General features: G+C 61.6%; 51 protein-coding genes (2 of these 51 running past the window's edge). 30 read left to right on the top strand and 21 right to left on the bottom strand.

Translation table 11 applies throughout. The features are described 5' to 3' along the window. Positions 1 to 2,028, top strand: the 3' portion of a protein-coding gene (locus AD662_RS09870; RefSeq protein WP_018604871.1) for a DEAD/DEAH box helicase. Its footprint begins 666 nt before the window's first position; only the last 2,028 of its 2,694 coding nucleotides appear in the window; the start codon falls outside the window, past its left edge; the stop codon is at positions 2,026 to 2,028. Positions 2,029 to 2,119: 91 nt separating this feature from the next. On the opposite strand, the gene nagZ is transcribed toward AD662_RS09870, so the two are convergent. Then, complete coding sequence (gene nagZ, locus AD662_RS09865; protein ID WP_174553543.1) at positions 2,120 to 3,118, bottom strand: beta-N-acetylhexosaminidase; 999 nt, start codon at positions 3,116 to 3,118, stop codon at positions 2,120 to 2,122. Positions 3,119 to 3,301: 183 nt separating this feature from the next. Beyond that, a complete protein-coding gene (locus tag AD662_RS09860; RefSeq protein WP_013692622.1) occupies positions 3,302 to 4,009 on the bottom strand; it encodes a TetR/AcrR family transcriptional regulator in 708 nt (235 codons plus the stop codon). Between the two features lie 241 nt (positions 4,010 to 4,250). On the opposite strand from AD662_RS09860, the gene lexA reads away from it, so the two are divergent. Both lexA and sulA read left to right on the top strand, forming a co-directional pair. Continuing rightward, entirely contained in the window at positions 4,251 to 4,859 is a 609-nt protein-coding gene (gene lexA / locus AD662_RS09855) for a transcriptional repressor LexA (protein ID WP_003199651.1), read from the top strand. Positions 4,860 to 4,869: 10 nt separating this feature from the next. Then, positions 4,870 to 5,343 (top strand): SOS-induced cell division inhibitor SulA, encoded by a 474-nt coding sequence (gene sulA / locus AD662_RS09850; protein WP_003199648.1) that lies wholly within the window; start codon positions 4,870 to 4,872, stop codon positions 5,341 to 5,343. 71 nt (positions 5,344 to 5,414) lie between these two features. Here the strand turns inward: sulA and AD662_RS28380 are convergent, their stop codons facing one another. From AD662_RS28380 to AD662_RS09815, 7 genes are all read right to left on the bottom strand, one after another. Continuing rightward, positions 5,415 to 5,648, bottom strand: coding sequence for a hypothetical protein (locus tag AD662_RS28380; protein ID WP_003183419.1), 234 nt, complete (start codon positions 5,646 to 5,648; stop codon positions 5,415 to 5,417). Positions 5,649 to 5,754: 106 nt separating this feature from the next. Further along, positions 5,755 to 6,279 carry a DUF6586 family protein gene (locus AD662_RS09840; protein ID WP_018604864.1) on the bottom strand — a complete coding sequence of 175 codons (525 nt, stop codon included), beginning with the start codon at positions 6,277 to 6,279 and terminating at the stop codon, positions 5,755 to 5,757. Between the two features lie 216 nt (positions 6,280 to 6,495). Beyond that, entirely contained in the window at positions 6,496 to 9,108 is a 2,613-nt protein-coding gene (gene topA, locus AD662_RS09835) for a type I DNA topoisomerase (protein ID WP_053186878.1), read from the bottom strand. Between the two features lie 115 nt (positions 9,109 to 9,223). Then, positions 9,224 to 9,460: a DUF1653 domain-containing protein gene (locus AD662_RS09830; RefSeq protein ID WP_003199644.1), complete on the bottom strand. Its 237-nt coding sequence runs from the start codon at positions 9,458 to 9,460 to the stop codon at positions 9,224 to 9,226. 109 nt (positions 9,461 to 9,569) lie between these two features. Beyond that, positions 9,570 to 10,745, bottom strand: a complete 1,176-nt coding sequence (gene fadA, locus AD662_RS09825; RefSeq protein WP_018604861.1) for an acetyl-CoA C-acyltransferase FadA — start codon at positions 10,743 to 10,745, stop codon at positions 9,570 to 9,572. A 30-nt stretch (positions 10,746 to 10,775) separates the two neighbouring features. Then, entirely contained in the window at positions 10,776 to 12,923 is a 2,148-nt protein-coding gene (fadB, locus tag AD662_RS09820; protein WP_018604860.1) for a fatty acid oxidation complex subunit alpha FadB, read from the bottom strand. 612 nt (positions 12,924 to 13,535) lie between these two features. Continuing rightward, complete coding sequence (locus AD662_RS09815) at positions 13,536 to 13,973, bottom strand: hypothetical protein (RefSeq protein ID WP_053186875.1); 438 nt, start codon at positions 13,971 to 13,973, stop codon at positions 13,536 to 13,538. 102 nt (positions 13,974 to 14,075) lie between these two features. Between AD662_RS09815 and AD662_RS09810 the strand changes: the two genes are divergently transcribed. Then, positions 14,076 to 14,516 (top strand): universal stress protein, encoded by a 441-nt coding sequence (locus AD662_RS09810; protein ID WP_018604853.1) that lies wholly within the window; start codon positions 14,076 to 14,078, stop codon positions 14,514 to 14,516. A 197-nt stretch (positions 14,517 to 14,713) separates the two neighbouring features. On the opposite strand, the gene AD662_RS09805 is transcribed toward AD662_RS09810, so the two are convergent. Further along, entirely contained in the window at positions 14,714 to 16,633 is a 1,920-nt protein-coding gene (locus tag AD662_RS09805; protein WP_053186873.1) for an ATP-binding cassette domain-containing protein, read from the bottom strand. 213 nt (positions 16,634 to 16,846) lie between these two features. On the opposite strand from AD662_RS09805, the gene AD662_RS09800 reads away from it, so the two are divergent. Continuing rightward, positions 16,847 to 18,775, top strand: coding sequence for a transglycosylase SLT domain-containing protein (locus AD662_RS09800; RefSeq protein ID WP_018604846.1), 1,929 nt, complete (start codon positions 16,847 to 16,849; stop codon positions 18,773 to 18,775). Positions 18,776 to 18,997: 222 nt separating this feature from the next. On the opposite strand, the gene AD662_RS09795 is transcribed toward AD662_RS09800, so the two are convergent. After that, a complete protein-coding gene (locus AD662_RS09795; protein ID WP_053186871.1) occupies positions 18,998 to 20,770 on the bottom strand; it encodes an ABC transporter transmembrane domain-containing protein in 1,773 nt (590 codons plus the stop codon). 258 nt (positions 20,771 to 21,028) lie between these two features. On the opposite strand from AD662_RS09795, the gene AD662_RS09790 reads away from it, so the two are divergent. Then, entirely contained in the window at positions 21,029 to 21,208 is a 180-nt protein-coding gene (locus AD662_RS09790) for a PA1571 family protein (protein WP_018608562.1), read from the top strand. Positions 21,209 to 21,328: 120 nt separating this feature from the next. Here AD662_RS09790 and pdxB read toward each other — a convergent pair whose 3' ends face one another. Beyond that, complete coding sequence (pdxB, locus tag AD662_RS09785) at positions 21,329 to 22,483, bottom strand: 4-phosphoerythronate dehydrogenase PdxB (protein WP_053186869.1); 1,155 nt, start codon at positions 22,481 to 22,483, stop codon at positions 21,329 to 21,331. A 294-nt stretch (positions 22,484 to 22,777) separates the two neighbouring features. On the opposite strand from pdxB, the gene AD662_RS09780 reads away from it, so the two are divergent. Next, the gene (locus tag AD662_RS09780) at positions 22,778 to 24,181 is read left to right on the top strand and encodes an MATE family efflux transporter (protein ID WP_018608566.1); all 1,404 of its coding nucleotides are present in this window, start codon (positions 22,778 to 22,780) and stop codon (positions 24,179 to 24,181) included. Here the strand turns inward: AD662_RS09780 and tusA are convergent. Both tusA and rlmM read right to left on the bottom strand, forming a co-directional pair. Beyond that, positions 24,178 to 24,429, bottom strand: coding sequence for a sulfurtransferase TusA (gene tusA, locus AD662_RS09775; RefSeq protein ID WP_014339369.1), 252 nt, complete (start codon positions 24,427 to 24,429; stop codon positions 24,178 to 24,180). The two genes, AD662_RS09780 and tusA, sit on opposite strands and share 4 nt — an antisense overlap. A gap of 166 nt (positions 24,430 to 24,595) precedes the next feature. Then, positions 24,596 to 25,705 carry a 23S rRNA (cytidine(2498)-2'-O)-methyltransferase RlmM gene (gene rlmM, locus AD662_RS09770; RefSeq protein WP_053186868.1) on the bottom strand — a complete coding sequence of 370 codons (1,110 nt, stop codon included), beginning with the start codon at positions 25,703 to 25,705 and terminating at the stop codon, positions 24,596 to 24,598. Positions 25,706 to 25,877: 172 nt separating this feature from the next. Here rlmM and acnA point away from each other — a divergent pair, with 172 nt between their 5' ends. The 3 genes from acnA (at position 25,878) to AD662_RS09755 (ending at position 31,364) form a co-directional block, all read left to right on the top strand. Further along, positions 25,878 to 28,619, top strand: a complete 2,742-nt coding sequence (gene acnA / locus AD662_RS09765) for an aconitate hydratase AcnA (protein WP_053186865.1) — start codon at positions 25,878 to 25,880, stop codon at positions 28,617 to 28,619. 313 nt (positions 28,620 to 28,932) lie between these two features. Then, complete coding sequence (locus tag AD662_RS09760; protein WP_053178600.1) at positions 28,933 to 29,721, top strand: CPBP family intramembrane glutamic endopeptidase; 789 nt, start codon at positions 28,933 to 28,935, stop codon at positions 29,719 to 29,721. A 77-nt stretch (positions 29,722 to 29,798) separates the two neighbouring features. Then, the gene (locus tag AD662_RS09755; RefSeq protein ID WP_018608577.1) at positions 29,799 to 31,364 is read left to right on the top strand and encodes a methyl-accepting chemotaxis protein; all 1,566 of its coding nucleotides are present in this window, start codon (positions 29,799 to 29,801) and stop codon (positions 31,362 to 31,364) included. Positions 31,365 to 31,512: 148 nt separating this feature from the next. Here AD662_RS09755 and AD662_RS29240 read toward each other — a convergent pair whose 3' ends face one another. After that, positions 31,513 to 31,677 (bottom strand): hypothetical protein, encoded by a 165-nt coding sequence (locus tag AD662_RS29240; protein ID WP_156331352.1) that lies wholly within the window; start codon positions 31,675 to 31,677, stop codon positions 31,513 to 31,515. A 270-nt stretch (positions 31,678 to 31,947) separates the two neighbouring features. After that, a complete protein-coding gene (locus AD662_RS09745) occupies positions 31,948 to 32,637 on the bottom strand; it encodes an alpha/beta family hydrolase (RefSeq protein WP_053186862.1) in 690 nt (229 codons plus the stop codon). Positions 32,638 to 32,732: 95 nt separating this feature from the next. Between AD662_RS09745 and ccoN (AD662_RS09740) the strand changes: the two genes are divergently transcribed. The 18 genes from ccoN (AD662_RS09740) (at position 32,733) to AD662_RS09655 (ending at position 49,521) form a co-directional block, all read left to right on the top strand. Then, positions 32,733 to 34,157 carry a cytochrome-c oxidase, cbb3-type subunit I gene (gene ccoN, locus AD662_RS09740; RefSeq protein ID WP_014339375.1) on the top strand — a complete coding sequence of 475 codons (1,425 nt, stop codon included), beginning with the start codon at positions 32,733 to 32,735 and terminating at the stop codon, positions 34,155 to 34,157. A gap of 10 nt (positions 34,158 to 34,167) precedes the next feature. Beyond that, complete coding sequence (gene ccoO, locus AD662_RS09735; RefSeq protein WP_018608583.1) at positions 34,168 to 34,776, top strand: cytochrome-c oxidase, cbb3-type subunit II; 609 nt, start codon at positions 34,168 to 34,170, stop codon at positions 34,774 to 34,776. A gap of 3 nt (positions 34,777 to 34,779) precedes the next feature. Beyond that, on the top strand, positions 34,780 to 34,983 hold the full coding sequence (locus AD662_RS09730; protein WP_024618408.1) for a cbb3-type cytochrome oxidase subunit 3: 204 nt from the start codon (positions 34,780 to 34,782) through the stop codon (positions 34,981 to 34,983). Further along, positions 34,980 to 35,933, top strand: coding sequence for a cytochrome-c oxidase, cbb3-type subunit III (gene ccoP, locus AD662_RS09725; protein WP_018608587.1), 954 nt, complete (start codon positions 34,980 to 34,982; stop codon positions 35,931 to 35,933). Before AD662_RS09730 ends, ccoP (AD662_RS09725) begins: the two co-directional genes overlap by 4 nt. A gap of 481 nt (positions 35,934 to 36,414) precedes the next feature. Next, positions 36,415 to 37,857, top strand: a complete 1,443-nt coding sequence (gene ccoN / locus AD662_RS09720; protein ID WP_014339379.1) for a cytochrome-c oxidase, cbb3-type subunit I — start codon at positions 36,415 to 36,417, stop codon at positions 37,855 to 37,857. Beyond that, positions 37,857 to 38,465, top strand: a complete 609-nt coding sequence (gene ccoO, locus AD662_RS09715; protein WP_014339380.1) for a cytochrome-c oxidase, cbb3-type subunit II — start codon at positions 37,857 to 37,859, stop codon at positions 38,463 to 38,465. Before ccoN (AD662_RS09720) ends, ccoO (AD662_RS09715) begins: the two co-directional genes overlap by 1 nt. A gap of 6 nt (positions 38,466 to 38,471) precedes the next feature. Then, positions 38,472 to 38,657, top strand: coding sequence for a CcoQ/FixQ family Cbb3-type cytochrome c oxidase assembly chaperone (locus AD662_RS09710; protein ID WP_003175465.1), 186 nt, complete (start codon positions 38,472 to 38,474; stop codon positions 38,655 to 38,657). After that, the gene (ccoP, locus tag AD662_RS09705) at positions 38,654 to 39,637 is read left to right on the top strand and encodes a cytochrome-c oxidase, cbb3-type subunit III (RefSeq protein WP_018608605.1); all 984 of its coding nucleotides are present in this window, start codon (positions 38,654 to 38,656) and stop codon (positions 39,635 to 39,637) included. The genes AD662_RS09710 and ccoP (AD662_RS09705) overlap by 4 nt, the downstream gene beginning before the upstream one ends. A 151-nt stretch (positions 39,638 to 39,788) precedes the next feature. Next, positions 39,789 to 40,043 carry a type II toxin-antitoxin system Phd/YefM family antitoxin gene (locus AD662_RS09700; protein ID WP_018608607.1) on the top strand — a complete coding sequence of 85 codons (255 nt, stop codon included), beginning with the start codon at positions 39,789 to 39,791 and terminating at the stop codon, positions 40,041 to 40,043. Then, positions 40,044 to 40,460, top strand: coding sequence for a type II toxin-antitoxin system VapC family toxin (locus AD662_RS09695; RefSeq protein WP_053186859.1), 417 nt, complete (start codon positions 40,044 to 40,046; stop codon positions 40,458 to 40,460). Between the two features lie 445 nt (positions 40,461 to 40,905). Then, entirely contained in the window at positions 40,906 to 42,321 is a 1,416-nt protein-coding gene (gene ccoG, locus AD662_RS09690) for a cytochrome c oxidase accessory protein CcoG (RefSeq protein ID WP_018608611.1), read from the top strand. 11 nt (positions 42,322 to 42,332) lie between these two features. Next, positions 42,333 to 42,872, top strand: coding sequence for a FixH family protein (locus AD662_RS09685; protein WP_018608613.1), 540 nt, complete (start codon positions 42,333 to 42,335; stop codon positions 42,870 to 42,872). A 140-nt stretch (positions 42,873 to 43,012) separates the two neighbouring features. Then, positions 43,013 to 45,463 (top strand): heavy metal translocating P-type ATPase, encoded by a 2,451-nt coding sequence (locus AD662_RS09680; RefSeq protein WP_053186856.1) that lies wholly within the window; start codon positions 43,013 to 43,015, stop codon positions 45,461 to 45,463. A gap of 24 nt (positions 45,464 to 45,487) precedes the next feature. After that, on the top strand, positions 45,488 to 45,706 hold the full coding sequence (gene ccoS, locus AD662_RS09675; protein WP_003183505.1) for a cbb3-type cytochrome oxidase assembly protein CcoS: 219 nt from the start codon (positions 45,488 to 45,490) through the stop codon (positions 45,704 to 45,706). Next, entirely contained in the window at positions 45,699 to 46,382 is a 684-nt protein-coding gene (locus tag AD662_RS09670; protein WP_018608618.1) for a sulfite exporter TauE/SafE family protein, read from the top strand. The genes ccoS and AD662_RS09670 overlap by 8 nt, the downstream gene beginning before the upstream one ends. 302 nt (positions 46,383 to 46,684) lie before the next feature. Continuing rightward, complete coding sequence (gene hemN / locus AD662_RS09665; RefSeq protein ID WP_053186853.1) at positions 46,685 to 48,067, top strand: oxygen-independent coproporphyrinogen III oxidase; 1,383 nt, start codon at positions 46,685 to 46,687, stop codon at positions 48,065 to 48,067. 94 nt (positions 48,068 to 48,161) lie between these two features. Then, positions 48,162 to 48,896, top strand: a complete 735-nt coding sequence (gene fnr / locus AD662_RS09660) for a fumarate/nitrate reduction transcriptional regulator Fnr (protein WP_018608622.1) — start codon at positions 48,162 to 48,164, stop codon at positions 48,894 to 48,896. A gap of 76 nt (positions 48,897 to 48,972) precedes the next feature. After that, a complete protein-coding gene (locus tag AD662_RS09655; protein ID WP_003199587.1) occupies positions 48,973 to 49,521 on the top strand; it encodes an adenine phosphoribosyltransferase in 549 nt (182 codons plus the stop codon). Between the two features lie 129 nt (positions 49,522 to 49,650). Here AD662_RS09655 and recR read toward each other — a convergent pair whose 3' ends face one another. From recR to dnaX, 4 genes are all read right to left on the bottom strand, one after another. After that, positions 49,651 to 50,253, bottom strand: a complete 603-nt coding sequence (gene recR / locus AD662_RS09650) for a recombination mediator RecR (RefSeq protein ID WP_003199585.1) — start codon at positions 50,251 to 50,253, stop codon at positions 49,651 to 49,653. A gap of 66 nt (positions 50,254 to 50,319) precedes the next feature. Continuing rightward, the gene (locus tag AD662_RS09645; protein ID WP_053186852.1) at positions 50,320 to 51,348 is read right to left on the bottom strand and encodes an NADP-dependent oxidoreductase; all 1,029 of its coding nucleotides are present in this window, start codon (positions 51,346 to 51,348) and stop codon (positions 50,320 to 50,322) included. A gap of 292 nt (positions 51,349 to 51,640) precedes the next feature. Further along, complete coding sequence (locus AD662_RS09640; protein ID WP_003183512.1) at positions 51,641 to 51,979, bottom strand: YbaB/EbfC family nucleoid-associated protein; 339 nt, start codon at positions 51,977 to 51,979, stop codon at positions 51,641 to 51,643. A 64-nt stretch (positions 51,980 to 52,043) separates the two neighbouring features. Next, a complete protein-coding gene (gene dnaX, locus AD662_RS09635; protein ID WP_033062697.1) occupies positions 52,044 to 54,119 on the bottom strand; it encodes a DNA polymerase III subunit gamma/tau in 2,076 nt (691 codons plus the stop codon). Positions 54,120 to 54,262: 143 nt separating this feature from the next. On the opposite strand from dnaX, the gene AD662_RS09630 reads away from it, so the two are divergent. Beyond that, a complete protein-coding gene (locus AD662_RS09630) occupies positions 54,263 to 55,033 on the top strand; it encodes a substrate-binding periplasmic protein (protein ID WP_053186851.1) in 771 nt (256 codons plus the stop codon). Here the strand turns inward: AD662_RS09630 and AD662_RS09625 are convergent. After that, a complete protein-coding gene (locus tag AD662_RS09625; protein WP_053186850.1) occupies positions 54,979 to 56,727 on the bottom strand; it encodes a putative bifunctional diguanylate cyclase/phosphodiesterase in 1,749 nt (582 codons plus the stop codon). The genes AD662_RS09630 and AD662_RS09625 overlap by 55 nt on opposite strands. A 338-nt stretch (positions 56,728 to 57,065) precedes the next feature. Here AD662_RS09625 and AD662_RS09620 point away from each other — a divergent pair, with 338 nt between their 5' ends. Further along, positions 57,066 to 57,197, top strand: the 5' end (the start) of a protein-coding gene (locus AD662_RS09620) for a helix-turn-helix domain-containing protein (RefSeq protein WP_018608638.1). 183 nt of this gene lie beyond the right edge of the window; 132 of the gene's 315 nt are visible here — the first part of the coding sequence; its start codon is at positions 57,066 to 57,068; the stop codon falls past the right edge of the window.

Raw genomic sequence — 57,197 nt, 5'->3', positions numbered from 1 at the left:
GCCCTGCCGGAAAGCGCTGGCGAGCTGTACGAAATGATCAATGACAGTGCCTGGCTGACGTTCACCCTCAACGACCTGCCGAAACTACGCAGCCAAGGCTGGGAATTGCAGATCGACGAGGACTTCGGCTTCGACCTGACGGCAGTGGACGAGTGGTACGCCACCGTCGAGGAAACGCCGGAGCGGGACTGGTTCGACCTGGAACTGGGGATCATCGTCAACGGCGAACGCCTGAGCCTGCTGCCGATCCTGTTGAACCTGATGCGCTCGCACATCGAACTGTTCAACCCGGAACGCCTGGCCCGGCGTCGGGACGACGAACTCATTCTGGTCAACCTGCCCAACCGCCCGAACTCGGAGTTCGGCCCACAGCAGGTGGCCCTGCCCTACGGCCGGCTGAAACCGGTGCTGGCGACCCTGGGCGAGTTCTACCTGCAAGAGCCCGGCACCACCAAACTGCGCCTCAACAGCGCAGACGCTTTGCGTCTGAACCCGCTGCAGGACATGCCGCTGACCTGGGAAGGTGGCGAACACATTCGCGGCCTGGCCCAACGCCTGCGAGACATCAAGGATTACACCGCCACCGCGCCCGAGGGCCTGAACGCGACGCTGCGGCCTTATCAACTCGAAGGCTTGAGCTGGATGCAATCGCTCAGGCAATTGGAAGTCGGCGGCATTCTCGCGGACGACATGGGCCTGGGCAAAACCCTACAGACCCTGGCGCACATTCTCAGCGAAAAACACGCCGGACGCCTGGACCGACCGTGCATGGTGGTCATGCCGACCAGCCTGATCCCCAACTGGCTCGACGAGGCCGCTCACTTCACGCCGCAGCTCAAGGTATTGGCGCTTTACGGCGCCGGGCGCAAAAAGCATTTCGACCGACTGGCCGATTACGACCTGGTCCTCACCACCTATGCCCTGCTGCCCAAGGATGTCGAGCGCCTCGCCGCGCAGCCGTTGCACGTGCTGATTCTCGACGAAGCCCAGTACATCAAGAACCCCACCAGCAAAGCCGCCCAGGCCGCCCGGGAGCTCAACGCCCGCCAGCGGCTGTGCCTGTCCGGCACGCCCCTGGAAAATCACCTGGGCGAATTGTGGTCGCTGTTTCACTTCCTGCTGCCGGGCTGGCTCGGGGACGTCAAGAGTTTCAACCGCGATTACCGTGTACCGATCGAAAAGCGCGGCAGCGATGTACGACTGCAACACCTCAACGGTCGGATAAAACCTTTCCTGCTGCGCAGGACCAAGGAGCAAGTGGCGACGGAGTTGCCGCCCAAGACCGAGATCATCCATTGGGTCGAACTCAGCGACGCCCAGCGGGACGTCTACGAGACCATGCGCCTGGCGATGGACAAGAAGGTCCGCGACGAGATCACCCGCAAAGGCGTGGCCCGCAGCCAGATCATCATTCTCGAAGCGCTGCTCAAGCTGCGCCAGGTGTGTTGCGACCTGCGCCTGATCAACGACGCCACCCTGCCCGCCCGAGGCAGCACCTCGGGCAAACTCGACAGCTTGATGGAAATGCTCGAAGAGCTGTTTGAAGAAGGTCGCCGGGTGCTGTTGTTTTCCCAATTCACGTCCATGCTGGCGCTGATTGAAGATGAGCTGAAGAAACGCGGCGTCGATTACGCCCTCCTGACCGGCCAGACCCGCGACCGACGCACGCCCGTCAAGGAATTCCAGAGCGGCAAGCGTCAGATCTTCCTGATCAGCCTGAAGGCTGGCGGTGTAGGCCTGAACCTGACCGAGGCCGACACAGTGATTCACTACGACCCGTGGTGGAACCCGGCCACCGAAAACCAGGCGACCGACCGCGCCTACCGCATCGGCCAGGAAAAACCGGTGTTCGTCTACAAGCTGATTGCCCGAGGCACGGTGGAAGAGAAGATCCAGCTACTGCAAAAGGAAAAATCCGACCTCGCGGCCGGCGTACTGGACGGACGCGTGGCCGGGGATTGGAAACTGCAAAGCGACGATATCGAAGCATTGTTCGCGCCGCTGCCGGACAAACTCGAGAAGCGCTGATTCACACCGTTTCCTGTGGGAGCTGAGCTTGCTCGCGATGGCGCTGGTTCAGGTCGCGCAGATGTTGCTCCCACCTTATTTTCAAAAGACGCTAATCAACCAGCTGGGCAGCCCTCAGCGCGCCGAGCGCCGCCAGCCAGCGAGGGTCCTGACGGTATTCAGTGGAGGCGTAGGCCTGGCCGCGCATGCGGGCGATCCGCGCCGAAGGCTTGACCTTCAGGCGCTGGGCCGCGCTCAAGGCCAACTCCGCGGCAGCACGGTCGTTGCACACCAGGCCCATGTCGCAACCCGCCGTCAAAGCAGCCTCGATACGACTGGCGGCATCACCGACCACATGAGCGCCGGCCATCGACAGATCATCACTGAAGATCACGCCATCAAATTGCAACTCGCCACGCAGGATGTCCTGCAGCCAGCGGCGGGAAAACCCGGCTGGGTTGGCGTCGACCTGCGGGTAGATGACATGGGCCGGCATGACGGCGGCCAGTTGCTTGCTCAGCCTGGCAAACGGTACCAGGTCGTTGGCGCGAATCTGCTCCAGGCTACGCTCATCGTTCGGAATCGCCACATGGGAATCGGCCTCGGCCCAGCCATGCCCCGGGAAATGCTTGCCAGTGGCGGCCATCCCGGCGGCGCTCATGCCGCGGATGAAGGCACCGGCCAACAACGCAGCGCGCTCGGGGTCACCTTCGAAGGAGCGACTGCCGACGACGGCGCTGCGCTGGTAATCAAGGTCCAGCACCGGGGCAAAGCTCAAGTCGAGACCGACCGCCAGCACTTCAGTGGCCATGATCCAGCCGCACTGCTCGGCCAGGTATTCGGCGTTCGGGTTGTCGGCGATCGCCCGCATCGCCGGCAACCGCACAAAACCCTGGCGCAGCCGCTGGACACGACCACCTTCCTGATCCACCGCCAATAAAAGGTCGGGGCGGATGGCGCGGATCGACGCGCTCAACTCGCGCACCTGACGTGGATGCTCGATGTTGCGGGCAAAGATGATCAGGCCGCCTACCTCGGGCTGGCGCAACAGGTGGCGATCTTCGGCCGTCAGCCAGGTACCGGCGACGTCCACCATCAACGAGCCTTGCAGGCCAGCAGTCATAGCATTTCCTTAATAACGATGAACCCGCGCGGCAACACAGACACGACCACACCGCTGGGCCCAAGGCCCGGCAGGTCGCGGTCATGCAATGAAAGATGGAACGGGTTCGAAACGAGAGTCGGCATGGGCGGCTAGCTTAGCGGATGTCGGCAGCCGCGCCCACCCGTGCGCTTACGCCTTGGCCAGCGCCGGCGTCGATTTACTGCGCGGGCGCAATTGCGCGGCCGCCATGGCTTCATCGGTGACACCACTTTCGGCACGCATGCCGGCTGCCAGGAACGGCACCATCAGGCGCATGACCTGTTCGATCGAGGTGTTCACGCCAAAGTCGGTTTCAGCGATGGCGCGCAACGCCTTGATACCGGACATGCTGAACGCGGCGGCGCCGAGCATGAAGTGCACCCGCCAGAACAACTCGATGGGCGGAATGCGCGGTGCGGCCTCGTTGACCAGCAACATGTAGCGCCGGAAAACCTTGCCGTACATGTCTTCCAGGTAACGTCGCAGGTGGCCCTGGCTCTGGCTGAAGGCAAGGCCCAACAGGCGCATGAAAATGGAAAGGTCGTTACCGCTGCGCGGTTGCACGACAAGGGCTTGCTCGACCAGGATTTCCAGCAGCTCTTCCAGGGTCGGCTTGACGTCAGGCTTGGCCTGCCGGCGCTCCAGCTCGCGATCGAGGCTGAGGCAGAAAGGCCCGAGGAACCGCGAGAATACCGCCTGGATCAGGGCCTTTTTCGAGCCGAAATGATAGTTCACCGCCGCCAGGTTCACCCCGGCCTTGCTGGTGATCAGACGCAACGAGGTTTCAGCGAAACCTTTTTCCGCGAACAACTGCTCGGCAGCATCGAGAATGCGTTCAACGGTTTCCGACTGGGCCATGGTTACTCCGCCTGACAAACACTTGTTTGAAACATACGTTTCAGCCTAGGGGTTGTCAAGCCTGCCGGGGCGTTTTGCGAATGCCCGGTCACGTATTTAACCACACCTTTTCACGGGTAGTAGCCATGTCGCATCCAACAACCCGACCGACCGTCCAGCGGCCTGTGGAAAAAGGAGGATTGCCAAGCGGCGTTCACTGTATATAATCCCAGTCACTGTATAAAAAGACAGAGCGATCAATATGCTAAAGCTGACGCCACGCCAAGCAGAGATTCTGGCCTTCATCAAACGCTGCCTCGAAGACAACGGCTACCCGCCAACCCGTGCGGAAATCGCCCAGGAACTAGGGTTCAAGTCGCCCAACGCGGCTGAAGAACACCTCAAGGCGCTGGCGCGCAAGGGTGCGATCGAAATGACCCCGGGCGCATCCCGTGGCATTCGCATCCCCGGCTTCGAAGCCAAGGCCGACGAAACCACCCTGCCGATCATCGGCCGGGTCGCGGCAGGCGCACCGATCCTCGCCCAGCAGCATGTCGAGGAGTCCTGCAACATCAATCCTTCGTTCTTCCATCCTCGGGCCGACTACCTGCTTCGTGTACACGGCATGAGCATGAAGGACATCGGCATCTTCGACGGTGATCTCCTGGCCGTCCACACTACCCGCGAAGCCCGCAATGGCCAGATCGTGGTGGCGCGAATCGGCGACGAGGTGACCGTCAAGCGCTTCAAGCGCGACGGCAGCAAGGTCTGGCTCATCGCCGAGAACCCCGAGTTCGCGCCCATCGAAGTGAACCTGAAAGATCAGGACCTGGTCATCGAAGGCTTGAGTGTCGGCGTCATTCGCCGCTAAAGGAGGCTTTATGCAGTTCCCTCACACACCACAACACACACAACTTCCGCTGTTCGAGGCATTCATGGCCCAACCGCTGGTTCCAGTCCTGAAAGAGGTCATCGAGTCGCCCTGGGGCGTCGAGCCCGAGGCTTTCAGCGAACTGTCGTTACGTGGTGCGGCCGGAAACTGCCTGAACCTGCTGGCGCCGATTCTGCGAGAACTCAGCCAGGACCAGGATGCTCGCTGGCTGACGCTGATCGCGCCACCGGCCAGCGTCACCCAGGCCTGGCTGCGGGATGCCGGCCTGAACCGCGAACGCATCCTGTTGTTGCAACCGCGCGGGACCCAAAGCGCCCAGCAGTTAACCTGCGAAGCCTTGCGCCTGGGCCGCAGCCACACCGTGGTCAGCTGGCTCAATCCGCTAACCGCAACCGCACGGCAACAGTTGATCAGCGCCGCCCGTACCGGGGACGCACAAAGTCTGAATATTCGATTGGGCTAAGACAAACGCGGGGCTTCTCCAAGGCAGAGAAGCCGACCAGCCACACTATCCAAAAAAGCCGACAGACGGGATCAATGAAGAACCCGCGGCCCCTCTTCCTTGTTGAATTCGCCTTCAACCAGGCGACCTGCCATCTGGACGCCCACGCTCAGCATCGCCTTGGCGACTTCGACGTGTTGGCCCTGAAGGAATACCTTGGCATCTTCGGAGAAGTTCAGGGTAACCAGAGAACCCTCGTCCTCAGCCCTGCGCAGCTCGATGCGGCCATCAGGAAGTTCGACAATTTCTAGAAAGGACGTAGGCATAAAAGTCTGTTCTCCACGAAAGGCGAGGATTATATAGTCATCGGCCAGGCTCCGCTCGGGATCTTGACCAAGTGTTATCAACGAACGTAACGGGCCGGGGGCGAACTCAGCACTCGTTCAACCCTTCACGAAAGCGTATCGCCAGGCTCTTGAGGTTCTGACGCCAGCTCTCCAGCTCCTCCCGGCTCAACTCCTGCTCGGGTTCTTGTTCGTCCAGATTGACCGCCACGATCAACGGCTGGGTCACGTCCCCCTTGGGCTTGCGCGGGGCTCGTGGCGGCTCGAACAGCGCCGCATGGGCCGCCAATAGCTTCGCCAGCCAGGTTTCCGGGTTGTGCGCCAGTTCGACCATTTCGGCCAATTCCGGAATAGCAATGGTTTCCAACGCTTCGCGGGTCAACAACAGCTCGGCCCGCGGTGCATTCGCTTGTGGCAGGCGATAGAAACCGGCGATTTCATGGCACAACCCCAACAATGCACCGTACAGGTGAAACAGCGCGGATTCGCGTCCTGCCTGGAGCAACGCCGGGGAATTCATCGCACGCCCATCCTCGGCCCTGGTGAGCGCTTCGAGCGACAGACCGGCGAAATAGATTTTCTGATTGGTGCGGGTATAGAGTTCGTGGGCCATGGCGGCATCTCCCCAACGAAATGAAAGCGTCACGCAAGTGCGACAGTGTCATGGATCAACCGAGGCCACTGCAAGCCAAAAACAAAAAGGCCGCATGAAAACCTATGGGTTGTCATGCGGCCTTTTGTTCACTTGAGACTTATTGGGGCGGCTACGCCCGAAACGTCGGACCGGTCCAGCGGGCGCAAGCCCCCTCGTCACACGTGAGTGCTGCCATCAGCTCTTGTCTTGCACCGTCCACTTACCACCGTCGTAGTACGCTTTCCAGCCAGTCGGCTTGCCGTCGACTTCGGTTTGCACGTATTGCTCCTTGGTCTTGCGGCTGTAGCGAATGACCGCCGGGCGCCCTTCCGGATCCTTCTGCGGCGCTGCACAGAGGAAATGGTACTTCGGATCGATCTCGTCCTTGTGCGGCACGATTTCCATCACCAACGGTGCACGGGTCTCGCGGTTTTTCGGGAACTGGCTGGCCGCCAGGAACAGGCCGGAGGCACCGTCGCGCAGGATGTAGGTGTCGTTGACCTTCTCGCACTTGAGCTCAGGCATCTTCACCGGGTCCATCTTCGGCGGCGCCGCGTCACCGCTCTTGAGCAGTTTGCGGGTGTTTTTGCAGGTCGGGTTGGTGCAACCGAAGAACTTGCCGAAACGGCCGGTCTTGAGCTGCATCTCACTGCCACACTTGTCGCATTCCAGGCTCGGGCCTTCGTAGCCCTTGATGCGATAAGTGCCCTCTTCGATCTCGTAGCCAGCACAGTCCGGGTTGTTGCCGCAGATGTGCAGCTTGCGCTTTTCATCCAGCAGGTAGGCATCCATCGCCGTGCTGCAGATCGGGCAGCGATGCTTGCCGCGCAGCACCAGGGATTCCGATTCACCCTCGTCGTCCGCAGCGATTTCGTCGCCCGGCACCAGATTGACCGTCGCCTTGCAGCGCTCCTTGGGTGGCAGGCTGTAGCCCGAGCAACCGAGGAATACGCCGGTCGAGGCGGTACGGATTTGCATCGGACGCCCGCAGGTCAGGCACGGAATGTCGGTCATGACCGGCTGGTTGGCGCGCATGCCGCTGTCCGGGCTTTCGGCCACTTCGAGCTTTTTCTTGAAGTCGCCGTAGAACTCGTCGAGGACGTTTTTCCAGTCGCGCTCGCCCTGGGCCACATCGTCGAGATTCTCTTCCATACCGGCGGTGAAGCCGTAGTCCATCAGGTTCGAGAAGCTCTCGGACAAACGCTCGGTAACGATGTCACCCATCTTTTCCGAATAGAAACGACGGTTGTGCAGCGCCACATAGCCGCGGTCCTGGATGGTGGAGATGATGGCTGCGTAGGTCGAAGGACGACCGATGCCGCGCTTTTCCATTTCCTTGACCAGACTGGCTTCGGAGTAACGGGCCGGTGGCTTGGTGAAGTGCTGGGTCGGATCAAGCTTGATCAGCTTCATCACGTCGCCCTGGGCCATGTCTGGCAGGACGTCATCGTCCCCAGGCTTGGCGATCTGCGGCATGACGCGGGTGTAGCCGTCGAACTTCAGGATGCGGCCCTTGGCGCGCAACTCGAAGTCGCCGGCACCGACGCTGACCGTGGTCGACAGGTATTGCGCCGGCAGCATCTGGCAGGCCAGGAACTGGCGCCAGATCAGCTCGTAGAGACGCTCGGCATCGCGCTCCATGCCCGACAGCTTGCTTGGCTCGGTATTGGCGTCGGACGGACGAATCGCTTCGTGCGCCTCCTGCGCGCCTTCCTTGCTGCTGTAGACGTTCGGCGTCTCTGGCAGGTACCTCTTGCCGAACTCACTTTCTATATAAGTGCGCGCCATCGCCACGGCATCGACCGAAAGGTTGGTCGAGTCGGTACGCATATAGGTGATGTAGCCAGCTTCGTACAGACGCTGGGCCATCATCATGGTTTTCTTCACGCCAAAGCCCAGGCGATTGCTCGCGGCCTGCTGCAACGTGGAGGTGATGAACGGCGCCGACGGCTTGCTGCTGGTCGGCTTGTCTTCGCGCTTGACGATGCTGTAGCTGGAAGCCTTGAGCTTCTCCAGCGCGGCCATGGCCTGGGCTTCGTTGAGCGGCTTGAAGGCCTCGCCCTTCTCCCGGGCCACGTCGAAGCGCACGGTGGCGCCCTTGGCGGTGCCGAGGTCGGCGTGGACTTCCCAGTACTCCTCAGGAATGAACGCACGGATCTCCCGCTCGCGCTCCACCACCAGCTTCACAGCGACCGACTGCACACGCCCGGCCGACAGGCCGCGGGCGATCTTGGCCCACAGCAGGGGCGAGACCATGTAGCCCACCACGCGGTCGAGGAAGCGACGCGCCTGTTGGGCGTTGACCCGATCGATGTCCAGCTCGCCCGGCTGGGAGAAGGCTTCCTGGATGGCCTTCTTGGTAATTTCGTTGAACACCACGCGCTTGTAGCGGCTGTCATCCCCACCAATGGCTTCGCGCAGGTGCCAGGCAATGGCTTCCCCTTCGCGGTCCAAGTCCGTCGCGAGATAGATGGTGTCGGCATCCTTGGCGAGCCGGCGCAGCTCTTCGATGACCTTTTCCTTGCCCGGGAGGATCTCGTACTTGGCTTTCCAGCCGTGTTCCGGATCGACCCCCATGCGTGAGACCAGCTGCTTGCGCGCCTTGTCTTTCGGCGACAGCGCCGGCGCTTCACCGGCAGCAGCCTTGCCGCGCTTGGCGGCTGGCTCCTTGCTGGCGCTAGCCGAACCGCTGGTGGGCAGGTCTCGGATATGGCCGATACTCGACTTCACCACGTATTGGTTGCCCAGATACTTGTTGATGGTCTTGGCCTTAGCCGGGGATTCCACAATGACCAGCGATTTGCCCATGGATCAGAAAATTCCTGAATTCTAAAAAGTGAAAGGCGGTTGGCGCCTGACGCGGCACCGCTATATATAGTGGCTGCAAGGTGAGGTCAAGCGCAGGGTTGCCCGCATACCGGCCTCAAGGCTTGGAAAAAATGCTCTCCTCAGCCTGCACCAAAGCAAAGCGTGGCACCTGTTCGCCGTCAACCTCGACGGACTCCTCGAACATGCTCAAGGGACGCACCCAAAAGCCGTAATCGCCATACAGGGCTTGATAGAAGACCACTTCTTCCTCGGTCTCGGAATGCCGCGCGATGCTGAATACGCGGTACTGCGGACCTTTGTAATGCTGGTAGAGCCCAGGTTGTATCGGCATGCTTGGCACTCACTCAAATCTTTTCAAAATAAAAACAAAATCTTTTTTTTACTAAACCCGAAAAAACAAAAACCGGGGCACTTGGCCCCGGCTTCCATCAACGCAACGCTTAGACGCGTTCGAAGACAGTGGCGATGCCCTGGCCGAGGCCAATGCACATGGTGGACACACCAAAGGTGCCGCCATTCTGCTTCATGACGTTGAGCAGCGTGCCGGAGATACGCGCACCGGAGCAACCGAACGGGTGACCCAGGGCGATCGCGCCGCCGTGCAGGTTAACCTTCTCGTTCATCTTGTCGAGCACTTTCAAATCTTTCAGCACTGGCAAGGCCTGTGCGGCGAAAGCTTCGTTGAGTTCGAAGAAGTCGATATCGGCAATACCCAAGCCTGCGCGCTTCAAGGCTTTCTGCGTGGCCGGTACTGGACCATAGCCCATGATCGCCGGGTCCACACCCGCCACGGCCATCGAACGAATCACCGCCATCGGCTGGATACCCAGGTCCTGGGCACGCTGGGCCGACATCACGATCATGCACGAGGCACCGTCGGTGATCTGCGACGAGGTACCGGCTGTCACGGTGCCGCCCTTCGGATTGAAGGCCGGCTTGAGGGCCGCCAGGCTTTCCAGGGTGGTTTCCGGACGAATGGTTTCGTCGTAGTCGAACAGCTTCAGGAAGCCGTTCTCGTCGTAGCCCTGCATCGGGATGATCTCATCCTTGAACTTGCCTTCCACGGTCGCCTTGTGGGCGAGCTGGTGGGAGCGCACGCCAAAGGCGTCCTGCTGTTCGCGGGTGATGCCGTGCATTTTGCCAAGCATTTCCGCAGTCAGGCCCATCATGCCCGAGGCTTTCGCCGCGTACAGCGACATGTGCGGGTTCGGATCGACGCCGTGCATCATGCTCACGTGGCCCATGTGCTCGACACCACCAACGACGAACACGTCACCGTTGCCGGTCATGATCGCCTGGGCGGCGGTGTGCAGTGCGCTCATGGACGAACCGCACAGGCGGCTGACGGTCTGGCCCGCCGCCGTGTGAGGGATCTGGGTCATCAGCGAGGCCATGCGGGCGATGTTCCAGCCCTGCTCCAGGGTCTGGTTCACACAGCCCCAGATCACGTCTTCGACTTCGTTGGGGTCGACCTTGACGTTGCGCTCCAGCAGCTTGCGGATCAGGTGCGCCGACATGTCTTCGGCGCGGGTGTTGCGGTGCATGCCGCCCTTGGAGCGGCCCATCGGCGTACGACCGAAGTCGACAATCACGACGTCTCTAGGATTCAAGCTCATAAATGTTCTCTCGCTCTAGTCGTTGGGCGCTTAACCGAAGAAGCGCTGGCCGTTCTTGGCCATTTCACGCAGCTTCGCGGTCGGGTGGTACAGCGCGCCCAAATCAGCGTACTGGTCAGCCAGGGCAACGAACTCGGCGACACCGATCGAATCGATGTAGCGCAGCGCACCGCCACGGAATGGAGGGAAACCGATACCGTAGACCAGACCCATGTCGGCTTCGGCGGCGGTTTCGACAATGCCGTCTTCCAGGCAACGCACGGTTTCGAGGCACAGCGGGATCATCATCCAATTGATGATGTCCTCGTCGGTGACTTCGCGCTGCTCGTAGACGATCGGCTTGAGCACTTCCAGCACCGACGAGTCGGCGACTTTCTTCTGCTTGCCGCGCTTGTCGGTCTCATAGGCGTAGAAGCCCTTGCCGTTCTTCTGGCCCAGGCGCTTGGCTTCGTAGAGCACGTCGACGGCCGAACGACGGTCGTCTTTCATGCGGTCCGGGAAGCCTTCAGCCATGACGTCGCGACCGTGGTGGCCGGTGTCGATGCCGACCACGTCCATCAGGTACGCCGGGCCCATCGGCCAGCCGAATTTTTCCATGATCTTGTCGATGCGCACGAAGTCCACACCGGCGCTGACCAGCTTGGCGAAACCGCCGAAGTACGGGAACAGCACGCGGTTGACCAGAAAGCCCGGGCAATCGTTGACGACGATCGGGTTCTTGCCCATTTTCTTGGCGTAGGCCACGGTGGTGGCAACGGCATGTTCGCTGGACTTCTCGCCACGGATCACTTCCACCAGCGGCATCATGTGCACCGGGTTGAAGAAGTGCATGCCGACGAAGTTCTCCGGACGCTTGAGGGCCTTGGCCAACAGCGAAATGGAGATGGTCGAGGTGTTCGAGGCCAGGATGGTGTCCTCTTTGACCTTGTCTTCGACTTCAGCCAGTACCGCCTGCTTGACCTTCGGGTTCTCGACAACGGCTTCGACCACCAGGTCGACATGGCCGAAATCGCCGTAGGACAGGGTCGGACGAATGCCGTTGAGCACTTCGGCCATCTTCGCAGCGGTCATGCGACCTTTGTCGACACGGCCGACCAGCAGCTTGGCGGCTTCGGCCAGGCCCTGCTCGATCCCGTGTTCGTTGATGTCCTTCATCAGGATCGGCGTGCCTTTGGACGCCGACTGGTAGGCGATGCCGCCACCCATGATGCCGGCGCCGAGCACGGCGGCCTGCTTCACGTCACTGGCGATTTCGTCGTAGGCCTTGGCCTTTTTCTTCAGTTCCTGGTCATTGAGGAACAGACCGATCAGGCTTTGCGCAGCCGAGGTCTTGGCCAGCTTGACGAAGCCGGCGGCCTCGACCTCCAGGGCCTTGTCGCGACCGAAGCTCGCGGCTTTCTGGATGGTCTTGATCGCTTCGACCGGCGCCGGGTAGTTCGGGCCTGCCTGACCGGCCACGAAACCCTTGGCGGTTTCGAAGGCCATCATTTGTTCGATGGCGTTGAGCTTGAGCTTCTCGAGCTTCGGCTGACGCTTGGCCTTGTAGTCGAACTCGCCGCTGATGGCGCGCTTGAGGGTTTCAAGGGCGGCTTCCTGGAGCTTGCCAGGTTCGACCACGGCGTCCACGGCACCGACCTTCAGCGCGTCTTCAGCACGGTTTTCCTTGCCGGCGGCAATCCACTCGATGGCGTTGTCCGCACCGATCAGGCGCGGCAGGCGCACGGTGCCGCCGAAGCCTGGGTAGATGCCCAGCTTGACTTCCGGCAGGCCGATCTTGGCCGTGCTGGACATGACGCGGTAATCCGCCGCCAGGCACATTTCCAGGCCGCCACCCAGGGCGATGCCGTTGATGGCCACGACTGTCGGTACGTTGAGGTCTTCGAAGTCGCTGAAAATACGGTTGGCTTCGAGGTTGCCAGCGATCAGTTCGGCATCGGGCAGCTTGAAGTTGTCGACGAATTCGGTGATGTCGGCGCCGACGATGAACACGTCCTTGCCGCTGCTGACGATCACACCCTTGATCGAAGCATCTGCCTTGATAGTGTCTACAGCCTGACGCAATTCATTCAGGGTTAGACGGTTGAACTTGTTGACGGACTCACCCTTGAGGTCGAATTTCAATTCGACGATGCCACTTTCAAGAGCCTTAACCGTGATGGCTTTACCTTCGTAAATCATCAACTGATCTCCACGATATGGAAGCTGAACAGTACACGTTGAACGCTGACCACTGGTTCGGCATAGACGTTACCGTCGATGCTACGCCAATCCGCCAGGCACACCCGTCAACGCGATAGTCGGGGTCTGTAGGAGCATTCTGAAAATACAAACGCTCAATTCATACGCCCGTTTGATTTGGGTACGTCACCTTCACGGAATTTCCGACAATTGTCAATCGCCCTAAACACAGGCGCGAACGCGACTTCACGGTCATTTCCGTACCGTACGGATCCGCAACACGGCGCCGCATGAGCAGCCATTCATAGGATCAATAATTAGAAAAATCGCCCTAATTCCAGACATATCGGATCCAGCGGTCTACGCTGTCGGGACGCGATTGAATATTGGGAACAAAGGACGTTACGAACGCACGTCCTGGCATGAGATTGTTTACCGGCCTGCCTGGCCAACCCGCCCGATGAGACTGTCGGGCTTTTTTTATGCCGGTAGGAGCTGCCGAAGGCTCGGGCCGCGTTCGGACGATCTTTTGATCTTTCGCTTGAGACTCAATGGCCTGGGTAAAGATCGCAGCCTCGCTCCGCTCGACAGCTCCTACGCATCTAAATTCGCTCAGGCCAGCGCCTTGAGCGTGCCGGCAATGTCCTGCAAAACAGTCGCTTCGCCCTTCTCGCCCCAGTACAAGGCAATCATTTGCCGATCGGCTTCAACTTTGTAGACGTTGGCCGGCAATTTTTCGAAATGATTGAGCAGGGATTCATCCTGGCAGACTTCTCGCCACTGGTTGACCCAGACGCCTGGCGCCGTCTGCCAATAGCTCCAGACCGCCGGTTCCTTGCCGCGCCGGGGCCGGTGGTACTGGGCACAGGGGTTTGGCGGCTGCTGGCCGAGCCAGTGCGGCCACTCCTGCGGCGCCAGCTGCATGGCCAGGCCCAGGCGTCGTGCCTCCATGCGCAGGGCCATGCGACCGCTCTGAACACGGGACGGCCGCAACCATGCCAGCGGACTTAACACCACCAACAGGATTGACACCACTATCCAGACCGTCATATTCGTACTCCCGAATTCTGATGAGCCCATTGAGCCACGTCGCCGTCAATGCGCTTGAAACCAGCCATACTTACCGTATCGCAATTCTCTGGAGTGCTTTCCATGTACTACAAACACGTTCTGGTCGCCGTCGACCTCACTGAAGAATGCGATCCGGTCGTCAAGCGCGCCCTCGCCCTTTGCGAAAGCCGGGACACCAAGCTGTCGCTGGTGCACATCGTCGAACCGATGGCCATGGCCTTCGGCGGCGACGTGCCCATGGACCTTTCCCAGTTGCAGCAGCAGCAATTCGACCAGGCCAAGGAGCGCCTTGACCGACTGATCGTGAAATACCCGGCCCTGAAGAAGGAATTCAGCCACCTGACCTACGGCCAGCCGCGCCAGGAGATCCATCACCTGGCCAAGGAACAGGGCTGCGACCTGATTGTGGTCGGCAGCCATGGTCGCCACGGCCTGGCGCTGTTGCTGGGCTCGACCGCCAACGACGTGCTGCATGGCGCGCCTTGCGACGTGCTGGCGGTACATCTGGTCAAGCGCACATAACCCCTACCCTTGTGGGAGCGAGCCTGTGGGAGCAAAGCTTGCTCGCGATGAAGGCATCCCGGTCTGTCGAATGACCGCGTTATCGTTCATCGCGAGCGAGCTTTGCTCCCACAGGCTCACCCCTACAGGGGAATAGCGTTTCAAATAGAAAATCCCGGCGTTCATTGCTGAATTCCGGGATTTTTTTCAACAACGGATCAAGCGTCCAGTTCAGCCCAACGCTCGACCAGTGCGTCCAGCTCGGCCTGCAACTGCTCCAACTGCGCGATCACCTTGGCGGTTTCGGCAGCAGGCCGCTGGTAGAAGCCGGCGTCAGCCATCTCGGCCTCCACGGCGGCGATCTGCTGTTCCTTCGCGTCGATATCACCCGGCAACGCCTCCAGCTCGCGCTGCAGTTTGTAGCTGAGTTTCTTCTTGGCCGGTGCCGGGGCCGCCGCGGCAGCGACCGGGGCTGGCTCGGCCTTGACCACCGCCGAATTCAAGTCGGCCTTGCCGGACTTGCTCTCGGTGACCCCCAGCAGGCGCGGCGAGCCGCCCTGGCGCAGCCAGTCCTGATAACCACCGACGTATTCACGCACCAGGCCTTCGCCCTCGAACACCAGGGTGCTGGTGACCACGTTGTCGAGGAATGCCCGATCGTGGCTGACCATCAGCACGGTGCCGTTGAAGGTCAGCAGCACCTCTTCCAGCAACTCCAGGGTTTCCACGTCCAGGTCGTTGGTCGGTTCGTCGAGCACCAGCAGGTTCGCCGGCTTGCTGAACAACTTGGCCAGCAACAGACGGGCGCGCTCGCCACCCGACAGCGCCTTGACCGGCGTACGGGCACGCTGGGGGCTGAACAGGAAATCGCCGAGGTAGCTCAACACATGGCGGCTCTGACCATCGATGTCGATGAAATCGCGACCTTCGGCGACGTTGTCGATCACGGTCTTTTCCAGGTCCAACTGATGGCGCAACTGGTCAAAGTAGGCAACGTCGATCTTCGTGCCCTCTTCCACCTTGCCATTGGTCGGCACCAGGCCACCGAGCATCAGCTTGAGCAAGGTGGTCTTGCCGGTGCCGTTGGCACCCAGCAGGCCGATGCGATCACCGCGCTGCAGGACCATGGAGAAGTCCTTGATCAGGAACGGGCCGCCCGGGTGCGCGAAACTCACGTTCTCAAGGACCATCACCTGCTTGCCGGACTTGTCAGCGGTATCCAACTGAATGTTGGCCTTGCCGGTACGCTCGCGACGTTCACTGCGTTCCATGCGCAAGGCTTTGAGCGCCCGCACACGGCCTTCGTTGCGGGTGCGACGCGCCTTGATGCCCTGGCGAATCCAGACTTCTTCCTGGGCCAGTTTCTTATCGAACAACGCGTTAGCGGTTTCTTCCGCTGCCAACGCCGCTTCCTTGTGCACCAGGAAGCTGACGTAGTCGCCGTTCCAGTCGATCAGGCCGCCGCGGTCCAGTTCAAGGATGCGGGTCGCCAGGTTTTGCAGGAAGGAACGGTCGTGAGTGATGAACAGCACCGCACCCTGGAAGTCCTTCAAGGCTTCTTCAAGCCAGGCGATGGCGCCGATGTCCAGGTGGTTGGTCGGTTCGTCGAGCAGCAGCAGGTCCGGCTCGGACACGAGGGCCTGGGCCAGCAGGACGCGACGACGCCAGCCGCCGGACAACTCGGCGAGGGTCTTGTCGGCCGGCAGTTGCAGGCGGCTCAGGGTGCTGTCGACCAGTTGCTGCAGACGCCAGCCGTCTCGGGCTTCAAGGTCGTGCTGCACGTGCATCAACTTGTCCAGATCGGCATCGGTGACGATGTTCTGGCTCAGGTGGTGATACTCGGCCAACAGCGCGCCGACACCGTCCAGGCCTTCGGCGACCACGTCGAACACGGTCCGCTCGTCGGCCACCGGCAGTTCCTGGGGCAATTCGCCGATTTTCAGGCCTGGCGCGCGCCAGACCGAGCCGTCATCGGGCTTTTGATCGCCCTTGACCAGCTTCATCATGCTGGACTTGCCAGTGCCGTTGCGGCCGATGATGCACACCCGCTCACCACGGGCGATCTGCCAGGACACCTTGTCCAACAACGGCATAGCGCCGAAAGCAAGGGACACATCGCTGAATTTGAGCAGGGTCATGAGCTTCTCCAAAAACCGGGCGCGCATTCTACCTGAGATGAGGCCTCAGGGGTCCGCCAATTTCGCCACCGAAGCACTCTGCATAACAAATGTTGCGAACTTGCACCGACGGCTCTGCAAAGCTTTCGCCGGCTGCTGGCAAAAGGCTAAGCTACAGACAGTTACCCTGGGTTACCCCTTGGGCTTGTCATGTTTTTTATGCCCGGACGTCTCATGCGCAGTCGCCTTTTCAGTGTTGTATCGTGTCTTTTTGTATGTGCCACTGCCGTTCAATCCGCGCAGGCGGTGGATATCTCCACTCAACGCCAATATTACAACGAGGCCAAGCGTGCCTTGGCCAAGGGTGATTCCGGCCCTTACTTTCGCTACAGCCAGGCCCTGCGCGATTATCCGCTGGAACCCTATCTGGCCTACGACGAATTGACCGCTCGCCTCAAGAGCGCCAGCAATGCCGAAATCGAGAAGTTCCTCGCCGAACACGGTGATCTGCCCCAGGCCAACTGGATGAAGTTGCGCTGGCTGCGTTGGCTGACCGAGCGCGGTGACTGGGAGACCTTCGTCAAGTATTACGACCCCAAGCTCAATTTCACCGAACTGGACTGCCTTAACGCCCAGTACCAGCTCAGCCATGGCTTGAAGGCCGAAGGCTATGCCAATACCGAAAAGCTGTGGCTGTCCGGCAAATCCCAGCCCCAGGCGTGCGATGCCTTGTTCGGCCTATGGGCCTCCCAGGGCCAGTTGACCGAACAGAAACGCTGGGAACGCACCAAACTGGCGGCCCAGGCCCGCAACTACCCGCTGGCCAACAGCCTGGTCAGCGGCCTGACCACCCTCGCCCCCCGTGGCAAGTTGCTGGTGGACGTGGCGCAGAAGCCCGAGTTGCTCAACCAGCCCTCGCGCTTCACCCCGGCCGATGAACCGATGTCCGACATCGTCAGCCTCGGCCTGCGTCGCCTGGCCCGCCAGGATCCGGAAAAGGCCATGGCACTGCTGGACGGCTACGCCAGCACCATGCATTTTTCCCGTGATGAAAAAGTTGCGATTGCCCGGGAAATCGGCCTGACCCTGGCCAAGCGCTTCGACAGCCGGGCCTTGGACGTGATGACGAAATACGACCCGGAACTGCGCGATGACACCGTTTCGGAATGGCGCTTGCGCCTGCTCCTGCGCCTGGCCCGCTGGGACGATGCCTACCAACTGACCCGTCGCCTGCCCGAGTCGCTGTCGAGCACCAATCGCTGGCGGTACTGGCAAGCCCGCACGCTGGAACTGGCGCAGCCGCAGAACCCCGAGGCGCTGGCGCTCTACAAGCACCTGGCCCGTGAACGAGACTTCTATGGCTTCCTGGCCGCCGACCGTTCCCAGTCGCCGTACTCGCTCATCAACAAGCCGCTGGTGATGAGCCAGGCGCTGATCAACAAAGTGCGCAACACCCCTGGCGTGCGTCGGGCGCTGGAATTTCATGCCCGTGGGGACATCGTCGACGGGCGCCGCGAGTGGTATCACGTCAGCCGTCATTTCAACCGTGACGAAATGGTCGCCCAGGCCAAACTGGCTTATGACCTGAAGTGGTATTTCCCGGCCATTCGCACCATCAGCCAGGCCAAGTACTGGGACGACCTGGACATCCGCTTCCCGATGGCCCACCGCGACACCCTGGTACGCGAAGCCAAGATTCGCGGCTTGCATCCAAGCTGGGCGTTCGCCATTACCCGCCAGGAAAGCGCCTTCATGGACGACGCCCGCTCCGGCGTCGGTGCCGCCGGCCTGATGCAACTGATGCCTGGCACCGCCAAGGAAACCGCGCGCAAGTTCAGCATTCCCCTGGCCTCACCACAGCAAGTGTTGAACCCGGACAAGAACATCCAGTTGGGCGCGGCGTACCTGAGCCAGGTTCACAGCCAGTTCAACGGCAACCGCGTCCTGGCCTCGGCGGCCTACAACGCCGGCCCCGGTCGCGTGCGCCAGTGGCTGCGCGGCGCCGACCACTTGAGCTTCGACGTCTGGGTCGAAAGCATTCCTTTCGACGAAACCCGTCAATACGTGCAGAACGTGTTGTCGTACTCGGTGATCTACGGCCAGAAACTCAACTCGCCGCAACCGCTGGTGGATTGGCATGAGCGGTATTTCGATGATCAGTGATTATTAGCGGAAGCTGTTCCTGAGAAGAAAAAATGCCCGCATCGAAAGATGCGGGCATTTCTTTTGCTCGCTTGCTGGACCTTGTGGGAGCGGGCTTGCTCGCGAAAGCGGTATATCAGTGACGGTGATGCTGACTGGCACACCGCTTTCGCGAGCAAGCCCGCTCCCACAGGAGACCTATGGTGAACATTGAATCTGCGAACACTCAAGAGCCCGCTGTTCTTAGTCGGTTGCCGCCTCCAACCCCACATTGAACTGCAACGCCGCCAGCCGCGCGTACAACGCATTGCTGGCCACCAGCTCCTGGTGAGTGCCCACCGCAACCACCTTGCCCTGGTCCATCACCGCGATCCGATCAGCGTTTTTCACCGTGGCCAGGCGGTGGGCGATGACCAGGGTCGTGCGGTTTTTCATCAGGTTGGGCAGGGCCTGCTGGATCAGGTGTTCGCTTTGCGCATCGAGGGCGCTGGTGGCTTCGTCCAGCAGCAGGATCGGCGCGTCCACCAGCAACGCCCGGGCGATGGCCAGGCGTTGGCGCTGGCCGCCGGACAGGCCCAGGCCACCGTCGCCCAGGTGGGTCTGGTAGCCGTCGGGCATTTTTTCGATGAAGTCGTGGGCGTGGGCAATCTGCGCAGCCTCACGCACCTGCTCGGACGTTGCGCCAGGGTTGCCGTAGCGGATGTTCTCTTCGACCGTGCCGAAAAACAGCGCCGGGTTTTGTGAAACCAGGGCGAAGTGGCGGCGCAGGTCCAGCGGATCGAGTTGAGTCAACGGCACATCGTCGATCAGGATCTGCCCTTGCACCGGATCGTAGAAACGCAGCAGCAGGTCATACACCGTTGACTTGCCCGCACCGGAAGGCCCAACCAGGGCCAGGGTCTCACCGGCCTTGATAGTCAGGTCGAGACCGTCGACCGCATAACTGTCCGGCCGGGAGGGATAGGAAAAACGCACGCCTTCGAGGCGCAGATCGCCCCGGACCCGCTCCGGCAAGATGACAAGGCCTGAAGCCGGCGGCTGGATGATGTTCTCCGAACGCAGCAACTCGGCAATGCGCTCTGCCGCGCCCGCGGCCCGTTGCAGCTCGCCGATCACTTCGCTCAGGGTACCGAAGGCGCTGCCGACGATCAGGCTGTAGAACACGAATGCCGCCAGCTCACCGCCGGAAATCCGCCCGGCGATCACATCCATGCCGCCGACCCAGAGCATCACCCCCACCGCGCCCAGCACCAGCACGATCACCAGGGTGATCAGCCAGGCCCGCTGGGCGATGCGCTTGCGGGCAGTGTCGAAAGCCTGCTCCACCGTCACGGAGAATCGTTGTTCGTCCTGGACCTGGTGGTTGTAAGCCTGCACGGTCTTGATCTGGCCAAGGGTTTCGGAAACGTAGCTGCCGACGTCGGCAATGCGGTCCTGGCTCTGGCGCGACAAACTGCGCACCCGACGACCAAAGACCAGGATCGGCGCCAATACCAGCGGCAGGGCAATCACCACGATACTGGTCAACTTGGGATTGGTGATGAACAGCAGCACGATGCCGCCCACCACCATCAAGGCGTTGCGCAAAAACAACGACAGCGACGAACCGATCACCGATTGCAGCAAGGTCGTATCGGCGGTCAGCCGCGACTGGATTTCCGAACTGCGGTTGTTTTCGTAGAAACCGGGGTGCAAGTACACCAGATGGTTGAAGACCTGCCGCCGGATATCGGCCACCACCCGCTCGCCGATCCAGGACACCAGGTAAAAACGGGCAAACGTACCGATCGCCAACCCCACCACCAGCACCATGAACAGGCCGATGGATTGGTTGAGCAGTTGCGGCGAGCGGGTCATGAAGCCCTGGTCCACCAACAACCGGATGCCTTGGCCCATGGACAAGGTAATACCCGCGGTGACAATCAACGCCAGCAGAGCGCCAGCGACTTGTTTGCGATAAGGGGCAATGAAGCCGCTGGCCAGGCGTATGGCACGGCGATGTCGGGAAGAAAGCATCAAAGGCGTCCGATAATGCAGCAGGAAAAAGGTCGGCCCGCGCCGTCGAAACGCAGCGGAACCAAGTTGAATCAGAATGAGTCAGGTTAAATATGACCACTACGACTAGCAGCTAGATGTTATCGGTCTAAAGTCTGGCTGGAAACGCAACTGTGTTTCTGATTGAGTGGAGGTGTCGCCATGAACCTACAAGGAGTGTCATGGCTCGGTCACCTGGCGACATTAAAGTAGGCACACAACCTGATGAGGAGACAGGCCATGTCCTTGCAACACAGCAGCGACGACAAGATTCAAGTAATCCGCACGCAACCGGACCAGTCTCTGGGCTGCTCGATCATCGATGAGGAAGGGCGCGAAGTACCGATCACCGAAGACATGATCCAAAAAGCCTGCAGCGAGCTGGAAAAACGACTGGTCAAGCCTGCCGAACAAAAGTGATACAGCCCGTCTTCAATTGGACCCGACCTTGATGTCGGGTTTTTTATACTTGCGAGAAAGGTTGTGGGAGCAAGGCTTGCCCGCGATGCAGGCACCTCGGTCCCCTGACCGCGTCATCGTTCATCGCGAGCAAGCTTTGCTCCCACAACCCAGCGCTGTCACGATCTGTTGCAAGGTCGCCGACTGCCCTTCAATACGAACCTTCAAACTGTCGATTTCCCGCCGTGGCGGATAATGCTTGCGCAAGGCGTCGAACGCGCTGCGTTGCTCGCTGACCGTGCCCACCAGGCTGCGGCGAAAGTTTGCGTCGTCGCCACGGGGGTCGTACACGCTCCGGCACAACGCCGCCAAGGCCCAGGCCGGGTCGGTTGCGGCATCCAGGGTGATGCCACCGAGCCAAGGCCGAGGCAACAGGTCGCTGAGGCTGACTTCAACCGGCTGTTCCAGGAAAGCGCACAAGGCCTGGTAGATCTGGGCGGTGCCGCGCTGACGGCCATCGAGGCTGTAACCGGCAATGTGCGGGGTGGCGATCACGCACAAATCGGCCAGGTCCACATCCACGGTGGGTTCCTGCTCCCAGACATCCAGCACCGCTTGCAGGTCTTCGCGTTCCAGCAACACTTCGCGTAGCGCGGCGTTGTCGATCACCGGGCCGCGGGCCGCGTTGATCAGCCAGGTCCCGGGCTTGAGCTGGTTCAGGCGCGCCTCGTCGAACAGGTGCCAGGTCGGTTGCTCACCGTCGCGGGTCAACGGTGTGTGCAGGCTGATCACATCGCACTGCTCGATGATCTGCTCCAGGCTCACATAGTCGCCCCCCTCGGCGGCCTGACGCGGCGGATCGCAGACCTTTACGGTCCAGCCCAGCCCCTTGAGCACCTCGATCAACCGCCCGCCCACCTGGCCTGCGCCGACCACGCCGAAGGTTCGTTGCTCGAGTTGTGCACCTTCGATTTCTGCCAGGGTCATCAGGCTGCCCAGCACATAGTCCACCACACCACGGGCATTGCAGCCCGGTGCGCTGGCCCAGCGGATACCGGCCTCGGCGAGATAATCCAGGTCCAGGTGATCGGTGCCGATGGTGCAGGTGCCGACGAAGCGCACCTTGCTGCCTTCCAGCAGGGCCCGATTGACCTGGCTGACCGAACGCACCAGCAACACATCGGCGTGCTCGACCATCGTCCGGTCGATCCCCCGCCCCGGTACCCGGCGGATTTCGCCGAATCCTTGGAAAAATGCATCGAGCAGGGGGATGTTTTCGTCGGCGACGATCAGCATGGCAGAGCTCCTTTGGCGGGAGGGGCAGTGTAGGCGTTCCGTTGGGCCTGTGCATTACCCGGAGCGAATGATGTTGTGGCAAGGGGATTTATGTGAGAGCAAAGCTTGCTCGCGATGCAGGTGCCTCGGTTCCTAGGGAGACCGCATCATCTTCATCTCGGGCAAGCCTTGCTCCCACAGGTGCTTGAAAATTGAAAAAGCGATTACAAATCCACAACACAGGTTTTTTCCTGACCACTGCGTCAAGGCGTAGAATTCGCCGCCTTGCGCTTAACCTTTTCGGACGCTTTCCCTGTGAATCCTGTCATCGACACCCCCACCACCCTCTCCCGCCCGGCCCGGGTTCGCCTGGAACTCAGGACCTTGCTGGCCTTGGCCTTGCCGATCATGGTGGCGCAACTGGCAACCACCGCCATGGGGTTTGTCGATGCGGTGATGGCCGGTCGGGTTGGCCCGCGGGATCTGGCGGCCGTCGCCCTGGGCAACTCGATCTGGGTGCCGGTGTTCCTGTTGATGACCGGCACATTGCTGGCGACCACGCCGAAAGTTGCCCAGCGCTTCGGTGCCGGTACGTTCGACGAGATCGGGCCGCTGGTGCGCCAGGCGTTGTGGTTGGCATTGGTGGTGGGGTTGATCGCGACGCTGGCGCTGTTCAGCGCCGAACCAATCCTGCACATCATGAACGTCGATCCTGAACTGATCGGTCCGTGCATGGAATACCTGCGGGGCATCGGGACAGGCCTGCCGGCCGTGGCGCTGTATCACGTACTGCGCTGCTTCAGCGATGGCCTGGGACGCACGCGGCCGGCGATGGTGCTGGGGCTGTGCGGGCTGGCGCTGAACATTCCGCTCAATTACATCTTCATCTACGGACACCTGGGTGTGCCCGCCATGGGCGGCGTCGGTTGTGGCTGGGCCACGGCCATCGTGATGTGGGTCATGGCCCTGGGCATGGCCGGTTGGGCCCGCTGGGCGCCGGCCTATCAGACGAGCCGGTTGTTCAGCCGTTTCGACTGGCCGCAATGGGCCGTCATCAAGCGCCTGCTGGGCATCGGCCTGCCGATTGGCATCGCGGTGTTCGCCGAGTCGAGTATTTTCGCAGTGATCGCCCTGCTGATCGGCAGCCTCGGCGCCACCGTGGTGGCCGGGCATCAGATCGCGCTGAACTTCAGTTCATTGGTGTTCATGATCCCCTACTCCCTGGGCATGGCCGTCACGGTGCGGGTCGGCCAGGCCCTGGGCCGTCGTCAGCCGCGCGAAGCGCGCTTCGCTGCCGGGGTGGGCATGGGCACGGCCCTGGCGTACGCCTGCCTGTCGGCGAGCCTGATGTTCGCACTGCGCGGGCCTATCGCGGCGATCTATACCGCCGATCCGGTGGTGATCAATGTGGCGTCGATGCTGATCGTCTACGCGGCGCTGTTCCAGTTTTCCGATGCGATCCAGGTCACGGCGGCAGGCGCGTTGCGCGGCTTCCAGGACACCCGGGTGACGATGATCCTGACCCTGTTCGCCTATTGGGGCATCGGCCTGCCGGTGGGTTACGCCCTGGGCCTGACCGACTGGCTCGGCGCGGCCAGCGGCCCGAGCGGGTTGTGGCAAGGCCTGATCGTGGGCTTGAGCTGCGCGGCGCTGATGCTGTCGATCCGCCTGGCACGCAGCGCGCGTAAGCAGATCCGCCTCAGTCGCTCGACGGATTAAGCGAGTTTCTTGCGGATCCAGTAGAGGTACGTGCCCGCTTCCTCCTGCTGGGCCACCAGTTCGTGGTCCAGGAACACGCAAAACTTGGGGATGTCGCGGCGAGTCGAGGGGTCGGTGGCGATCACTTTCAGCAGCCCACCGGGAACCAGGTCGCGAATGTGCTGGTGCAGCATCATCACCGGTTCCGGGCAATTGAGGCCCGTGGCATCCAGCGTGCCGTCGACCGGCGTGTCGTTCATTTCACTCATGTTCTACTCCTGAAACTGGCCGGCATTGTCGCGCAATGTCGGTCCTGAGCAAAGCCTGTGGAATCGCAAACATGTGAAAGCAAACTGTGGGATAGCAGACATGTAAGAGCAAGCCTGTGGGAGCAAGGCTTGCCCGCGATGCAGGCACCTCGGTCTCCAGACCGTGTCACCGTTCATCGCGAGCAAGCTTTGCTCCCACAGCTTTGCTCCCACGGGGCTTTTTGGTGTCCAGCCGCCGCAGATGGCACGTCACTTCCTCGCGGTCGTGGTACAGCTGCTTGCAACCGATCTCGACCTTGATGCCCCTGGCCTTGAACCCCTCGGCGATACGTTCGAGCAGGCGTTTGACCTCGGCATAACGCTGTTTCATCGGCAGTTTGAGGTTGACCACGGCCTCGCGGCAATGCCCTTCGCCAATCCACTCTTCCAGCATCGCCGCATTGCGTGCCGGCTTCTCGACGATATCGCAGACCATCCAGTCAACCGGCTGCTTGGGCTTGAACGTGAAGCCGTCCGCCATCAGGTGCTGCACCAGGCCGGTGTCCATCAGGCTTTCGGCCATCGGGCCATTGTCGATGGCGGTCACCAGCATGCCCCGGTTGACCAGTTGCCAAGTCCAGCCGCCCGGCGCGGCACCGAGGTCCACGCCGGTCATGTCGCTGTGCAGGCGCTCGTCCCACTGGTCCCGGGGAATGAAATGGTGCCAGGCCTCTTCAAGCTTGAGGGTGGAACGGCTCGGCGCTTCCCGAGGAAACTTCAGGCGGGGAATGCCCATGGGCCACATCGCCGAGTTATCGGATTCGGCCAGGCCCAGGAACACTTCGCGGCCACTCTTGAAGGTCAACAGCAGGCGCGGCTTGCGCGGGTCGTCCACCAGCTTGCCGGCGCCAATCAGCGCCTTGCGCAAGGGGCCTTCGAACTTCTTGCAGAAGTTCGACAGTTCCTTGCCGTCGTTGGTGTCCACCACTTCCAGCCACAGGCTGCCACAGATCGGGAAAGCGGCCATGTGGGCCAGGATGACGCTGATGCGATCGGTTTCCGGCAAATCGATGAACGTACCGCGCGCCCACTGGCGCGGGAAAATCAATTCGGCGAAACGCTGGCCGCCCATCAACCGCTCGGCGCCGTCGTCTTCGGTGCAGACAAATTCAGCGCAGGCACTGGCTGGTTTGGCCTTGGCGTAGCCGGCCACGTTGAGCCGGGCCGCGTGTTCGGCGATCTCGGAACAGACCTCGCCTTCGAAGCCCGGCCGGCAGTGCATGAAAAGCGTGTTCATTGAAACTCCGTAGCAAAGCCTGTCACGAAAACCGCCGCATGATAGCGGAGTTCGGAACCGCGAACCTGCCCATAGAGTCCAGTGATTAGTCATACACTCAAAACAGGGCTAGGTTAAAGGCTCTGCCCGTTCCGTCAGTCCGTAGCCGTGCGGACTCAAAGGAGTGATTTCAATGCCGTCCCTCGATAGCCTGAAAACCCTTAAAACACTGCAAGTCGACGCCAGGACCTACCACTACTTCAGCCTGCCGGATGCCGCCCGAAGCCTGGGCGACCTGGACAAACTGCCCATGTCGTTGAAGGTACTGCTGGAAAACCTGCTGCGCTGGGAAGATGAAAAAACCGTCACCGGCACCGACCTCAAGGCCCTGGCCGGGTGGCTCAAGGAGCGCCGCTCCGACCGCGAGATTCAATACCGCCCCGCCCGGGTGTTGATGCAAGACTTCACCGGCGTCCCCGCCGTGGTCGACCTGGCCGCCATGCGCGCCGCCATGGAAAAGGCCGGCGGCGATCCCCAGCGGATCAACCCGCTGTCGCCGGTGGACCTGGTGATCGACCACTCGGTGATGGTGGACAAATTCGCCAGCAGCCAGGCGTTCGAGCAGAACGTCGACATCGAAATGCAACGCAACGGCGAACGCTACGCCTTCCTCCGTTGGGGCCAAAGCGCTTTCGACAACTTCAGCGTGGTGCCGCCGGGCACCGGCATCTGCCATCAGGTCAACCTCGAATACCTGGGCCGCACCGTGTGGACTAAAGAAGAAGACGGCCGCACCTACGCGTTCCCCGACACGTTGGTGGGCACTGACTCCCACACCACCATGATCAACGGCCTCGGCGTACTGGGCTGGGGCGTCGGCGGGATCGAGGCGGAAGCGGCCATGCTCGGCCAGCCGGTGTCGATGCTGATTCCCGAGGTCATCGGTTTCAAACTCGTCGGCAAACTGCGCGAAGGCATCACCGCCACCGACCTGGTGCTGACCGTCACGCAGATGCTGCGCAAGAAAGGCGTGGTGGGCAAGTTCGTCGAGTTCTATGGCGACGGTCTGGCCGACCTGCCCTTGGCCGACCGCGCCACCATCGCCAACATGGCCCCGGAATACGGCGCCACCTGCGGCTTCTTCCCAGTCGACGATGTGACCCTGGACTACTTGCGCCTGTCCGGACGCCCAGCGGAAACGGTGAAATTGGTCGAGGCCTATTGCAAGGCCCAGGGCCTGTGGCGCTTGCCCGGCCAAGAACCGGTGTTCACCGACACCCTGGAGCTGGACATGGGCAGCGTCGAGGCCAGCCTCGCCGGACCGAAACGCCCGCAGGACCGGGTCTCGCTGCCGAATGTCGGCCAGGCTTTCAGCGACTTCCTGGGATTGCAGGTCAAACCCACCAGTAAAGAAGAAGGTCGCCTGGAAAGTGAAGGTGGCGGTGGCGTCGCGGTGGGCAATGCCGATCAGGTGGGCGAAGCCGAATACGAATACGAAGGCCACACCCATCGCCTGAAAAACGGCGCGGTGGTGATCGCTGCTATCACCTCGTGCACCAACACCTCCAACCCCAGCGTGATGATGGCCGCCGGGCTGCTGGCCAAAAAAGCCGTGGAAAAGGGCCTGACCCGCAAGCCGTGGGTCAAGAGTTCCCTGGCCCCGGGTTCCAAGGTGGTCACCGACTACTACAAGGCGGCCGGCCTGACCGAGTACCTGGATAAACTTGGTTTCGACTTGGTCGGCTATGGTTGCACCACCTGCATCGGCAACTCCGGACCGTTGCCGGAGCCCATCGAAAAAGCCATCCAGAAAGCCGATCTGACGGTGGCTTCGGTATTGTCGGGCAACCGCAACTTCGAAGGCCGGGTGCACCCACTGGTGAAGACCAACTGGCTGGCCTCGCCGCCGCTGGTGGTCGCCTATGCCCTGGCCGGCACCGTGTGCATCGACATCAGCAGCGAACCGCTGGGCAACGACCGGGACGGCAAACCGGTGTACCTGCGGGACATCTGGCCCAGCAGCCAGGAAGTGGCCGCCGCCGTGGCCCAGGTCAACACCAGCATGTTCCACAAGGAATACGCCGCCGTGTTTGCCGGTGACGAACAATGGCAGGCCATCGAAGTGCCGCAAGCGGCGACTTACGTCTGGCAGGACGACTCGACCTACATCCAGCACCCGCCGTTCTTCGACGACATCGGCGGACCGCCGCCGGCCGTCAGGAACGTCGAGGGTGCCCGGGTCCTGGCCCTGTTGGGAGACTCGGTGACCACCGACCACATCTCCCCTGCCGGCAATATCAAGGCCGACAGCCCGGCCGGTCGCTACCTGCGCGAACAGGGCGTGGAGCCGCGAGACTTCAACTCCTATGGCTCCAGGCGCGGCAACCACCAGGTGATGATGCGCGGCACCTTCGCCAATATCCGCATTCGCAACGAAATGCTCGACGGCGAAGAAGGCGGCAACACGATCTACATCCCCAGTGGCGAACGCATGCCGATCTACGACGCCGCCATGCGGTACCAGGCCGCGGGCACGCCGCTGGTGGTGATCGCCGGGCAGGAATATGGCACCGGATCGAGCCGGGACTGGGCCGCCAAGGGCACGAACCTGCTGGGGGTCAAGGCGGTGATCGCCGAAAGCTTCGAGCGCATCCACCGCTCCAACCTGGTGGGCATGGGCGTGCTGCCATTGCAGTTCAAGCTCGACCAGAACCGCAAGCGCCTGAACCTTACGGGCAAGGAAACCCTGGACATCCTGGGCCTCAATGACGTCGAACTGACGCCGCGCATGAACCTGCCCCTGGTCATCACCCGAGAGGACGGCAGCCAGGAGCGAATCGAAGTGTTGTGCCGGATCGATACCTTGAATGAAGTGGAATATTTCAAGGCCGGCGGGATCCTTCACTATGTCTTGCGACAATTGATTGCCGCTTGAAATTGTGGGAGCGGGCTTGCTCGCGAAGGCGGTGAAACAGTCAACATTGATGCTGCCAGGCACACCGCTTTCGCGAGCAAGCCCGCTCCCACAGGTTCTGCGGCTCGCTGACTTTTATTCACATCTTAACGGGCGATGTTTTGTATCGGCCCGCCTATAATCCCGCCGGCACTCACGGAACAGAGTCCGCCAACGGCTTGCCCCTCCTGCGCATGAACCTGCATGGACACAAATGTGCCCTCTGCGCGACACGGTGGCGTCGAAGCCCCAACGGCCGCTCTCGCCCCGAGCTCTTCCGCTAAAAGGATGTTGTATGCCCGCTTTACCCTGGCTTCACCTGGCCCTCCTCTCCACAGGCTACGGTCTGGCGCTGGTCTACGGCCATTTGACCTGGACAGCTGCCATCTCGGTCGCGCTATTGCTGTTTGCCGGGTATGCGGTTCGCCAACAGCAAACGCCGGTAGGCCAGTTTCTCGGGCACGCCCTGTTCCTGATCATGGCCTTGGCATTGGCCCTGCACTGGATGCCTGGCTTCTTCAACGGGCGGGTGATCCCGGCGCAACGCTTGACCGACGACGCCGCGCCGTTTGCCATGTACCTGAACCAGGACAAGCCGCTGATCGGCTTCTGGCTGTTGCTGGCCTGCCCCTGGATCGTCAGCCGACGCCCGTTGCGCCTGGCGGCAGGGGCCACGGCACTGGGCCTGGCGTTGAGCGCGGTGTTGGCCCTCGGCGGAGCCATGCTGCTGGGCATGATCCACTGGGCGCCGAAATGGCCGGATCACGCCTGGTTGTGGGTGTTCAACAATCTTTTATTGGTGACGCTGGTGGAGGAAGCGCTGTTTCGTGGCTACATTCAAGGGGGCTTGAGTCGGCGCTTCAAACACCTGAGTTACGGCGACAACCTGGCGCTGCTCCTGTCCTCGCTGCTGTTCGGCCTGGTACATGCCGGCGCAGGTTGGCAATGGGTGCTGCTGTCGGGCCTGGCGGGGGTCGGTTACGGCCTGGCCTATCGTTTTGGCGGCCTGGGCGCAGCGATTGCCACGCATTTTCTCCTCAATCTGCTTCATTTCGCCCTATTTACCTACCCGATGCTGGCGTGATAGCGACAGGCAAAAATAACTTCAATTAAAACCTGACACCGCCGACAACCTTTCAAAGCCTTGCGGATCTACACACCATGCGTAACAACCAGCCCGTCACACAACGCGAAAGGACCTTCCCGGCCCAGCAACGATTGATTTCGACCACCGACGCCAAGGGCGTGATCACCTACTGCAACGACGCGTTCGTTGAGATCAGCGGGTATTCGAAGGAAGAACTGATTCGTTCGCCGCACAATCTCGTGCGCCATCCCGACGTCCCTTCCGCTGTGTTCGCGCATATGTGGGGCACGCTGAAACAAGGCTTGCCATGGATGGGCATCGTCAAGAATCGCAGCAAGAACGGCGACCATTACTGGGTCAATGCCTATGTCACGCCCGTGTTCGAGGGCAATCAGGTGATCGGCTACGAGTCGGTGCGGGTCAAGCCCTCCGCCGAACAGATCGCCCGCGCCGAGGCGCTTTATCAACGCATCAACCAAGGCAAGTCCGCAGTTCCGGGTAGCGACAAATGGGTGCCCATACTGCAGGACTGGCTACCGTTTATCCTGGTCAGCCAGTTGAGTTTCATCGTCGGCGCTTTCCTGGATTCCTCCTGGGGCTTTGCCCTGGCCGCCCTGCTGTCGGTGCCGCTGGGGCTATTAGGCCTGCAATGGCAGCAACGCGGGATCAAGCGCCTGCTGCGCCTGGCCGAGCAAACCACGTCCGACCCGCTGATCGCCCGGATGTATACCGACAGCCGCGGCGCCCAGGCACGCCTGGAGATGTCGATCCTCAGCCAGGAAGCGCGCCTGAAAACCTGCCTGACCCGCCTGCAGGACACCGCCGAGCACCTTAACGACCAGGCTCGACAGTCCAATACCCTGGCCCATGACAGTTCCAGCGGCCTGGAGCGCCAACGGGTGGAAACCGAACAGGTCGCCACGGCCGTCAACCAGATGGCGGCAACGACCCAGGAAGTCGCCAGCCACGTGCAGCGCACCGCCGACGCCACCCAGGAAGCCAATCGCCTGACCAGCCGCGGGCGCGACATCGCCGGCGAAACCCGCGAAGCCATCGAGCGCCTGTCGGTGGTAGTCGGTGAAACCGGCCACACCGTGACCCAGTTGGCCAAGGACAGCGACGAGATCGGTGGCGTGGTAGACGTGATCAAAGGCATCGCCGACCAGACCAACCTGCTGGCCCTCAACGCCGCCATCGAAGCGGCCCGCGCCGGGGAGATGGGCCGCGGCTTTGCCGTGGTGGCTGACGAAGTGCGGCAACTGGCACAACGCACCAGCGAATCCACCGGGCAGATCCACGCCCTGATCGCCAAGCTCCAGCAGACCGCCACCAACGCCGTGCAGACCATGGACGCCGGCCATCGCCAGGCCGAAGAAGGCGTGGCCCGGGTCATGGAAGCAGACGAGGCACTGGTGGGGATCAGTGCAGCGGTGGCCCATATTACCGACATGACCACCCAGATCGCCGCCGCCACCGAGGAGCAAAGCTCAGTGGCCGAGGAGATCAGCCGCAACATCAGCAATATCTCGCAGCTGGCCGACCAGACCTCTGGCCAGGCTCACAGCTCGGCACTGCTGAGCGAAGAGCTGACCCGCACGGCCAACACGCAGTACTCGTTGGTGGAGCGGTTTAACCGCTGATAGATGTCGGCTTGAGCAAAAAACCCGGACAGCGAAAGCTTCCGGGTTTTTTATTACCATTTTAAAAAATAGCGTCGCGTAACCCGCCTTCGCGAGCAGGCTCGCTCCCACAGAGGAAACGCGGTCCCACCAAGAACCAGGTCGGCTATCAGGCCGCCTCGGGATGGACGTTGATCTCGGGCGCCCCGTTAACCACGATGGCCGAACGCAGGCATTGCGTAGTGGGCACCTCGGCATGGATGCCGAGGTAGCCGCGCTGGGCCATGGATGGCCCTTCGCGGCGGCCCACGGAGCAATGCCGGAGAGAGGGCATGCCGAGCCTAGGCGAGGCACCGAGTGGTGGGGCAAGAGCGTTTTGCTTACTTTTGACTGGGCCGGCTCCCGGGCTTCTCAAAAGTGAGCCGCCGTCAGGGCGGAACCCTAAGTGGCCGTGACCGCAGCAACGGATATGTACTCAGCCAACAACATCCTGGCCAACTGTCAGACCGCTATCGCGAGCAGGCTCGCTCCCACAGGGGCTTGTGAACGCCGCAAATCCAGTGTGGGAGCGAGCTTGCTCGCGAAGAGGCCAGGACAGACGCTATCAATCCTGAAGAAACGCCGCCACCTTTCCCGCAGCAGCCTCCAGATGCTGCTCATGACTAAATCCCGAAGCCTTCAACGGCTTCAAATCATGATCCCCCGCCGCCAACCACATCACTTCAATATCCGGTGACAAGGCATACCCCTGCACCGCTTCCCGATTGCCCAACGCATCGCGCTCGCCCTGGACGATCAAGGTCCGGGTTTTCAACGCCGCCAGATGCTCGACCCGCGGTTTCTCCGGCTTGCCCACTGCATAGAAGGGATAGCCCAGGCATACCAGCGCATCGGCGCCCAGCTCATCGGCCAGCAGGCTCGCCATGCGCCCGCCCATGGATTTGCCCCCCACGGCCAGCCGCCCAGCGACATAAGGCCGCACCGTGGCGTACACCTCACGCCAGTATTCCAGCAACTTAGGCGCCGGGTTGGGTGGACGCTTGCCCCCATCCAGGCGCCGCTGGGCCATGTAGGGAAACTCGAAGCGCAACACGTTGACGCCCTGTGCGGCAAGGCGCGCGGCCATTTGCTCCATAAAGCCACTGTCCATTGGCGCTCCGGCACCATGGGCCAGGATCAGGGTTGGCGCCTTGGCGCTGGCGACCGATTGCCCGGCTGTCCATAACCAGCCGTGTTCGGCTACACATCGCGCCCATTGATCCCCGTCAATACTGGCCTTGTGCTGTTTGTCCATGCTGACCTCGCTTTTAGTCTGCCTATAACTCCAGGCGAAGAACGCCGCACTGCCTTGCGCAGGCGCTACTTCGGCTGAACCGTGGATGGGGAACCATGAACACTTCTATCAGTACCGCCTACAACTACAAGGTGGTCCGCCAATTCGCCATTATGACGGTGGTGTGGGGCATCGTCGGCATGGGGCTCGGGGTTTTTCTCGCCGCCCAATTGGTCTGGCCACAACTCAACTTCGATTTGCCATGGACCAGCTTCGGCCGCCTGCGCCCGCTGCACACCAACGCGGTGATCTTCGCCTTCGGCGGCTGCGCGTTGTTTGCCAGTTCGTTCTATTCGGTGCAACGCACCTGCCAGACCCAGCTGTTCGCGCCGAAAATCGCCGCGTTCTGCTTCTGGGGCTGGCAACTGGTGATCCTGCTGGCGGCCATCAGCCTGCCACTGGGCTACACCAGCTCCAAGGAATACGCCGAACTGGAGTGGCCGATCGACATCCTGATCACCATCGTCTGGGTTGCCTACGCCATCGTGTTCTTCGGCACCGTGGCCAAGCGCAACACCAAGCACATCTACGTCGGTAACTGGTTCTTCGGCGGGTTCATCCTGACCGTGGCGATCCTGCACATCGTCAACAACCTGGAACTGCCGGTGAGTTTCACCAAATCCTACTCGGTGTACGCCGGGGCCACGGATGCGATGGTGCAATGGTGGTACGGCCACAACGCCGTGGGCTTCTTCCTCACCGCAGGCTTCCTGGGGATGATGTACTACTTCGTGCCGAAGCAGGCCGAGCGCCCGGTGTATTCCTATCGCTTGTCCATCGTGCACTTCTGGGCGCTGATCACCCTGTACATCTGGGCCGGCCCTCACCACTTGCACTACACCGCGCTGCCGGACTGGGCACAGTCCCTGGGCATGGTGATGTCGCTGATCCTGCTGGCGCCAAGCTGGGGCGGCATGATCAACGGCATGATGACCCTGTCGGGTGCCTGGCATAAGTTGCGCAGCGACCCGATCCTGCGGTTCCTGGTGGTGTCCCTGGCGTTCTACGGCATGTCGACCTTCGAAGGTCCGATGATGGCGATCAAGACCGTCAACGCCCTCTCCCACTACACCGACTGGACCATCGGCCACGTCCATGCCGGCGCGCTCGGCTGGGTGGCGATGATTTCCATCGGTGCGCTGTACCACATGATCCCGAAGGTCTTCGGCCGGCCACAGATGCACAGCATCGGCCTGATCAACGCGCACTTCTGGCTCGCGACCATCGGCACCGTGCTGTACATCGCCTCGATGTGGGTCAACGGCATCGCCCAGGGCCTGATGTGGCGTGCGGTGAACGAGGACGGCACGCTCACCTACTCCTTCGTCGAAACCCTGGTGGCCAGCCACCCAGGCTTCGTCGTGCGGCTGGCGGGCGGGGCGATCTTCCTCCTCGGCATGCTGTTGATGGCCTACAACACCTGGCGCACCGTGCGGGCCTACCAGCCTGCCGAAGCCGCCGCTGCCGCGCAGATGGCCTGAGGAGTCCACCATGAAACACGAAACAATCGAAAAAAACGTCGGCCTGCTGATGCTGCTGATGGTCCTTGCCGTGAGCATTGGCGGCCTGACCCAGATCGTGCCGCTGTTCTTCCAGGACGTGACCAACAAGCCCGTGGACGGCATGAAGCCCTACACCGCCCTGCAACTGGAAGGCCGCGACATCTACATCCGTGAAGGCTGCGTCGGCTGCCATTCGCAGATGATTCGTCCGTTCCGCGCCGAGACCGAGCGCTACGGCCACTACTCCGTCGCCGGCGAAAGCGTCTGGGACCACCCATTCCTGTGGGGCTCCAAGCGTACCGGGCCGGACCTGGCACGGGTCGGCGCGCGCTACTCCGATGATTGGCACCGCGCCCACTTGTACAACCCGCGCAACGTCGTGCCCGAGTCGAAAATGCCCGCCTACCCGTGGCTGGTGACCCAAGCGGTGGACAGCAGCCATACCGAAGGCAAGCTGCGCGCCATGCGCACCCTGGGCGTGCCGTACAGCGACGACGACATCACCAACAGCGTGGCCTCGCTCAAGGGCAAAACCGAAATGGACGCGCTGGTGGCCTACCTGCAAGTGCTCGGCACTGCCATCAAGAGCAAGAGGTGAGCCATGGTTCTTGAAATGAGTACTGGAATGATCCGCGGCCTGGGCACGGTCGTGGTGTTCATCGCCTTCATCGGCCTGACCCTGTGGGTATTCAGCAGCAAACGTCGTCCAGAGTTCGCCGAAGCGCGCCTGCTGCCGTTCGCCGACGAGCCACCCGCTGACACCGCCACCCCCCAAGACCCTGCAACAAGGAGTACCCGGCCATGACCACCTTCTGGAGTACGTGGATCTGCGTACTGACCATCGGCAGCCTCATCGGCCTGACGTGGCTGCTGATCGGCACCCGCAAGGGCGAGACCAAGGGCAGCGTCGACCAGACCATGGGCCACAGCTTCGACGGCATCGAGGAGTACGACAATCCGCTGCCGCAGTGGTGGTTCCTGTTGTTCGCCGGCACCCTGGTGTTTTCCGTCGGCTACCTGGTCCTCTATCCGGGCCTGGGCAACTGGAAAGGCATCCTGCCAGGTTACGACAACGGCTGGACCGGCGCCCATGAGTGGGAAAAGGAAATGGCCAAGGCCGACGCCAAGTTCGGGCCGATCTTCGCCAAATTCGCCGCCATGCCCGTGGAGGAAGTGGCCAAGGACCCACAAGCCTTGAAGATGGGTGGCCGCCTGTTCGCCTCCAACTGCTCGGTCTGCCACGGCTCGGATGCCAAGGGTGCCTTCGGCTTCCCGAACCTGGCCGACAGCAACTGGCGCTGGGGCGGCGCTGCCGACACCATCAAGGCCACCATCCTGGGTGGCCGCATGGCGGCGATGCCGGCCTGGGGTGAAGTGCTGGGCGAGGCCGGGGTCAAGAACGTGGCCGCGTATGTACGCCACGACTTGGCCGGCCTGCCTCTGCCGGCGGACAGCGGTGCCGACCTGCAAGCCGGCCAGCAGGCCTTCAACACCACCTGCGTCGCCTGCCACGGCGCCACCGGCCAGGGGACCGAAGCCATGGGCGCGCCGAACCTGACGCAACCGGCCGGCTTCATCTACGGCACCAGCCTGGCACAGTTGCAGCAGACCATTCGCCATGGTCGCCAGGGCCACATGCCGGCGCAGAATGAGTTGCTGGGCAACGACAAGGTGCAACTGCTTGCTGCCTACGTCTACAGCCTGTCCCACACTGCCGGTGCCGAGCGCCTGCAAGCCGAACACAAAAGCGAATAAATCTTGACCGCGTGAACAGCCGCATCCGTCTGGATGCGGCTGCTCCGTGTCCCTGCGCGACGCATTGTCGCACCCTCCCATAGTCTTTCTTTCGGTTCCCCTGAATCGGGTCTAAGCTTGCCTTTGCGTGCACTGGCGACTGCCGGTTTCAGGTCGACCCGACCCGATGCGTTCGACAATCGTTCGTCAAAAAGGCCGCAAAGGCTGGTGAATACCGGCTGTTGCGACAGTTGCCTGGCATCACCCGAACGCTGTGTTTGAACACACCCCGTTACAACCGACCTGACCCCCTCGCCTCGTTCCTTCGTTGCGACATTTTGCCGTGGGCCATTTTTGTCCCTACACGGAACATGGAAAGGCCGCAGAATCAGCTTTGGAAAGCATTGACGCAGGTCATGGCGCGTTGCAATGACCCCCCGCTTTCTCCATACTTGCGACCGATTTTTATCCTAATAAAACACCCAAACCGTGGAACCTTAGAATGAGCACAGCAATCAGTCCGACTGCTTATAACTATAAGGTAGTCCGCCAGTTCGCCATCATGACGGTGGTCTGGGGGATCCTTGGCATGGGGCTCGGTGTCTTCATCGCCTCGCAACTGGTCTGGCCGGAGTTGAACTTCGATCTGCCATGGACGACATTTGGACGCCTGCGCCCGCTGCACACCAACCTGGTGATCTTCGCCTTCGGTGGTTGTGCATTGTTTGCCACTTCTTACTACGTCGTGCAGCGAACCTGCCAAACGCGACTGATCTCCGACGGCCTCGCCGCCTTTACCTTCTGGGGCTGGCAAGCGGTCATCGTGGGTGCGATCGTGACCTTGCCAATGGGTTTCACCACCACCAAGGAATACGCGGAACTGGAATGGCCCCTGGCTATCCTGCTGGCCATCGTCTGGGTGACCTACGGCCTGGTGTTCTTCGGCACCATCGTCAAGCGCAAGACCAAGCACATCTACGTCGGTAACTGGTTCTACGGTGCATTCATCGTCGTGACCGCCATGCTGCACATCGTCAACCACGCTTCCCTGCCGGTCAGCTTCTTCAAGTCGTACTCGGCCTACTCGGGCGCGACCGATGCGATGATCCAGTGGTGGTACGGCCACAACGCCGTGGGCTTCTTCCTGACCACGGGCTTCCTGGGGATGATGTACTACTTCGTGCCGAAACAGGCCGAGCGTCCGATCTATTCCTATCGCCTGTCCATCGTCCACTTCTGGGCGCTGATCACCCTGTACATCTGGGCCGGTCCGCACCACCTGCACTACACCGCACTGCCGGATTGGGCGCAGTCCCTGGGCATGGCGATGTCGATCATCCTGCTGGCGCCAAGCTGGGGCGGCATGATCAACGGCATGATGACCCTGTCGGGGGCCTGGCATAAGCTGCGCACCGACCCGATCCTGCGCTTTCTGGTGGTATCGCTGGCGTTCTACGGCATGTCGACCTTCGAAGGCCCGATGATGGCCATCAAGACCGTCAACTCCCTGAGCCACTACACCGACTGGACCATCGGCCACGTACACGCCGGTGCGCTCGGCTGGGTGGCAATGATCTCCATCGGCGCCATCTACCACATGATCCCGAAACTGTTCGGTCGTGCGCAGATGCACAGCACCGGCCTGATCAACGCGCACTTCTGGCTCGCGACCATCGGCACTGTGCTCTACATCGCCTCGATGTGGGTCAACGGCATCACCCAGGGCCTGATGTGGCGTGCAATCAACGACGACGGCACCCTGACCTACTCGTTCGTCGAAGCGCTGCAAGCCAGCCATCCTGGTTTCATCGTTCGTGCCCTGGGCGGCGCGTTCTTCGCCAGCGGCATGCTGTTCATGGCCTACAACGTGTACCGCACCGTTCGTGCCTCTGACCCGGCTGAAGCTGAAGCCGCCGCCAAGATCGCCGTAGTTGGAGCTCACTGATGAAGCACGAAACAGTAGAGAAGAATATCGGCCTGCTGGCCTTCTTCATGGTCATCGCCGTGAGCATCGGCGGCCTGACCCAGATCGTTCCGCTGTTTTTCCAGGACGTGACCAACAAGCCGGTCGAAGGCATGAAGCCGCGCACCGCCCTTGAGCTGGAAGGTCGCGACGTCTACATCGCCAACGGCTGTGTCGGCTGCCACTCGCAGATGATCCGTCCGTTTCGCGCAGAAACCGAACGCTACGGCCACTACTCGGTCGCCGGTGAAAGCGTCTGGGACCACCCGTTCCTGTGGGGTTCCAAGCGTACCGGTCCGGACCTGGCCCGCGTTGGCGGCCGCTACTCCGACGACTGGCAGCGTGCGCACCTGTACAACCCGCGCAACGTAGTGCCTGAGTCGAAAATGCCGGCTTACCCGTTCCTCGTAGAAAACAAGCTCGACGGCAAAGACACCGCCAAGAAAATGGAAGTCCTGCGCACCCTGGGCGTGCCTTACACCGACGAAGACATCGCCGGTGCCAAGGATGCCGTCAAGGGCAAGACTGAAATGGACGCGCTGGTGGCCTATCTGCAAGGCCTGGGCACCATCATCAAAAGCAAACGGTGATTCTTTATGGATATCGGGATGATTCGCGGCCTGGGCACTGTCGTCGTGATGGTGGCCTTTATCGGTCTGGCCCTGTGGGTGTTCAGCCCCAAGCGCAAGTCGGAGTTCGAAGACGCGACCTTGCTGCCGTTCGCGGATGATCCCGAAGCCATCAAGCACGTCGAGCAAGCTTCTAGGAGTAACAAAGAATGACTACGTTCTGGAGTCTGTACGTCACAGTCCTCAGCCTGGGTACGATCTTCGCCCTGACCTGGCTGCTGCTGTCGACCCGTAAGGGCCAGCGCGCCGAACAAACGGACGAGACTGTTGGTCACTCGTTCGATGGCATCGAAGAGTACGACAACCCACTGCCGAAATGGTGGTTCATGTTGTTCGTGGGCACCATTGTCTTCGCCCTCGGTTACCTGGTGCTCTACCCGGGCCTGGGCAACTGGAAAGGCCTGCTGCCAGGGTATAACTACCTGGACACCGAAAAGCAGACCCCTTTCGCCAATGGCCAGACCGGCTGGACCGGCGTTCACGAGTGGGAAAAGGAAATGGCTCGTTCGGACGCCAAGTTTGGTCCGATCTTCGCCAAGTTCGCGTCGATGCCGATTGAAGAAGTCGCCAAGGACCCGCAAGCCTTGAAGATGGGTGGCCGCCTGTTCGCCTCCAACTGCTCGGTCTGCCACGGTTCCGACGCCAAGGGTGCCTATGGCTTCCCTAACCTGACCGATGCCGATTGGCGCTGGGGCGGTGAGCCGGAAACCATCAAGACCACCATCATGGGCGGTCGTCACGCCGTGATGCCGGGCTGGGCTGCCGTGGTTGGCGAGCAAGGCGTCGCTGACGTGGCTTCCTACCTGGTGACCAGCCTGCACGGTCGCAAGCTGCCGGAAGGCGCCAAGGCCGATCCGGCCAACGGCCAGAAACTGTTCGCCGCCAACTGCGTGGCCTGCCACGGTCCAGCTGGCAAGGGCACGCCTGCCATGGGCGCACCTGACCTGACGCATCCGGCCGGCTTCATCTACGGTTCGAGCTTCGCTCAACTGCAGCAGACCATCCGCTACGGGCGCCAGGGCCAAATGCCGGCCCAGGCCGACTTGCAAGGCAACGACAAGGTCCACCTGCTGGCGGCCTATGTCTACAGCCTGTCTCACGGCGAAAAGGCTCCGGCCGCTGACGCCCAGTAAGACAAGTAGCTGATGCACCAAAGGCCCCGCCAATCTGATTGGCGGGGCCTTTTTGTTACCGGCCGAAAAACCTGGGTAAATCTGTTTCGCTTGCCGGCCAACCACCCTGGTAGTAACGTGCCTACATTCAAGTTCAAACGAGGACGCTTCCATGTCCATCACCACCATCTCCAGCCGCGAATTCAACCACGACACAAGTGGTGCCAAAAAAGCCACCCGTGAAGGGCCGGTGATCATCACCGACCGTGGCAAGCCAGCCCATGTACTGCTAAGCATTGAGGAGTACCAGAAACTGACCGGCATTGGCACCAGCATTGTCGAGTTGCTGGTCATGCCCAATGCGCCGGACATCGACTTCGATACCGAGCGCGCCGTCATCGCCCCCCGCTCGGTGGACTTGTCCTGAATGTTTCTACTCGATACCAATGTCATCTCGGAACTGCGCAAACCCCAGGCAGACAAAAACGTCCAAGCCTGGGCGCGCAGCGTCCCTGCTCCCAGCCTGTACGTCTCGGCGATCACCGTACTGGAACTGGAAACCGGCGTGCTGCGCTTCGAACGCAAGGACCCGACGCAGGGCAGTCGCCTGCGGGCCTGGCTGGATAATCACGTGATGCCTGCCTTTGCCGGCCGGATCCTGGCCGTGGACCGTGCCGTCGCACTGCGTTGCGCTCGCCTGCATGTGCCTGACCACAGTAATGAATGCGATGCGTTGATCGCCGCCACCGCCCTCGTCCATGGGTTGACCGTGGTGACCCGCAACGTGAGTGATTTTCAAAGCAGCGGCGTGGCGGTGCTCAACCCGTGGTCAGATCCATCCTGAGACTTCATGCGATCCTGTGGCGAGGGGATTTATCCCCGCTGGGTTGCGCAGCAACCCCCTGCGTCCTGCCTGACACAACACAGTGGCTGATGAATCATGGGGCTGCTTCGCAACCCAGCGGGGATAAATCCCCTCGCCACAAAGAGCAGGCTTATGCCTACTTGAAGTATTTGCTTGCACTGAGGGCGATTTCTCCAACCTGCCAATTTGCCTGTCCGACTCCCTTTCGTTTTTTCGCCAACGCCACGGAATGTCTATAGTCAATTGATCTGAGTCATGACTTGTTACATCCGCTACACCATTCTAGGCAGACCCCCAACGCGACCAAAGGTCGCACCCTTGGGCTAGAGCGACAGGCGTATCATTGCGCCACCGCAACACCCTTTCTGACCGTGGTCGGCACGTACTGGCCACGGCACTTTTCCACTGCCGTGGGATGCATTTGATGAGTAACCAGATTCCGGTACATGACGTTACCCCGCCTGCCAAGGACGCGAACAAAAGCGTCGACCTGTATGCCTCTCGGGAAAAAATCTACACCCGTGCCTTCACTGGCCTGTTCCGCAACCTGCGAATGGCTGGCGGCGCGCTCTTGTTCCTGCTGTATTTCGGTACGGTCTGGCTGAACTGGGGTGGCCATCAGGCCGTCTGGTGGAACCTGCCGGAGCGCAAATTCTTTATTTTCGGCGCCACCTTCTGGCCCCAGGACTTCATCCTGCTGTCCGGGATGTTGATCATTGCCGCCTTTGGCCTGTTTTTCATCACGGTCTATGCCGGACGAGTGTGGTGTGGCTACACCTGCCCACAGAGCGTATGGACCTGGATCTTCATGTGGTGCGAAAAAGTCACCGAAGGCGACCGCAACCAGCGCATCAAGCTCGACAAGGCCCCCATGGGTGCCAACAAATTCCTGCGCAAGTTCGCCAAGCACAGCCTGTGGCTGCTGATCGGCTTCGTCACCGGCATGACCTTTGTCGGTTACTTCACGCCCATCCGCGAACTGGTGTTCGAGTTCTTTACCGGCCAGGCCGATGGCTGGTCGTATTTCTGGGTGGGTTTCTTCACCCTCGCCACCTACGGCAACGCTGGCTGGCTGCGTGAGCAAGTGTGTATCTACATGTGCCCTTACGCACGCTTCCAGAGCGTGATGTTCGACAAGGACACCTTGATCGTTTCCTACGACCCGCGTCGCGGCGAAAGCCGTGGCCCACGCAAGAAGGGCGTCGACTACAAAGCCCTGGGCCTGGGGGATTGCATCGACTGCACCATGTGCGTCCAGGTCTGCCCTACCGGCATCGACATCCGTGACGGCCTGCAGATCGAGTGCATCGGCTGCGCGGCCTGCATCGATGCCTGCGACAACATCATGGACAAGATGGATTACCCACGCGGCCTGATCAGCTACACCACCGAACACAACCTTTCGGGGCAGAAAACCCATAAACTGCGCCCGCGCCTGATCGGTTATGCCTTGGTGCTGCTGACCATGATGAGCCTGTTGGCGACGGCGTTCTTCATGCGCTCGCTGGTGGGTTTCGACGTCAGCAAGGACCGCGTGCTCTACCGCGAAAACGCCGAAGGCCGGATCGAGAACGTCTACAGCCTGAAGATCATGAACAAAGACCAGCGCGACCATACGTACGTCCTGGAAGCCGCCGGCCTGCCCGACCTCAAGCTGCAAGGCCGGCGGGAAATCAAGGTCGCGGCCGGCGAGATCTACAGCCAGCCGGTCGAGCTGTCCAGCGCACCGGAGCAACTGCCATCGAGCACCAACGAGGTGACCTTCATCCTCAAGGACGCCGATGACGAAAGCGTACATGTCGAAGCCAAGAGCCGGTTCATCGGCCCACAAACTCGTTGAGAGAACTGAACATGCCTGCAGCAACCGCCACCAGCCCTTGGTACAAACACCTCTGGCCGTGGATCATCATCGCGATCCTGACCTGTTCGGTGACACTGAGCCTGACGATGGTGACCATTGCGGTGAAGAACCCGGATAACCTGGTCAACGACAACTATTACGAAGCCGGCAAGGGCATCAACCGCTCGCTGGAGCGCGAATTGCTCGCCCAGACCCTGCAACTGCATGCCAACGTGCAACTGGATGACGTGACCGGCGAAGTGAACCTGCGCCTGAACGGCAACAGCCGCCCCCAGACCCTGGAACTGAGCCTGATCTCGCCGACCCAGCCGGAGAAGGACCGCAAGATCGTCCTGACCCGCAACGACAGCGAACCGGGGCGCTACGTCGGACAGATGACAGACAAGATCGAAGGCCGGCGCTTTGTCGAATTGCTGGGAGTGGAGAACGACAAGACCTGGCGCCTGTTCGAAGAAGAACAGATCAACCACGACCAGGACATCCTGCTCGGCGATGAGCCGCTGCAAGGCGCTGAAGACCTGAAAAAATAAACGACTGCGCTTCGCGCAATCGCGAGCAAGCTCGCTCCCACAGGAGATTGCGGTGCATGACCAACCGCGATCGACTGTGGGAGCGAGCTTGCTCGCGAAGAGATTTCAGACGCCCAGAAAGCTGCGATATGTGAATACCCATGACCACTCCACAGCCCTGCTACCACTGCGCCCTGCCCGTCCCCCCCGGCAGTCGCTTCACCGCCGTTGTCCTCGGTGAAACCCGCGAGCTGTGCTGCCCGGGCTGCCAGGCGGTGGCCGAGGCCATTGTCGCCGGCGGCCTGGAAAGTTATTACCAGCATCGCAGCGAAGCGTCGGCCAACCCCGAATCCCTGCCCGTCCAGTTGACCGATGAACTGGCGCTGTACGATCGCCCAGACGTGCAGCAATCATTCGTGCGCCATGAAGGCGAACTGGCCGAAACCACCCTGTTGATGGAAGGCATCAGTTGCGCCGCCTGCGGCTGGTTGATTGAAAAACAATTACGCAGCCTGCCGGCCGTGGCTGAAGCGCGATTGAACCTGTCCAATCATCGCCTGCATGTACGCTGGGCCGACGCTCAACTGCCGCTGAGCACGCTGCTCGCCGAATTGCGCCAGATCGGCTACGTAGCGCACCCGTACCAGGCCGACCAGGCCTGTGAACAACTCGCCGCACAAAACCGCCTGGCCCTGCGCCAATTGGGTGTGGCCGGTCTGTTGTGGTTCCAGGCGATGATGGCGACCATGGCCACCTGGCCGGAATTCAACATCGACCTGAGCCCGGAGATGCACACCATCCTGCGTTGGGTTGCCCTGTTCCTCACCACACCCATCGTCTTCTATAGCTGCGCGCCGTTCTTCAAAGGCGCCATGCGCGACCTGCGCACCCGGCACCTGACCATGGACGTTTCCGTCTCCCTGGCCATCGGTGGCGCTTACGTCGCCGGGATCTGGACGTCGATCACCGGCGTCGGCGAGTTGTACTTCGATGCCGTGGGCATGTTTGCCCTGTTCCTGTTGGCCGGCCGTTACCTGGAACGCCGGGCTCGGGAGCGCACGGCTGCCGCCACCGCCCAACTGGTCAATCTGTTGCCGGCCTCGTGCCTGCGCCTGGAGGATAACGGCCAGAGTGAACGCATCCTGCTCAGCGAATTGCGCACCGGTGACCGGGTGCTGGTGCACCCCGGGGCAGTCCTGCCGGCCGATGGCAAGATTCTCGATGGCCAGTCCAGCATCGACGAATCGCTGCTGACCGGCGAATACCTGCCACAACCTCGGCAGGTGGGCGACGCGGTCACCGCCGGCACGCTGAACGTCGAAGGCGCCTTGACGGTCGAGGTGCTGGCGCTCGGGCAAGACACCCGACTGTCGGCCATCGTCCGGCTGCTGGAACGGGCCCAGGCCGAGAAGCCGCGACTGGCGGAAATCGCCGATCGCGCTGCCCAATGGTTCCTGTTGTTCTCCCTGGTCGCGGCGGCGGCCATCGGCCTGTTGTGGTGGCAATTGGACGCTTCGCGGGCCTTCTGGATCGTCCTGGCGATGTTGGTTGCCACCTGCCCTTGCGCGTTGTCCCTCGCCACGCCAACTGCCCTCACCGCCGCTACCGGCACCTTGCACAAGCTCGGCCTGCTGCTGACGCGCGGCCATGTGCTGGAAGGCCTGAACCAGATCGACACGGTGATTTTCGACAAAACCGGCACCCTCACCGAAGGTCGCCTGGCGTTGCGCGCCATTCGACCATTGGCGGCCCTCGACAGCGATCAATGCCTGGGCTTGGCCGCCGCCCTGGAAAACCGCTCGGAACACCCTATCGCCCGCGCCTTCGGCCGCGCGCCACTGGCCGCCGAGCAGGTACACAGCACCCCGGGGCTGGGGCTGGAAGGCCTCGTGGCGGAACAGCGCCTGCGCATCGGCCAACCCGGTTTTGTCTGCGAACTCAGTGGCGCGACGGTGCCGGTGATGCCGGATGAGGCCGGGCAATGGCTGTTGCTGGGCGATGAGATCGGCCCCCTGGCCTGGTTCGTCCTCGATGACCGCTTGCGCGTCGATGCCCCGGCGCTGCTGGCGGCCTGCAAGGCACGGGGCTGGCGGACGCTGCTGTTGTCGGGGGACAGTTCACCCATGGTTGCCAGCGTCGCCGCCGAGCTGGGCATCGATGAGGCTCGCGGCGGCCTGCGCCCGGACGACAAACTGGCCGTGTTGCAGCAGTTGCACCAACAGGGCCGCAAGGTGTTGATGCTCGGCGATGGGGTGAACGACGTGCCCGTGCTGGCGGCGGCGGACATCAGTGTCGCCATGGGCTCGGCCACCGACCTGGCCAAGACCAGCGCCGACGCCGTGCTGCTGTCCAACCGCCTCGACGCCCTGATCCACGCCTTCAGCCTGGCCCGACGCACCCGCCGGGTGATCATTGAGAACCTGGTGTGGGCAGGGCTGTACAATGGCCTCATGTTGCCGTTCGCCGCCCTCGGCTGGATTACGCCGGTGTGGGCGGCGGTCGGCATGTCCATCAGTTCGTTGACCGTGGTGTTGAATGCGCTGAGGCTGACGCGTCAGCCCAAGGCGCAGGTTTTCGACGCCACGCCCGATACCCGCCCGCTGCCGGCCTGAGCCGCGCGGGCATGGAGTTCCGACATGCCAGCTCTCTACGTGATGATCCCGGCCGCGCTGCTGATCGTGGCCATCGCCGTGTACATTTTCTTCTGGGCCGTGGACAGCGGCCAGTACGACGACCTCGACGGTCCGGCCCACAGCATTCTGTTCGACGACCAGGACCCGAACCACAAGGCGGCGGTGGACGAAGCCAGTGGCGAGGCCCGCAAGCCGGACGACAAGGCTCCGCCCCATGCTTGATCTGGCGCCACTGCTGGTTTCGGCCGTTATCCTTGGCCTGCTCGGCGGCGGCCACTGCCTGGGCATGTGCGGCGGCCTGATGGGCGCCCTGACCCTGGCGATCCCAAAGGAACAACGCAGCCGGCGCTTTCGGTTGCTACTGGCGTACAACCTGGGGCGGATCCTGAGCTACGCCACCGCCGGGTTGCTGATCGGCCTGGCCGGCTGGGCCGTGTCCAACAGTCCGGCAGCGATGATCATGCGGGTGCTGGCCGGCTTGCTGTTGATTGCCATGGGCTTGTACCTGGCGGGCTGGTGGAGCGGCCTGACGCGCATCGAAAGCGTGGGGCGTGGTTTGTGGCGGCACATCCAACCCGTCGCCAACCGTTTGCTGCCGGTGTCGAGCCTGCCCCGGGCCTTGCTGCTCGGCGCGCTGTGGGGCTGGCTGCCGTGCGGCCTGGTCTACAGCACCCTGCTCTGGTCCGCCAGCCAGGGCAATGCGCTGGACAGTGCGTTGCTGATGCTCGCCTTCGGCCTGGGCACCTGGCCGGTACTGCTCGCCACCGGCCTGGCCGCCGAACGCGTCACCGCCCTGCTGCGCAAACGCAGCGTGCGCATGGCCGGTGGCTTGTTGGTGATTATTTTCGGGGTATGGACACTGCCGGGGCCGCATCAGCATTGGCTCATGGGGCATTGACCGAGTCGCCGCCCATCGCGAGCAGGCTCGCTCCCACAGAAGACTTGTGGTGAACACCACATTTGTGAGCGCCCTAGATCAAGTGTGGGAGCCAAGCTTGCTCGCGATAGCGGTGGCTCAGCTGGCATCCCTGTTGGATGTGCCGCCGTCATCGCGAGCAAGCTCGGCTCCCACAGGTCATGCGTCGTCCTCAAAAACCATGCACACCTTCCTTCGCAGCGAGCCCGTTGACGCAAATCAAAACGGCCACGCCCACGCGCCCCTAGACTCGCCCCATGCCAGTCTATCCGGGGAATGCCCGCATGCTCGACACCATTTGTTGGGACTCAGATCTCATCCGCCGTTACGACCTGGCGGGACCACGCTACACCTCGTACCCCACTGCAGCGCAGTTCGCCAGCCAGGTGGGCACCTTCGACCTGCTCCACGCCCTGCGCGACAGCCGCAAGGCCCTGCGACCGTTGTCGCTGTACGTGCACATACCGTTCTGCGCGAACATTTGCTACTACTGCGCCTGCAACAAGGTCATCACCAAGGACCGCGGCCGTGCCCACGCCTATCTGCAGCGCCTGGAACAGGAAATCCAGTTGATCGGCTGCCACCTGGACCCCACCCAGCGCGTAGAACAGTTGCACTTTGGCGGAGGCACCCCGACGTTCCTCAGCCACGACGAACTGCGCCAACTGATGGCCAAGCTGCGCAAGCACCTGAACCTGCTGGACGACGACTCCGGCGACTACGGCATCGAAATCGACCCCAGGGAAGCCGACTGGTCGACCATGGGCCTGTTGCGTGAACTGGGTTTCAACCGGGTCAGTATCGGCCTGCAAGACCTTGATCCAGCGGTGCAGCGGGCCGTCAATCGCCTGCAAAGCCTGGAAGAAACCCGTGCCGTGGTCGAAGCCGCCCGGACCTTGCAATTCCGTTCGATCAACATCGACCTGATCTACGGGCTGCCCAAGCAGACCCCGGAAAACTTCGCCCGCACCGTCCAGGAAGTCATCCATCTGCAACCGGACCGACTCTCGGTGTTCAACTACGCCCACCTGCCGGAACGCTTCATGCCCCAGCGGCGCATCAATAGCCAGGACTTGCCGAACCCGGAGCAGAAACTGGCGATGCTGCAAGGCACCATCGAACAACTGGCCGCCGCCGGTTACCGCTATGTCGGCATGGACCACTTCGCCCTGCCCGACGACGAACTGGCAATCGCCCAGGAAGAGGCTACGTTGCAGCGCAACTTCCAGGGCTACACCACCCATGGCCATTGCGACCTGATCGGCCTTGGCGTGTCAGCCATCAGCCAGATCGGCGATTTGTACTGCCAGAACAGCAGTGACCTGAACCATTACCAGAACACCCTCGCCGACGGGCAACTGGCGACCAGTCGCGGGCTGATCTGCAACGCTGACGACCGGCTGCGGCGCGCGGTGATCCAGCAGTTGATCTGTCATTTCCACCTGCCCTTCGCCGAGATCGAGCAAACCTTCAACATCGATTTTCGCGGTTACTTCGCGCCGCAGTGGCCGCAATTGCAGGCCATGGCCGCGGATGGGCTGATCGAGTTGGATAACACCCACATCCGGGTATTGCCCGCCGGGCGCCTGCTGGTGCGATCGGTGTGCATGGTGTTCGATGCCTATCTGGACCTGCACAATCGCCAACGCTTCTCCCGAGTCATCTGAGCGCGACAATTTGACGACGAAACCACGCTGGCCGGACTGTCTGCTCTGGGGTACCCTTACGCCTTATGCGTGATTTCCCACAAGGATTTAAGAAATGTCCGAGCCAGTCAAACTGCGCGCCCACAACCAGGCCCATTGCAAGGATTGCAGCCTGGCCCCCCTCTGCCTGCCACTTTCGCTGAACCTGGAGGACATGGACGCGCTGGACGACATCGTTAAACGGGGCCGTCCGTTGAAAAAAGGTGAATTCCTGTTTCGCCAGGGCGACACCTTCGATTCGGTCTATGCGGTGCGCTCGGGCGCCTTGAAGACCTTCAACCTGAGCGACGGCGGCGAAGAACAGCTCACCGGCTTCCACCTGCCCAGCGAACTGGTGGGCCTGTCCGGTATGGACACCGAGTCCCATCCAGTCTCGGCCCAGGCGCTGGAAACCACCTCGGTGTGCGAAATTCCCTTTGATCGCCTGGACGAGTTGTCCATACAGCTGCCGCAACTGCGCCGCCAGTTGATGCGGGTCATGAGCCGGGAAATTCGTGACGATCAGCAAATGATGCTGCTGCTTTCGAAAAAAACCGCCGACGAGCGTATCGCCACGTTCCTGGTCAACCTCTCGGCACGCTTCCGCGCCCGCGGGTTCTCGGCCAACCAGTTCCGCCTGAGCATGTCGCGCAACGAAATCGGCAACTACCTGGGCCTCGCGGTGGAAACCGTGTCCAGGGTATTCACCCGCTTCCAGCAGAACGAGCTGATTGCCGCCGAAGGCAAGGAAATTCACATTCTCGACCCGATCCAGCTCTGCGCCCTGGCCGGCGGCTCGATCGAAGGCTGATGGCCGCGCGCGGCTGAGGGATGTTCCCAGCCGCGCTATACTGCCGCGTTTGCAGCCCTGCCAGGACACTTCCACGATGGTCTTCGACTCCTTCGACATCAAATCCCTGATTCGCCCCGTGATCGATTTCCCCAAGCCCGGCGTGATCTTTCGCGACATTACCCCACTCTTCCAATCCCCGACTGCCCTGCGACTGGTCATGGACAGTTTCGCCCACCGGTATGTCGAGGCCGAGTTCACTCATATCGGCGCGATGGATGCGCGGGGTTTCCTGATCGGCTCGATCCTGGCCTATCAGTTGAACAAACCGCTGATCCTGTTCCGCAAGCAAGGCAAGCTGCCGGCCGATGTGCTGGCCGAGGGTTACCAGACCGAATACGGCGAAGCCTTCCTTGAAGTGCACGCCGATAGCTTGTGCGAGGGTGATTCGGTGGTGATGTTCGATGACCTGATCGCCACTGGCGGCACGCTGATCGCCGCTGCCAACCTGATCCGCCGCATGGGCGCCAAGGTCCACGAAGCCGCAGCGATCATCGACCTGCCGGAGCTGCTCGGCTCCCAGCGCCTGGAAGACATGGGGATACCGACGTTCTGCCTGACGCAGTTCTCGCTCAGCGAAAAATAATCGGGAAACTGCAATCGAACCTGTGGGAGCGGGCTTGCTCGCGAAAGCGGTGTATCAGTAAACGATGATGTTGACTGGCACACCGCTTTCGCGAGCAAGCCCGCTCCCACATCAGTTTTTGGGTGGCGGCTACAAGGCGATCGGCTTGCGCCCTGCAAACGAATGCGCCAGTGTCCCGCCATCCACCAACTCAAGCTCCCCACCCAGCGGCACGCCGTGGGCGATGCGCGAGGCGATCAGGCCTTTGTTGTTGAGCAATTGGGCGATGTAATGGGCGGTGGCTTCGCCTTCGACCGTCGGGTTCGTGGCGAGGATGACTTCCGTGAACGTACCCGCCTCTTCGATCCGCGCGATCAACTGTGGAATGCCGATGGCTTCAGGCCCCAGGCCGTCGAGCGGCGACAAATGGCCCTTGAGCACGAAATAACGGCCACGAAAACCGGTCTGCTCCACCGCATACACATCCATCGGCCCTTCCACCACGCAGAGCAGGCTGTCGTCCCGACGCGGGTCAGCGCATTGCGGGCAGAGGTCGTCTTCGGTGAGGGTGCGACATAAACGGCAATGCCCTACGCCTTCCATGGCCTGGCTCAGGGCCTGGGCCAGGCGCGAACCGCCGCTGCGATCACGCTCGAGCAATTGCAACGCCATGCGCTGGGCAGTTTTCTGACCTACACCCGGCAACGTTCGCAGGGCATCGATCAGTTGGCGAATCAAAGGGCTGAAGCTCATGGAGGAAATGTCCGACATAACAACGAGACGCGGTTTATACCCGCGCCTCCGATTAGCGTCAAATACTCAATCCTGCGCGACCCGCACCACCAACTTGCCGAAGTTGCGCCCTTCCAACAACCCGATAAACGCCTGTGGCGCATTCTCAAGGCCATCGACCACGTCCTCACGGAACTTGACCTTGCCATCACGCACCCACGGGGCCATGGCGCTGATGAACTCCGGCTGACGGTCACCGTAGTCATCAAACACAATAAACCCCTGGATCCGCATGCGCTTGTTCAGCAAGGTGCGCTGCAACTGCGGCAAGCGATCCGGGCCGCTCGGCGCTTGATGATCGTTGTAGGAAGCGATCAGGCCACAGAGCGGGATCCGCGCCTTGGCGTTGAGCAGCGGCACGACGGCATCGAAAACCTTGCCACCGACGTTTTCGTAATAGATGTCGATGCCCTTGTCGCAAGCCTGGGCCAGTTCCTCGGCAAAACGTGCGCTCTTGTGATCGACACAGGCGTCAAACCCCAGCTCGTCGACCACGTACTTGCATTTCTCGCTGCCTCCCGCGACGCCGACGACACGCAGGCCCTTGATTTTCGCCACCTGGCCGACCACCGAGCCCACCGCACCCGAGGCCGCTGCGACCACCAGGGTCTCCCCGGCCTTGGGCTGGCCAATGTCCATCAGCCCCATGTAAGCGGTCATGCCTGGCATGCCCAGCACACCCAGGGCCATCGACGGGCTGGGCAGCCCCGAGGGGATGGGCATCACGTTGCGCCCGTCGCTGATGCTGTGGCTCTGCCAACCGGTGGCCCCCACCACCAGATCACCCTCCTGGAATTTCGGGTGCGTCGAGCGTTCCACGCGGCTGACGGCGCCGCCGGTCATCACCTCGTCGATTTTTACCGGAGCAGCGTAGGAAGGCGCGTCACTCATTCGCCCGCGCATGTAGGGGTCCAGGGACAGGAATAGTGTCTTGAGCAGAATTTGTCCCTCCGCCAGATCCGGCAGTGTCACGTGTTCAAGACGAAAATTTTCCGGCGTGGGCGCCCCTTGGGGGCGGGAGGCCAGGACGATGCGCTGACTGGAAATCGATGACATGGATGCGTCTCCTTGTTCGTTGAGCGGACACGTATAGGAAGCAGACCATTGCCGAAGGGGCGGCGTTCGATGTTTGTTCAGCCGGCACTTGTGGGAGCAAGGCTTGCCCGCGATGAACGATGGCGCGCAGTTCCGACAAACCGAGGCGCCTGCATCGCGGGCAAGCCTTGCTCCCACAGAGCCTTGCTCCCACAGGTAAGGTTTCTGTCACCGCTCGCCCCTACGACAGAAACAACAATGCCAGGCGCGATGCCTGGCATTGTGTGTAGCCCATCCCGACCGGGATGGCGAATCAGAACGGCAGTTTCATGCCCGGCGGCAGCTGCATACCGGCCGTCATGCCGGACATCTTGTCCTGGCTGTTGGCTTCGATCTTGCGCACCGCGTCATTGACGGCGGCGGCGAACAGGGCTTCGAGCATTTCCTTGTCGTCTTCGCTCAGGCCTTCGACCACGCTTGGGTCGATGCTGACGCGCTTGATGTCGTGGCGACCGGTCATGACCACGGTCACCATGTCGCCGCCGGACTTGCCGGTGACTTCGGCGTTGGCCAGTTCTTCCTGCATCTTGGCCATTTTTTCCTGCATCTGCTGCGCCTGCTTCATCAGGCCGGCCATGCCACCTTTCATCATGGGAATCACCTCGAAAGTACTTGGATAAACAACGCGCCCGGCCCGTTCGGCCCGGCGCCTTCAGTTATGAGCCCTGGGTGACCGGGGCCTCGACAGGTTCGATAGTATCGTGACGGACCACGGCGCCGAACTGTTGCATCATCTGCTGGATGAATGGATCACTGTGGATCGACTCCTCGGCTTCGCGCTGACGGTCGGCACGGCGGCGGGACCCGGCTTGGGCCGGGGTCTCCTGCTCGGGCTTGATCAGCTCCATGGTCAGCGTCAGGGGGCGCTGGTGGTACTGGTTCAGCGCATCGTTGAGGCGACGTTGCTGGGTCGCGTTGAACAGTGCGCTGTGGGCCGGGTCCAGGTGCAGCAGCCAGTGGTCGCCTTCCACGGAAATCAGCGTGCAGTTGGCGGCGATGCTGCCGGTCATGCCGCTGATCGGCAGCTTAGGAAACAGTTCCAGCCATTGCAGGGCCAGGCCGGTGGCTGGCATCGCCGCCGGTTCCGGCTCGGGCTCCGGGGCCGGCTCAGCGGCGTGCTCGCTGGCCAGGTCGTCCAGGTAGCTGTAGGCCGAATCCATGTCTGGCTCGATGTAATCCTCGTCCAGCGGCGGTTCGTCGTCCTGGTCGAGGCCTGGCGTGGCGACATCGACGTCGGCCACTGTCGGTTCGGGCACCGGCGCGGCAACCCACTCCGGTGCATCGAGTACCACGCTGTCAGGCGTCGGCAAAGGCATCGGCGGCAACTCGGGCTGCTCGGCGATGGTCTCCAGGACCGGCTCCACGGCCGGTTGCTGGACAACCTCGGGCTCGATCGGATCGTTCCAGGGCAGATCGACAACGGCTTCGACGACCGGTTCGGGCAGCGCCTCGACGACCGGTTCAGGTTCTGGCTCAGGGGCCGCGACAACAGGTGTCGGGGCCGGTGCCGCCACAGGTGCCGGCGCTACCGGAGCCGAAGCCACTGCCGGCGCAACGACGGGCGCGGCAGCCACTGGCTTGGCGGAATCAGCTGTGGCCTGGCTGATCCCCACTGGCTTTAGCGCTTGCCTCGGGACGTCCGTCGTATCGGCTGGCCGGAACGCCAGCATTCGCAGCAGGACCATTTCGAAGCCGCCGCGCGGATCCGGTGCCAGGGGCAGGTCGCGACGGCCGATCAGGCCCATCTGGTAATAAAACTGCACGTCTTCGGCCGGCAGCGCCTGGGCCAGCGCCAATACGCGATCACGGTCGCCATGACCGTTGTCGACGCCATCAGGCAAGGCCTGGGCGATGGCGACCCGGTGCAGCACGTTGAGAATTTCCGAGAGCACGCCATTCCAGTCAGGGCCCTGCTCGGCCAGGTGACGCACCGCTTCGAGCAGCGCCTTCGCGTCGCCTTCGATCAGCGCATGCAAGACGTCATAGACCTGGCCATGATCGAGGGTGCCAAGCATGGCCCGGACGTCGGCGGCCATGACCTTGCCTTCACCGAACGCGATGGCCTGGTCGGTCAGGCTCATGGCGTCGCGCATCGAACCATCGGCGGCGCGGCCCAGCAGCCACAGCGCATCGTCCTCGAAGGGCACGTTCTCGACGCCCAGTACATGCGTCAGGTGCTCGACGACCCGTTCCGGCGTCATGTTCTTGAGGGAGAACTGCAGGCACCGCGACAAAATCGTTGCAGGAAGTTTCTGCGGGTCGGTGGTCGCCAGGATGAACTTGACGTAGGGCGGTGGTTCCTCGAGGGTCTTGAGCAGCGCATTGAACGAATGGCTGGAGAGCATGTGCACTTCGTCGATCAGGTAGACCTTGAAGCGCCCACGGCTCGGCGCGTACTGCACGTTGTCGAGCAATTCGCGGGTGTCTTCGACCTTGGTGCGACTGGCAGCGTCGATCTCGATCAGGTCGACGAAGCGGCCCTCGTCGATCTCCCGGCAGACCGAACACTCGCCGCAAGGCGTCGAAGTGATGCCGGTTTCACAGTTCAGGCACTTGGCGATGATCCGCGCGATGGTGGTCTTGCCCACCCCGCGGGTACCGGTGAACAGGTAGGCGTGGTGCAGCCGCTGGCTGTCCAAGGCATTGATCAGAGCCTTGAGCACATGGGTCTGGCCGACCATTTCGCGGAACGAGCGCGGACGCCATTTACGTGCAAGAACCTGATAACTCATCGAAAACCGTCGCAACGAAGGAACATAAGCGGCTAATGCTAGCGGAGCAGGGGCGAAATTGCATCCGGTGTGCTCGTCTAATCTGACTAAGCTTGGGAATCGAGCTCGGTTATCGACACGGTTTTGTACAGTCAGGAGAGTTTATGCGCTCAGCCATGGGGGCTTTGCTGTTGTTGGGTACAGGTTGTTTTGCTGATGAAGTACCTTTGCGTTTTGCCGTTACCGACGGCTGGGCGATGCCCATGGTGCAGATCGAACGGGGTCGCCCGACGCAGGGTATCCTTCCCGATGTAATGACCAACCTGGCGACCCAGATGGGACTGCCGGCGCAATTCCATGTCCTGTCCCGCGCCCGGCTGGACGGAGCCATGAAACACGGCGAGATCGACGTACGCTGCTATGTCAGCCCCGACTGGGTAAAGGACAGTGGCGATTACCTGTGGAGCATCCCGTTGTTTTTCCAGCGCGACCTGCTCGTCGCCACGGCAAGCACACCTGCGGCAGTAACACCGGCAACGCTGGCGCACCAGGCCATAGGTACGGTGCTCAGCTATACCTACCCCACCTTGCAACCCTTGTTCAACAGCGGCCAACTGCACCGAGACGATGCTCGCAGCCAGGAGCAAGTGCTGGCGAAACTGCTCGCAGGCCGCTATAGCTATGCGGTCAGCAACCAATGGGCACTGGACTGGTTCAATCAACGCCACACTGCGGATCGACAACTCCATGCAGTGGCAGTGCTTCAGGAACAGCAGTTGAGCTGTTATGTGCGCAACGATCCGAACATTCCAGCACAACGCATCCTGAGGACCTTGCTGAACATGAAAACGTCAGGGGAGATCGACGCGATCATCCAGCTTTACACTGGCCGCAGTGACGCATCCCAGGCCAGGAGCGAGGCACCCTCCCCCTGATCGCCTGGCCGCTGCTGCCATTGCGACGGCGGGATGAACCCCTGCACCCAGCCGGGTATCTGTTCGGGCGGCATGGGCCGGGCGATGAAATAACCTTGTGCCACCTCACAGCCCAGGCGCAGCAGCAGTTGGCCGTGCTCCAGGCTGTCCAACCCCTCGGCGACCACCTCGCGGCCAAACGCCCGGGCCAGGCCGATCACCGCTTCGGTCAGTGCCAGGTCGTCGCGATCATGGAGAATGTCGCGGACAAAGGCCTTGTCGATCTTGATGGTTTGCGTGCGCAGGTGCTTGAGGTCGTTGAGCGAGCAGTAGCCCGTGCCGAAACCACCCAGCGAAAACCCCACGCCCAAGGCCTGGCAGGCCTGGAGGCAGGCGCTGACGTGGGCAAGGTTTTCCACCGCGACGGATTCGACAATCTGCAGATCCAACAGGCGTGGCGGTACCGCCGGATGCCTTTCCAACACCTGTCGCAGCCGCTCGACAAAATCCGCCCGCTGAAAATGCCGCGCCGAGATATTGATACTCACCGGCCAGCCCTGCCCCGCTTGCTGCCATTGCTGCAACTGGGTCAATACCTTTTCCATGACCCACTCGCCGATCTCGACGATCAGGTCGGTCTCTTCCACCAGCGGCAGGAACTCCCGAGGCGGCACCAGGCCACGTTGCGGATGCTTCCAGCGCAGCAGCGCCTCCAGGCCAACCACGGCGCCATGACGCATGTTGACCTTGGGCTGGAAATGCAGCCGCAACTCATTGCCGGCAAGCGCCTGGCGGACCCGCTCGACGGTCTGGTAAGTGGCTCGCACTTCCTTGTCCCGGGACACATCGAACAAATGGAAACGATTGCGACCGCTTTGCTTGGCCACGTACATCGCCTGGTCGGCGTGGCGCAACAAGGTCTCGGCGTCTTCGTTGTCCCACGGAAACAATGTGACGCCAATGCTGGCGAAGACCTTGATGTCCTTGCCGTCAATGCCATACGGCATGGAAACAGCGATCAACACCCGGTTCAACGCGGCATGCAACTCATCCATCCCACGCACATGGCGCAGCACCAGCACGAACTCGTCCCCGCCCAGTCGCGCCACCACGTCCTCGCCACGCACAATGCTGCGCAGGCGCCTGGCGACCTCCACCAACAGCCGATCACCGCTGGCATGGCCATAACCGTCGTTGACGGCCTTGAAGCCATCGAGGTCGAGCATGCACACTGCCAGGGGCAAGTTTTCCGCGCGGGAAAACTCCAGGGCCTGGTCCAGCAGATCGGAGAGATAAGTGCGGTTGGGCAGCCCGGTCAGCACATCGTGACCGACCCGCCATTGCAGCGAATGCAGCAGGCGACGCTTTTCGCTGACGTCGAAGCGAATCGCCAGGTAGCGTTCGATGTGCCCTGTTTCGTCATCGATCACCGGCACCAGGGTGGTGTCGACCCAGTGCAGCGTACCGTCCTTGGCCCGGTTGCAGATTTCCCCTTTCCAGACCTGGCCCACGGCAATGGTGCGCCACATGTCGCTGAAGAACTCTTCAGGGTGCTGGCCGGAATTGAGCAGGCGATGGTTCACGCCCAGCAACTCATCGCGCCGGTAACCAAAAAGGCTGCAAAATTGATCGTTGACGTAGGTGATGCGCCCGCTCAGATCGGTTTCGGAAAAAATCGCGGCGGCGTCAACGGCTCTGCGGTACTTCTTATCCATCGAAGCAGTCATCCATGAGTCAGGCTCATTTGTCGCGCGCGGTTGCACCGCCTCCAAGACAGGCGAAAATCAACTAGGCTCAAACACTTTGAGAACAGCTGGAGCGCGGGCCCTGGTGGTGCCAAGGGAGGGCTTCAGCCCTTGCCTTGTATCGCGGCAAGAAACGCAAGGCCTGGTCTCTGTACACACCCCGGCTTCTGAAGCAGGTCACCAAATACCCGTGCCAAAGGCCGATTCTACGAAACACATCACACTTTGCAAAGTAAGGTGATGGATCACGCGGTTGCCTAATGCGAAAATCTATCGTTAAGTTCTTGATTCTAAATAGGAATTAAGCGATGCGAATTTCAAGCTTGGGTCCAGCCATCAGACGCTACCGCAAAGTAGCAGGGCTTACTCAGGCTGAACTTGGCGAAAAAACCGGTTTTGACCCCAAAACCATCAGCCGCTTCGAAACCGGCACCTACACC

This window comes from Pseudomonas kilonensis (assembly GCF_001269885.1).
Classification (GTDB): Bacteria; Pseudomonadota; Gammaproteobacteria; order Pseudomonadales; family Pseudomonadaceae; genus Aquipseudomonas; species Aquipseudomonas kilonensis.
Note: the sequence above shows the minus strand (reverse complement) of the source record. Positions and strands in the feature narration are given on the sequence as shown.

Excerpts from the sequence above, each read along its gene's own strand:
- AD662_RS09860 (WP_013692622.1), bottom strand. The coding sequence starts at position 4,009 with ATGGCCCAGTCGGAAACCGTTGAACGCATTCTCGATGCTGCCGAGCAG.
- lexA (WP_003199651.1), top strand. The coding sequence starts at position 4,251 with ATGCTAAAGCTGACGCCACGCCAAGCAGAGATTCTGGCCTTCATCAAA.
- sulA (WP_003199648.1), top strand. The coding sequence starts at position 4,870 with ATGCAGTTCCCTCACACACCACAACACACACAACTTCCGCTGTTCGAG.
- AD662_RS28380 (WP_003183419.1), bottom strand. The coding sequence starts at position 5,648 with ATGCCTACGTCCTTTCTAGAAATTGTCGAACTTCCTGATGGCCGCATC.
- AD662_RS09840 (WP_018604864.1), bottom strand. The coding sequence starts at position 6,279 with ATGGCCCACGAACTCTATACCCGCACCAATCAGAAAATCTATTTCGCC.
- topA (WP_053186878.1), bottom strand. The coding sequence starts at position 9,108 with ATGGGCAAATCGCTGGTCATTGTGGAATCCCCGGCTAAGGCCAAGACC.
- AD662_RS09830 (WP_003199644.1), bottom strand. The coding sequence starts at position 9,460 with ATGCCGATACAACCTGGGCTCTACCAGCATTACAAAGGTCCGCAGTAC.
- fadA (WP_018604861.1), bottom strand. The coding sequence starts at position 10,745 with ATGAGCTTGAATCCTAGAGACGTCGTGATTGTCGACTTCGGTCGTACG.
- fadB (WP_018604860.1), bottom strand. The coding sequence starts at position 12,923 with ATGATTTACGAAGGTAAAGCCATCACGGTTAAGGCTCTTGAAAGTGGC.
- AD662_RS09815 (WP_053186875.1), bottom strand. The coding sequence starts at position 13,973 with ATGACGGTCTGGATAGTGGTGTCAATCCTGTTGGTGGTGTTAAGTCCG.
- AD662_RS09810 (WP_018604853.1), top strand. The coding sequence starts at position 14,076 with ATGTACTACAAACACGTTCTGGTCGCCGTCGACCTCACTGAAGAATGC.
- AD662_RS09805 (WP_053186873.1), bottom strand. The coding sequence starts at position 16,633 with ATGACCCTGCTCAAATTCAGCGATGTGTCCCTTGCTTTCGGCGCTATG.
- AD662_RS09800 (WP_018604846.1), top strand. The coding sequence starts at position 16,847 with ATGCGCAGTCGCCTTTTCAGTGTTGTATCGTGTCTTTTTGTATGTGCC.
- AD662_RS09795 (WP_053186871.1), bottom strand. The coding sequence starts at position 20,770 with ATGCTTTCTTCCCGACATCGCCGTGCCATACGCCTGGCCAGCGGCTTC.
- AD662_RS09790 (WP_018608562.1), top strand. The coding sequence starts at position 21,029 with ATGTCCTTGCAACACAGCAGCGACGACAAGATTCAAGTAATCCGCACG.
- pdxB (WP_053186869.1), bottom strand. The coding sequence starts at position 22,483 with ATGCTGATCGTCGCCGACGAAAACATCCCCCTGCTCGATGCATTTTTC.
- tusA (WP_014339369.1), bottom strand. The coding sequence starts at position 24,429 with ATGAGTGAAATGAACGACACGCCGGTCGACGGCACGCTGGATGCCACG.
- rlmM (WP_053186868.1), bottom strand. The coding sequence starts at position 25,705 with ATGAACACGCTTTTCATGCACTGCCGGCCGGGCTTCGAAGGCGAGGTC.
- acnA (WP_053186865.1), top strand. The coding sequence starts at position 25,878 with ATGCCGTCCCTCGATAGCCTGAAAACCCTTAAAACACTGCAAGTCGAC.
- AD662_RS09760 (WP_053178600.1), top strand. The coding sequence starts at position 28,933 with ATGCCCGCTTTACCCTGGCTTCACCTGGCCCTCCTCTCCACAGGCTAC.
- AD662_RS09755 (WP_018608577.1), top strand. The coding sequence starts at position 29,799 with ATGCGTAACAACCAGCCCGTCACACAACGCGAAAGGACCTTCCCGGCC.
- AD662_RS29240 (WP_156331352.1), bottom strand. The coding sequence starts at position 31,677 with ATGCCCTCTCTCCGGCATTGCTCCGTGGGCCGCCGCGAAGGGCCATCC.
- AD662_RS09745 (WP_053186862.1), bottom strand. The coding sequence starts at position 32,637 with ATGGACAAACAGCACAAGGCCAGTATTGACGGGGATCAATGGGCGCGA.
- ccoN (WP_014339375.1), top strand. The coding sequence starts at position 32,733 with ATGAACACTTCTATCAGTACCGCCTACAACTACAAGGTGGTCCGCCAA.
- ccoO (WP_018608583.1), top strand. The coding sequence starts at position 34,168 with ATGAAACACGAAACAATCGAAAAAAACGTCGGCCTGCTGATGCTGCTG.
- AD662_RS09730 (WP_024618408.1), top strand. The coding sequence starts at position 34,780 with ATGGTTCTTGAAATGAGTACTGGAATGATCCGCGGCCTGGGCACGGTC.
- ccoP (WP_018608587.1), top strand. The coding sequence starts at position 34,980 with ATGACCACCTTCTGGAGTACGTGGATCTGCGTACTGACCATCGGCAGC.
- ccoN (WP_014339379.1), top strand. The coding sequence starts at position 36,415 with ATGAGCACAGCAATCAGTCCGACTGCTTATAACTATAAGGTAGTCCGC.
- ccoO (WP_014339380.1), top strand. The coding sequence starts at position 37,857 with ATGAAGCACGAAACAGTAGAGAAGAATATCGGCCTGCTGGCCTTCTTC.
- AD662_RS09710 (WP_003175465.1), top strand. The coding sequence starts at position 38,472 with ATGGATATCGGGATGATTCGCGGCCTGGGCACTGTCGTCGTGATGGTG.
- ccoP (WP_018608605.1), top strand. The coding sequence starts at position 38,654 with ATGACTACGTTCTGGAGTCTGTACGTCACAGTCCTCAGCCTGGGTACG.
- AD662_RS09700 (WP_018608607.1), top strand. The coding sequence starts at position 39,789 with ATGTCCATCACCACCATCTCCAGCCGCGAATTCAACCACGACACAAGT.
- AD662_RS09695 (WP_053186859.1), top strand. The coding sequence starts at position 40,044 with ATGTTTCTACTCGATACCAATGTCATCTCGGAACTGCGCAAACCCCAG.
- ccoG (WP_018608611.1), top strand. The coding sequence starts at position 40,906 with ATGAGTAACCAGATTCCGGTACATGACGTTACCCCGCCTGCCAAGGAC.
- AD662_RS09685 (WP_018608613.1), top strand. The coding sequence starts at position 42,333 with ATGCCTGCAGCAACCGCCACCAGCCCTTGGTACAAACACCTCTGGCCG.
- AD662_RS09680 (WP_053186856.1), top strand. The coding sequence starts at position 43,013 with ATGACCACTCCACAGCCCTGCTACCACTGCGCCCTGCCCGTCCCCCCC.
- ccoS (WP_003183505.1), top strand. The coding sequence starts at position 45,488 with ATGCCAGCTCTCTACGTGATGATCCCGGCCGCGCTGCTGATCGTGGCC.
- AD662_RS09670 (WP_018608618.1), top strand. The coding sequence starts at position 45,699 with ATGCTTGATCTGGCGCCACTGCTGGTTTCGGCCGTTATCCTTGGCCTG.
- hemN (WP_053186853.1), top strand. The coding sequence starts at position 46,685 with ATGCTCGACACCATTTGTTGGGACTCAGATCTCATCCGCCGTTACGAC.
- fnr (WP_018608622.1), top strand. The coding sequence starts at position 48,162 with ATGTCCGAGCCAGTCAAACTGCGCGCCCACAACCAGGCCCATTGCAAG.
- AD662_RS09655 (WP_003199587.1), top strand. The coding sequence starts at position 48,973 with ATGGTCTTCGACTCCTTCGACATCAAATCCCTGATTCGCCCCGTGATC.
- recR (WP_003199585.1), bottom strand. The coding sequence starts at position 50,253 with ATGAGCTTCAGCCCTTTGATTCGCCAACTGATCGATGCCCTGCGAACG.
- AD662_RS09645 (WP_053186852.1), bottom strand. The coding sequence starts at position 51,348 with ATGTCATCGATTTCCAGTCAGCGCATCGTCCTGGCCTCCCGCCCCCAA.
- AD662_RS09640 (WP_003183512.1), bottom strand. The coding sequence starts at position 51,979 with ATGATGAAAGGTGGCATGGCCGGCCTGATGAAGCAGGCGCAGCAGATG.
- dnaX (WP_033062697.1), bottom strand. The coding sequence starts at position 54,119 with ATGAGTTATCAGGTTCTTGCACGTAAATGGCGTCCGCGCTCGTTCCGC.
- AD662_RS09630 (WP_053186851.1), top strand. The coding sequence starts at position 54,263 with ATGCGCTCAGCCATGGGGGCTTTGCTGTTGTTGGGTACAGGTTGTTTT.
- AD662_RS09625 (WP_053186850.1), bottom strand. The coding sequence starts at position 56,727 with ATGGATAAGAAGTACCGCAGAGCCGTTGACGCCGCCGCGATTTTTTCC.